This is a genomic window from Bacillus sp. BP-3 (assembly GCF_028401955.1).
In the GTDB taxonomy this organism is placed as follows: Bacteria; Bacillota; Bacilli; order Bacillales; family Bacillaceae_G; genus Bacillus_A.
This window is the reverse complement of the sequence record NZ_JAQOTJ010000008.1, coordinates 57,672-115,077: the sequence shown is the minus strand read 5'-3', so window position 1 is coordinate 115,077 and position 57,406 is coordinate 57,672. Positions and strand designations below refer to the sequence as shown.

General features: G+C 34.4%; 67 protein-coding genes and 3 pseudogenes (2 of these 70 only partly in view). 13 read left to right on the top strand and 57 right to left on the bottom strand.

Annotation, left to right across the window (positions count from 1 at the left end; genetic code table 11):
• On the bottom strand, positions 1–702 hold the 5' portion of the coding sequence (locus PLX19_RS14555) for a LysR family transcriptional regulator (protein WP_272189467.1). The gene continues 198 nt to the left of window position 1, outside the view; only the first 702 of its 900 coding nucleotides appear in the window; the start codon lies at positions 700–702; its stop codon lies off the left edge, out of view.
• 109 nt (positions 703–811) lie between these two features.
• On the opposite strand from PLX19_RS14555, the gene PLX19_RS14550 reads away from it, so the two are divergent.
• The gene (locus tag PLX19_RS14550; protein WP_272189376.1) at positions 812–1,225 is read left to right on the top strand and encodes a tautomerase family protein; all 414 of its coding nucleotides are present in this window, start codon (positions 812–814) and stop codon (positions 1,223–1,225) included.
• Positions 1,225–1,533 carry a carboxymuconolactone decarboxylase family protein gene (locus tag PLX19_RS14545; RefSeq protein ID WP_272189375.1) on the top strand — a complete coding sequence of 103 codons (309 nt, stop codon included), beginning with the start codon at positions 1,225–1,227 and terminating at the stop codon, positions 1,531–1,533. The genes PLX19_RS14550 and PLX19_RS14545 overlap by 1 nt, the downstream gene beginning before the upstream one ends.
• Positions 1,534–1,878: 345 nt before the next feature.
• Here PLX19_RS14545 and PLX19_RS14540 read toward each other — a convergent pair whose 3' ends face one another.
• From PLX19_RS14540 to PLX19_RS14505, 8 genes are all read right to left on the bottom strand, one after another.
• Positions 1,879–2,382, bottom strand: coding sequence for a DinB family protein (locus tag PLX19_RS14540; RefSeq protein WP_272189374.1), 504 nt, complete (start codon positions 2,380–2,382; stop codon positions 1,879–1,881).
• Between the two features lie 232 nt (positions 2,383–2,614).
• Positions 2,615–3,436: an ABC transporter ATP-binding protein gene (locus PLX19_RS14535; RefSeq protein ID WP_272189373.1), complete on the bottom strand. Its 822-nt coding sequence runs from the start codon at positions 3,434–3,436 to the stop codon at positions 2,615–2,617.
• A gap of 33 nt (positions 3,437–3,469) precedes the next feature.
• Positions 3,470–4,447: a FecCD family ABC transporter permease gene (locus PLX19_RS14530; protein ID WP_272189372.1), complete on the bottom strand. Its 978-nt coding sequence runs from the start codon at positions 4,445–4,447 to the stop codon at positions 3,470–3,472.
• The gene (locus tag PLX19_RS14525; RefSeq protein ID WP_272189371.1) at positions 4,444–5,475 is read right to left on the bottom strand and encodes a FecCD family ABC transporter permease; all 1,032 of its coding nucleotides are present in this window, start codon (positions 5,473–5,475) and stop codon (positions 4,444–4,446) included. Before PLX19_RS14525 ends, PLX19_RS14530 begins: the two co-directional genes overlap by 4 nt.
• 13 nt (positions 5,476–5,488) lie before the next feature.
• On the bottom strand, positions 5,489–6,451 hold the full coding sequence (locus tag PLX19_RS14520; protein ID WP_272189370.1) for an ABC transporter substrate-binding protein: 963 nt from the start codon (positions 6,449–6,451) through the stop codon (positions 5,489–5,491).
• A gap of 147 nt (positions 6,452–6,598) precedes the next feature.
• Positions 6,599–7,696, bottom strand: a complete 1,098-nt coding sequence (locus PLX19_RS14515) for an alanine/ornithine racemase family PLP-dependent enzyme (protein WP_272189369.1) — start codon at positions 7,694–7,696, stop codon at positions 6,599–6,601.
• A 183-nt stretch (positions 7,697–7,879) separates the two neighbouring features.
• Positions 7,880–9,685, bottom strand: a complete 1,806-nt coding sequence (locus PLX19_RS14510; RefSeq protein WP_272189368.1) for an IucA/IucC family protein — start codon at positions 9,683–9,685, stop codon at positions 7,880–7,882.
• Positions 9,669–10,862 (bottom strand): MFS transporter, encoded by a 1,194-nt coding sequence (locus PLX19_RS14505; RefSeq protein ID WP_272189366.1) that lies wholly within the window; start codon positions 10,860–10,862, stop codon positions 9,669–9,671. Before PLX19_RS14505 ends, PLX19_RS14510 begins: the two co-directional genes overlap by 17 nt.
• Before the next feature lie 129 nt (positions 10,863–10,991).
• On the opposite strand from PLX19_RS14505, the gene PLX19_RS14500 reads away from it, so the two are divergent.
• Positions 10,992–12,971, top strand: a complete 1,980-nt coding sequence (locus tag PLX19_RS14500) for an IucA/IucC family protein (protein ID WP_272189365.1) — start codon at positions 10,992–10,994, stop codon at positions 12,969–12,971.
• A gap of 243 nt (positions 12,972–13,214) precedes the next feature.
• Here the strand turns inward: PLX19_RS14500 and PLX19_RS14495 are convergent, their stop codons facing one another.
• The 3 genes from PLX19_RS14495 to PLX19_RS14485 all read right to left on the bottom strand — a co-directional run bounded on the left by PLX19_RS14495 (position 13,215) and on the right by PLX19_RS14485 (position 14,922).
• On the bottom strand, positions 13,215–13,652 hold the full coding sequence (locus PLX19_RS14495; RefSeq protein ID WP_272189363.1) for a GNAT family N-acetyltransferase: 438 nt from the start codon (positions 13,650–13,652) through the stop codon (positions 13,215–13,217).
• Between the two features lie 114 nt (positions 13,653–13,766).
• Positions 13,767–13,952: a Fur-regulated basic protein FbpA gene (locus tag PLX19_RS14490; RefSeq protein ID WP_272189362.1), complete on the bottom strand. Its 186-nt coding sequence runs from the start codon at positions 13,950–13,952 to the stop codon at positions 13,767–13,769.
• A gap of 208 nt (positions 13,953–14,160) precedes the next feature.
• Positions 14,161–14,922 (bottom strand): protein phosphatase 2C domain-containing protein, encoded by a 762-nt coding sequence (locus PLX19_RS14485; protein ID WP_272189360.1) that lies wholly within the window; start codon positions 14,920–14,922, stop codon positions 14,161–14,163.
• Positions 14,923–15,075: 153 nt separating this feature from the next.
• On the opposite strand from PLX19_RS14485, the gene PLX19_RS14480 reads away from it, so the two are divergent.
• The 4 genes from PLX19_RS14480 to PLX19_RS14465 all read left to right on the top strand — a co-directional run bounded on the left by PLX19_RS14480 (position 15,076) and on the right by PLX19_RS14465 (position 17,777).
• Positions 15,076–15,483 (top strand): transcriptional regulator, SarA/Rot family, encoded by a 408-nt coding sequence (locus PLX19_RS14480; RefSeq protein ID WP_442869053.1) that lies wholly within the window; start codon positions 15,076–15,078, stop codon positions 15,481–15,483.
• Positions 15,467–15,796: a DUF3147 family protein gene (locus PLX19_RS14475; protein ID WP_272189359.1), complete on the top strand. Its 330-nt coding sequence runs from the start codon at positions 15,467–15,469 to the stop codon at positions 15,794–15,796. Before PLX19_RS14480 ends, PLX19_RS14475 begins: the two co-directional genes overlap by 17 nt.
• A gap of 12 nt (positions 15,797–15,808) precedes the next feature.
• Positions 15,809–16,702 carry an alpha/beta hydrolase gene (locus tag PLX19_RS14470; RefSeq protein WP_272189357.1) on the top strand — a complete coding sequence of 298 codons (894 nt, stop codon included), beginning with the start codon at positions 15,809–15,811 and terminating at the stop codon, positions 16,700–16,702.
• Positions 16,703–17,195: 493 nt separating this feature from the next.
• Entirely contained in the window at positions 17,196–17,777 is a 582-nt protein-coding gene (locus tag PLX19_RS14465; RefSeq protein ID WP_272189356.1) for an SMI1/KNR4 family protein, read from the top strand.
• Between the two features lie 263 nt (positions 17,778–18,040).
• Here PLX19_RS14465 and PLX19_RS14460 read toward each other — a convergent pair.
• The 5 genes and pseudogenes from PLX19_RS14460 to PLX19_RS14440 form a co-directional block, all read right to left on the bottom strand.
• Positions 18,041–18,190, bottom strand: a pseudogene (locus PLX19_RS14460) (MepB family protein); the annotation flags it as partial.
• Between the two features lie 446 nt (positions 18,191–18,636).
• The gene (locus PLX19_RS14455; protein WP_020060554.1) at positions 18,637–19,026 is read right to left on the bottom strand and encodes a hypothetical protein; all 390 of its coding nucleotides are present in this window, start codon (positions 19,024–19,026) and stop codon (positions 18,637–18,639) included.
• An 89-nt stretch (positions 19,027–19,115) separates the two neighbouring features.
• Complete coding sequence (locus PLX19_RS14450; RefSeq protein ID WP_272189353.1) at positions 19,116–19,688, bottom strand: histidine phosphatase family protein; 573 nt, start codon at positions 19,686–19,688, stop codon at positions 19,116–19,118.
• Between the two features lie 243 nt (positions 19,689–19,931).
• Complete coding sequence (locus PLX19_RS14445) at positions 19,932–20,093, bottom strand: peptidase (RefSeq protein ID WP_272189352.1); 162 nt, start codon at positions 20,091–20,093, stop codon at positions 19,932–19,934.
• Between the two features lie 97 nt (positions 20,094–20,190).
• A complete protein-coding gene (locus PLX19_RS14440; protein ID WP_272189350.1) occupies positions 20,191–21,465 on the bottom strand; it encodes an MFS transporter in 1,275 nt (424 codons plus the stop codon).
• Between the two features lie 116 nt (positions 21,466–21,581).
• On the opposite strand from PLX19_RS14440, the gene PLX19_RS14435 reads away from it, so the two are divergent.
• The 4 genes from PLX19_RS14435 to PLX19_RS14420 all read left to right on the top strand — a co-directional run bounded on the left by PLX19_RS14435 (position 21,582) and on the right by PLX19_RS14420 (position 24,257).
• Complete coding sequence (locus tag PLX19_RS14435) at positions 21,582–22,796, top strand: helix-turn-helix domain-containing protein (protein WP_272189349.1); 1,215 nt, start codon at positions 21,582–21,584, stop codon at positions 22,794–22,796.
• Positions 22,797–22,902: 106 nt separating this feature from the next.
• Positions 22,903–23,082: an H-type small acid-soluble spore protein gene (locus tag PLX19_RS14430; RefSeq protein WP_090912300.1), complete on the top strand. Its 180-nt coding sequence runs from the start codon at positions 22,903–22,905 to the stop codon at positions 23,080–23,082.
• A gap of 255 nt (positions 23,083–23,337) precedes the next feature.
• The gene (locus PLX19_RS14425) at positions 23,338–23,661 is read left to right on the top strand and encodes an antibiotic biosynthesis monooxygenase family protein (RefSeq protein WP_272189348.1); all 324 of its coding nucleotides are present in this window, start codon (positions 23,338–23,340) and stop codon (positions 23,659–23,661) included.
• Positions 23,661–24,257, top strand: a complete 597-nt coding sequence (locus PLX19_RS14420; RefSeq protein ID WP_272189347.1) for a dienelactone hydrolase family protein — start codon at positions 23,661–23,663, stop codon at positions 24,255–24,257. Before PLX19_RS14425 ends, PLX19_RS14420 begins: the two co-directional genes overlap by 1 nt.
• Positions 24,258–24,389: 132 nt before the next feature.
• Here PLX19_RS14420 and PLX19_RS14415 read toward each other — a convergent pair whose 3' ends face one another.
• From PLX19_RS14415 to PLX19_RS14330, 18 genes and pseudogenes are all read right to left on the bottom strand, one after another.
• Positions 24,390–24,683: a hypothetical protein gene (locus PLX19_RS14415; protein ID WP_272189346.1), complete on the bottom strand. Its 294-nt coding sequence runs from the start codon at positions 24,681–24,683 to the stop codon at positions 24,390–24,392.
• Positions 24,684–24,709: 26 nt separating this feature from the next.
• Complete coding sequence (locus PLX19_RS14410; RefSeq protein ID WP_272189345.1) at positions 24,710–24,916, bottom strand: DUF3951 domain-containing protein; 207 nt, start codon at positions 24,914–24,916, stop codon at positions 24,710–24,712.
• Positions 24,917–25,032: 116 nt separating this feature from the next.
• Positions 25,033–25,353: an AzlD domain-containing protein gene (locus PLX19_RS14405; protein ID WP_272189344.1), complete on the bottom strand. Its 321-nt coding sequence runs from the start codon at positions 25,351–25,353 to the stop codon at positions 25,033–25,035.
• A complete protein-coding gene (locus PLX19_RS14400) occupies positions 25,344–26,063 on the bottom strand; it encodes an AzlC family ABC transporter permease (protein WP_272189343.1) in 720 nt (239 codons plus the stop codon). The genes PLX19_RS14405 and PLX19_RS14400 overlap by 10 nt, the downstream gene beginning before the upstream one ends.
• A gap of 302 nt (positions 26,064–26,365) precedes the next feature.
• On the bottom strand, positions 26,366–27,052 hold the full coding sequence (locus PLX19_RS14395; protein WP_272189342.1) for a methyltransferase domain-containing protein: 687 nt from the start codon (positions 27,050–27,052) through the stop codon (positions 26,366–26,368).
• 62 nt (positions 27,053–27,114) lie between these two features.
• A complete protein-coding gene (locus PLX19_RS14390; RefSeq protein WP_272189341.1) occupies positions 27,115–27,888 on the bottom strand; it encodes a flagellar hook-basal body complex protein in 774 nt (257 codons plus the stop codon).
• A 46-nt stretch (positions 27,889–27,934) separates the two neighbouring features.
• Positions 27,935–29,200, bottom strand: coding sequence for a flagellar biosynthesis protein FlhF (gene flhF / locus PLX19_RS14385; protein WP_272189340.1), 1,266 nt, complete (start codon positions 29,198–29,200; stop codon positions 27,935–27,937).
• 17 nt (positions 29,201–29,217) lie between these two features.
• Positions 29,218–31,284, bottom strand: coding sequence for a flagellar biosynthesis protein FlhA (locus tag PLX19_RS14380; RefSeq protein WP_272189339.1), 2,067 nt, complete (start codon positions 31,282–31,284; stop codon positions 29,218–29,220).
• A 23-nt stretch (positions 31,285–31,307) separates the two neighbouring features.
• On the bottom strand, positions 31,308–32,354 hold the full coding sequence (gene flhB, locus PLX19_RS14375; RefSeq protein ID WP_272189338.1) for a flagellar type III secretion system protein FlhB: 1,047 nt from the start codon (positions 32,352–32,354) through the stop codon (positions 31,308–31,310).
• Between the two features lie 10 nt (positions 32,355–32,364).
• Positions 32,365–33,126: a flagellar biosynthetic protein FliR gene (locus PLX19_RS14370; RefSeq protein WP_272189337.1), complete on the bottom strand. Its 762-nt coding sequence runs from the start codon at positions 33,124–33,126 to the stop codon at positions 32,365–32,367.
• Between the two features lie 19 nt (positions 33,127–33,145).
• Positions 33,146–33,418, bottom strand: coding sequence for a flagellar biosynthetic protein FliQ (locus PLX19_RS14365; protein WP_272189336.1), 273 nt, complete (start codon positions 33,416–33,418; stop codon positions 33,146–33,148).
• Between the two features lie 46 nt (positions 33,419–33,464).
• On the bottom strand, positions 33,465–34,223 hold the full coding sequence (locus PLX19_RS14360) for a flagellar biosynthesis protein flip (RefSeq protein WP_272189335.1): 759 nt from the start codon (positions 34,221–34,223) through the stop codon (positions 33,465–33,467).
• Positions 34,220–34,543 (bottom strand): flagellar motor switch protein FliN, encoded by a 324-nt coding sequence (locus PLX19_RS14355; RefSeq protein ID WP_272189333.1) that lies wholly within the window; start codon positions 34,541–34,543, stop codon positions 34,220–34,222. Before PLX19_RS14355 ends, PLX19_RS14360 begins: the two co-directional genes overlap by 4 nt.
• A gap of 12 nt (positions 34,544–34,555) precedes the next feature.
• Complete coding sequence (locus tag PLX19_RS14350) at positions 34,556–34,915, bottom strand: FliM/FliN family flagellar motor switch protein (RefSeq protein ID WP_272189331.1); 360 nt, start codon at positions 34,913–34,915, stop codon at positions 34,556–34,558.
• 17 nt (positions 34,916–34,932) lie between these two features.
• Complete coding sequence (gene fliM / locus PLX19_RS14345; protein WP_272189330.1) at positions 34,933–35,919, bottom strand: flagellar motor switch protein FliM; 987 nt, start codon at positions 35,917–35,919, stop codon at positions 34,933–34,935.
• A 14-nt stretch (positions 35,920–35,933) separates the two neighbouring features.
• Positions 35,934–36,158, bottom strand: a complete 225-nt coding sequence (locus PLX19_RS14340; RefSeq protein ID WP_272189329.1) for a flagellar motor switch protein FliN — start codon at positions 36,156–36,158, stop codon at positions 35,934–35,936.
• Between the two features lie 56 nt (positions 36,159–36,214).
• Positions 36,215–36,919 (bottom strand): lytic transglycosylase domain-containing protein, encoded by a 705-nt coding sequence (locus tag PLX19_RS14335; protein WP_272189328.1) that lies wholly within the window; start codon positions 36,917–36,919, stop codon positions 36,215–36,217.
• Between the two features lie 358 nt (positions 36,920–37,277).
• A pseudogene (locus PLX19_RS14330) lies at positions 37,278–37,758 on the bottom strand (DinB family protein).
• 239 nt (positions 37,759–37,997) lie between these two features.
• On the opposite strand from PLX19_RS14330, the gene PLX19_RS14325 reads away from it, so the two are divergent.
• A complete protein-coding gene (locus tag PLX19_RS14325; protein ID WP_272189327.1) occupies positions 37,998–38,819 on the top strand; it encodes a flagellin N-terminal helical domain-containing protein in 822 nt (273 codons plus the stop codon).
• 322 nt (positions 38,820–39,141) lie between these two features.
• On the opposite strand, the gene PLX19_RS14320 is transcribed toward PLX19_RS14325, so the two are convergent.
• The 22 genes and pseudogenes from PLX19_RS14320 to PLX19_RS14215 form a co-directional block, all read right to left on the bottom strand.
• On the bottom strand, positions 39,142–40,083 hold the full coding sequence (locus tag PLX19_RS14320; RefSeq protein ID WP_272189326.1) for a DNA-binding domain-containing protein: 942 nt from the start codon (positions 40,081–40,083) through the stop codon (positions 39,142–39,144).
• Positions 40,084–40,268: 185 nt separating this feature from the next.
• Positions 40,269–41,177, bottom strand: a complete 909-nt coding sequence (locus PLX19_RS14315; RefSeq protein WP_272189325.1) for a chemotaxis protein — start codon at positions 41,175–41,177, stop codon at positions 40,269–40,271.
• A gap of 63 nt (positions 41,178–41,240) precedes the next feature.
• Positions 41,241–41,726, bottom strand: a complete 486-nt coding sequence (locus tag PLX19_RS14310) for a FliG C-terminal domain-containing protein (RefSeq protein ID WP_272189324.1) — start codon at positions 41,724–41,726, stop codon at positions 41,241–41,243.
• Positions 41,727–41,840: 114 nt separating this feature from the next.
• Entirely contained in the window at positions 41,841–42,176 is a 336-nt protein-coding gene (locus PLX19_RS14305) for a DUF3964 family protein (protein ID WP_272189323.1), read from the bottom strand.
• A gap of 56 nt (positions 42,177–42,232) precedes the next feature.
• Complete coding sequence (gene flgE, locus PLX19_RS14300) at positions 42,233–43,513, bottom strand: flagellar hook protein FlgE (protein ID WP_272189322.1); 1,281 nt, start codon at positions 43,511–43,513, stop codon at positions 42,233–42,235.
• A gap of 84 nt (positions 43,514–43,597) precedes the next feature.
• A pseudogene (locus PLX19_RS14295) lies at positions 43,598–44,056 on the bottom strand (flagellar hook capping FlgD N-terminal domain-containing protein); the annotation flags it as partial.
• A 3-nt stretch (positions 44,057–44,059) separates the two neighbouring features.
• On the bottom strand, positions 44,060–45,166 hold the full coding sequence (locus PLX19_RS14290) for a flagellar hook-length control protein FliK (RefSeq protein WP_272189320.1): 1,107 nt from the start codon (positions 45,164–45,166) through the stop codon (positions 44,060–44,062).
• Positions 45,167–45,176: 10 nt separating this feature from the next.
• A complete protein-coding gene (locus PLX19_RS14285) occupies positions 45,177–45,587 on the bottom strand; it encodes a cytoplasmic protein (RefSeq protein ID WP_272189319.1) in 411 nt (136 codons plus the stop codon).
• Positions 45,588–45,766: 179 nt separating this feature from the next.
• Positions 45,767–47,071 (bottom strand): flagellar protein export ATPase FliI, encoded by a 1,305-nt coding sequence (locus PLX19_RS14280; protein WP_272189318.1) that lies wholly within the window; start codon positions 47,069–47,071, stop codon positions 45,767–45,769.
• Positions 47,068–47,769, bottom strand: coding sequence for a FliH/SctL family protein (locus PLX19_RS14275; RefSeq protein WP_272189317.1), 702 nt, complete (start codon positions 47,767–47,769; stop codon positions 47,068–47,070). Before PLX19_RS14275 ends, PLX19_RS14280 begins: the two co-directional genes overlap by 4 nt.
• Entirely contained in the window at positions 47,756–48,760 is a 1,005-nt protein-coding gene (locus tag PLX19_RS14270; RefSeq protein ID WP_272189316.1) for a flagellar motor switch protein FliG, read from the bottom strand. Before PLX19_RS14270 ends, PLX19_RS14275 begins: the two co-directional genes overlap by 14 nt.
• 12 nt (positions 48,761–48,772) lie before the next feature.
• The gene (gene fliF, locus PLX19_RS14265; protein WP_272189315.1) at positions 48,773–50,326 is read right to left on the bottom strand and encodes a flagellar basal-body MS-ring/collar protein FliF; all 1,554 of its coding nucleotides are present in this window, start codon (positions 50,324–50,326) and stop codon (positions 48,773–48,775) included.
• A gap of 23 nt (positions 50,327–50,349) precedes the next feature.
• The gene (gene fliE, locus PLX19_RS14260; protein WP_272189314.1) at positions 50,350–50,646 is read right to left on the bottom strand and encodes a flagellar hook-basal body complex protein FliE; all 297 of its coding nucleotides are present in this window, start codon (positions 50,644–50,646) and stop codon (positions 50,350–50,352) included.
• 22 nt (positions 50,647–50,668) lie between these two features.
• Positions 50,669–51,082, bottom strand: a complete 414-nt coding sequence (gene flgC / locus PLX19_RS14255) for a flagellar basal body rod protein FlgC (protein ID WP_272189313.1) — start codon at positions 51,080–51,082, stop codon at positions 50,669–50,671.
• A gap of 17 nt (positions 51,083–51,099) precedes the next feature.
• Positions 51,100–51,507 (bottom strand): flagellar basal body rod protein FlgB, encoded by a 408-nt coding sequence (gene flgB, locus PLX19_RS14250; protein ID WP_272189312.1) that lies wholly within the window; start codon positions 51,505–51,507, stop codon positions 51,100–51,102.
• A gap of 277 nt (positions 51,508–51,784) precedes the next feature.
• On the bottom strand, positions 51,785–52,057 hold the full coding sequence (locus PLX19_RS14245; protein ID WP_272189311.1) for a flagellar biosynthesis protein FlgG: 273 nt from the start codon (positions 52,055–52,057) through the stop codon (positions 51,785–51,787).
• Positions 52,047–52,415 (bottom strand): flagellar export chaperone FliS, encoded by a 369-nt coding sequence (locus PLX19_RS14240; RefSeq protein WP_272189310.1) that lies wholly within the window; start codon positions 52,413–52,415, stop codon positions 52,047–52,049. The genes PLX19_RS14245 and PLX19_RS14240 overlap by 11 nt, the downstream gene beginning before the upstream one ends.
• 23 nt (positions 52,416–52,438) lie before the next feature.
• Positions 52,439–53,776, bottom strand: coding sequence for a flagellar hook-associated protein 2 (locus PLX19_RS14235; protein WP_272189309.1), 1,338 nt, complete (start codon positions 53,774–53,776; stop codon positions 52,439–52,441).
• Positions 53,777–53,796: 20 nt separating this feature from the next.
• On the bottom strand, positions 53,797–54,660 hold the full coding sequence (locus PLX19_RS14230; RefSeq protein ID WP_272189308.1) for a flagellar hook-associated protein 3: 864 nt from the start codon (positions 54,658–54,660) through the stop codon (positions 53,797–53,799).
• Between the two features lie 302 nt (positions 54,661–54,962).
• Complete coding sequence (flgK, locus tag PLX19_RS14225) at positions 54,963–56,261, bottom strand: flagellar hook-associated protein FlgK (protein WP_272189307.1); 1,299 nt, start codon at positions 56,259–56,261, stop codon at positions 54,963–54,965.
• 19 nt (positions 56,262–56,280) lie between these two features.
• On the bottom strand, positions 56,281–56,733 hold the full coding sequence (gene flgN, locus PLX19_RS14220) for a flagellar export chaperone FlgN (RefSeq protein ID WP_272189306.1): 453 nt from the start codon (positions 56,731–56,733) through the stop codon (positions 56,281–56,283).
• A gap of 15 nt (positions 56,734–56,748) precedes the next feature.
• Entirely contained in the window at positions 56,749–57,213 is a 465-nt protein-coding gene (locus PLX19_RS14215) for a YaaR family protein (protein WP_272189305.1), read from the bottom strand.
• Positions 57,214–57,351: 138 nt separating this feature from the next.
• Here PLX19_RS14215 and PLX19_RS14210 point away from each other — a divergent pair, with 138 nt between their 5' ends.
• Positions 57,352–57,406, top strand: partial view of a flagellar motor switch protein FliG gene (locus PLX19_RS14210; protein WP_272189304.1) — the 5' end (the start) only. The gene runs 443 nt beyond the window's last position; the window shows 55 of its 498 coding nt (coding positions 1–55); it begins with the start codon at positions 57,352–57,354; its stop codon lies off the right edge, out of view.

The following is a 57,406-nucleotide window of genomic DNA, read 5'->3' as shown; positions in this document are numbered from 1 at the left end:
ATCTCCAAAAACGAGTTGTGGAATAAGGTGTAGCGCACTACAATTGTAGACTCTTTTAAAAGATAAATTGTTCTCTGATAAAAAAGCATTCACAGATTGATAATAATAACAACTATTTTCTCCAATCAAAATGGGGTAATTAATAATATCAGATATTTCAACTGATTCTTTTGATAATACTGGATGATTTGGATTACTTACTATAAATTCGATTTGTTCTTTGCATAGTGGAGTGAAATTCACATTAGAAATATTCTTGTTGTTTCCACAAACAGCAAAATCAATCTTATTTTGATCAATCATTTCTAATAAAAGTGCTGTATTTCCCACGACAAAATCACAATGTATGTATGGCTTCTCATCGTCTAAATACTTTAATATATATGGAATTACTTTTTCTGCAACTGATTCCAATAAACCAATTCTTAAATTCCCCTTCTCTTCATTACTTATTCGCTGCGCTTGAGATATTGAATAATCCCAATGCATTAATAAGTTATCTACTTCCTCAGCAAATAATATACCTTCATCTGTTAATCGAGCATCCCACCCTCGTTCAAATAGAAGAAACCCGAGGTCATTTTCTAGTTTTTTTATATGTGTTGTTACAGTCGACTGCGCATAGTTTAATTTTTTAGCTGCGAGTGAAAAAGTTCCTTCTTCTATAATTTTTTTAAATGTATTTAACTCTTTTATTTCCATTTTCACACCTAATCTCCATCGATTTTATTGATAATATTATTGTTTATTTTCAATTATATAAATCAAGAACACCGATGTAAAATAAAGTTATAAGAAAGGGAGTGCATATATGCCGTTTGTTAATGTTTATTATCCAGATGGGCAATTGAATAAAGAGGAATTAAAAAAGATTAGCAATAGTATTCATCATTCACTAATTGAACATTTTAATATTCCCGAGAATGATTACTTTCAAATGTTTTTATCCTATCCATCTAATCAATTTTTTTATGATCCGTATTATCTCTTAGAGGGTGAAAAAAAAAGAACAGATAAAATGATACATGTTTCTATTACATGCGGATCAGGAAGAACAATAAATCAAAAAAGAGATTTATATCAATCAATCGCGGAAGCTTTTTATAATCGTTTAAACATCCCTACAACTAATATTTTTATTACATTAAACGAGACATCTGCTGAAAACTGGTCATTTGGCCAAGGAAAAGTACAAATGGTTACTATGAAGGAGGAAAAAGAATAATGAATGATCGTATCGACTCCAATATACCAAAGAAAATGAGAGAGATTGCTCCCGAGTTTGTTGATTACGGTGAAAACATATTATTTGAAAAGGTATGGAGAGATCCGGCATTAACATCAAAAGAAAGAAGTTTAATTACCCTTTCCGCTCTAATTAGTATTGGCAGTACGGAGCAACTACCATTTCATCTACAGTTAGCTAAAAAGAATGGAATTAACGAAAAAGAAATTATTGCTTTGATAACACATATGGCTTTTTATGTTGGATGGCCGAAAGCAACTACAGTGCTAAATAAAATACTAAGTTAAAAATAACATAATAGTATTTCTTAAAGCATTTAGTTAACATCAAAAGAAATAATCAACTTTTCCATGAAACCAAAAATCTACATTCAAACATAAATGCCATTTTGACTAGGCTTTTTCAAAATGGCTTCTTTTTATCCCGCATTAACGGGCAGTAAGACCCCCATCTCAAGATTCAGAGGGAAGCAAAGAAGATAGGTTGGGGATAACTGCCCGTAAAAGCCCGATTGGTTCAACTAACCGTCAGTGGGTGATGAAGCTACCCACTGATGGAAGTTTCACTTTATTTTATCGTACAATCCAGTTTTGAGGAACACTTTTAATCAAGCCTGATTTTAAGCTACACCTTTATTTTATAAATAGACTGTTCCCCCCTAGAAATTGTATAATTTGTCTTTGATGATGGTTATCATGGTCTGTAAATTCCTTTACAATATATATAAGTGAATAAGGAGTTCCAGTATGTGGACAATGAGTTACACCGTTTGCAGTTAATGGCCTTTTTAATTTTTCGGTTGGTAGTTCGTTAAGTTCTTTTACAAGTAGTTCCCTTGTATTTTTTGCTTCTTCAAGAAGTTTTGATTGTGATATACCTGATTTTGCGTAGTTTGACGCCTTTTTATTATGTGTATCAAAATCTGGAAACTTCATTCCCTTTTCATTTTGTACAGATGGGAGGACTTCTGTTAATAAATGATTATCCCAATTTATAATATGTGCTATTATCTCACTTACAGACCATTTACCATCAGCTATGGGTTTAAACCATAATGTTTCATCGATTTCTTTTAAAGTGGTTAACCACAATGAATAATGATTAAAATAACTAATTATATTTTTCACTTCACTCAAATTAATCCCTCTTTCTAAATTAAGTTAATATAATTATAACATAAAATTCCAAAAACCAAAACGTATGTTCCTTTTATGTTTTATGTTACAAAAACAACAATCTTTGAGAAAACAGCCTACAATAAAATGAAATAACTTTATTATTTGCACTTCTTTCTCCATCTTGAGATGCGAAATAGCGAGCTAAAATTCCCGATAAAAAAACTGCTGAGAATCTTCTCTCAACAGTTTTTCATCCAACAATTCTTTCTTCGAGCTTTTCTTTTTTCTCTGAAAGTAATGCATACGGTGTACACATATACGTCATTGCAACTGGATCATATACAACACGAGCTTTCACACCAAACACTGTTTCAAACAATTCATCATTTAAAATATCATTTGGTGCTCCCTCCATTACTTTATCTCCATCTTTAATCGCAACAATATGATGTGCATATTTAGCGGCATGATTTAAATCATGTACAACCATAACAACCGTTCGATTTTCTTCTTCATTTAATTTTTTCAATAACTCTAATATTTCTAACTGATGGGCCATATCTAAATACGTTGTCGGTTCATCTAGTAATAATAACTCCGTATCTTGCGCAAGTGCCATCGCAATCCAAACGCGCTGCCGCTGTCCACCTGACAGTTCTTCTAATGTACGATCTGTAAATTGATTCATTCCAGTTACTTCAAGCGCCCAGTTTACCATTTCATGGTCCTTCTCCGTTCGCTTTCCAAGTAAGCGTTGATGCGGATAACGCCCATGCCAAACGAGACCTTCTACCGTTAATCCTTCAGGTGCCGTCGGTGATTGTGGTAAAATTGCCAATTTCTTTGATACTTCCTTTGTTGGCATCGTATGAATGGCTTTACCATCTAAATATACGTGACCCTTAGTTGGTTGCAGCAGCCGTGCTAACGATTTTAAAATCGTTGACTTCCCGCATCCATTTCGGCCGACTAGTGCCGTAATTTTTCCTTCTGGAATATATAAATCGAGATGATTAATAATCGTTTGATTTCCGTACGTAAGCTCTAACTGTTCCGTATGTAAACTGGTCATCTTGTTCACTCCTTATTTGTTATTTAGAGGAGACTATGTTCTTTTTCTAATCACGAGTAAATATATAAAATACGGTGCGCCAACAAGAGCTGTAATAATACCAGCTGGTATTTCAATTGGCGGAATAATAATTCTCCCCATCATATCTGCACCCGTAACGAGTATTGCACCAAATAACGCTGAAACTGGCAAAAACAATCTACTGTCTGACCCAACAAGAAGTCGCGCCGCATGTGGGATAACGAGCCCTACAAAACTAATTGTCCCTCCTACCGCTACTGAACTGGCCGCTAAGGCAACAGCTACGCCGATTAGCACAAGACGAACAGCATTAATACGCATGCCTAAACCTTTTACTATTTCTTCATTTAATAATAAAAGATTCATTTGTTTATAACTTGCAAATGTAATGACCGCTCCAATTATCGTCCATGGCCATAGCATATCAACATGTTCCCAAGACCTTGCATATAAACTTCCCTTTAGCCATACAAGAGCTTGTGAGGAATCAACCGCAAATTTCACAATAATAAATGTAATAAGGGCCTGTAAACCCGTAGAAATGGCAACGCCGCATAGTGCAAGACGCTCCGGTTTTACTCCTCCTTTTTGATACGATAATACATACACAAGCAAACTCGCAATCATCGCCCCGACAAATGCAGCAATAGGGAGCATAATTGCCGGTACACTCGGAAACATAAGGAGCATAATAACAGCTGCTAATCCTCCGCCAGCAGAAACTCCAATAATATCAGGTGCTGCAAGGGGATTTCGTGTTACACTTTGTAAAATCGATCCTGATAACGCCATGTTAATTCCAACTAAAATCGCTATGATAAGACGCGGTAAACGATATTTTAGTACAACACCTTCTCCTATCATCAGTCCTTCTATAATCTCAGCAAGTGGTGTTGGTACAGCGCCAAGCCGTAAACTTAGCAGAGAAAGCGCAATTAGCAATATAAAACCTACTATGATAACAATTGTAAATCGGCCAAGCTTCTTCATTTCACAGCACCTCTCTTCCTTCTCATTAAATATATGAAGAATGGTGTACCTAAAAGTGCTGTAATAACGCCAACAGGTGTATCCGCTGGATAAGACACCCATTGCGCTGCAAAATCTGCGATGACAAGAAGATTAGCACCGAGCAATGCCGAAAATGGTATAATAATTCGATAATCTTGACCAACTAGTTTTCTTGCAATATGTGGAACTATAAGTCCGATAAATCCAATCGGTCCAGCTACCGCAACCGTGCTACCGACAAGAATAACAATTAAAAACGCAAATAGTCTCCGAATCCAAAGTACATTTACACCAAGTCCACGTGCTGTCTCTTCACCAAGAGATAAAATATTCAATTGATTTGCTAGAAAAAACACAAGAATCATAACAGGAACTGCCGAAACTAACATCATTTTTATATCTTGCCAGTTTGCCCCTGATAACTTTCCAGCCATCCAATATAAAATCTCTGTTAGTTGTGTTTCATATAACAAAATCGCTCCTGTCGTTAATGATCCAAGGAATAGACTCATCGCAATCCCAGCAAGCACAAGACGTGAAGGTGTATATTCACCGCGAAATGCTAATGAATAAATCACACTTCCACCTGCAGCCGCCCCAAGAAAAGCTGCTAGCAAAATAATAAAACTCGTATCCTTCTCTCCAAATAGTAAAAGGGCAATGACAACAAAACAAGAAGCTCCTTGATTTATTCCAATATTTTCTGGATCAGATAACGGATTTCGCGTAATCCCTTGTAATAGACACCCGGCAACAGCTAATGCCGCGCCAAGTAAAGCTCCTAGCACGACACGCGGTACACGTACTTGCCAAACTGTATAGTAAATTAAATTTTTTGTATCCGTTGCAAATACTTCCGATATGTTATGAAATGATAATCCTTTTACACGAAATAATGCAGAGAGAGCTCCAACCATTACTAATAGTAGAAAAAAGAAAATAAATTGCAAAGTAGAAGAAGCATACGGGTGTAATGCCCGTCTGCTTCTAGTTTGTGTATGATACAAAGTCTCCAACTCCTTATTTAGAAGACTGACCTGTTAATGCCGGGAGTGCCTCATCTAAAATTTTATCTGCTGCAATTGGTCCGCGCCCACGTGCCCAAAGATTACGATCCACATTAATGACATGCTTTTCTTTTACTGCTTTTAAGTTATTGTACAGTGGATTATTTTTAAACTTCTCTACATTTTCTCCATATAAGAAGATATAGTCTGGATTGATTTCATTTAGACGTTCCATCGTAATTTTGGCAATTTCTGCTTTACCTTCTGTTTTTTCTTTTTTCCCTTCATATGCGTACTTCACGCCAACATCTGTCATTAACGAACCAATAAATGAATCTTTAATCCATACAGAAAACTCATCATCAAAAGCACCAATAACAAGTACTGATGGATTTCCTTTTACTTTCTCTTTTGCTTTTGAAATTTTATCTTGTAATTCTGTACGAATCTTTTTTGCTTGCTCTTCTTTTCCAACTGCTTTAGCAATGGTGTCCATATTTTTCATTACTTCTTCATAACTGTTATCATCAAATGCAATTGTTGGAGCAATGTCTTTTAATTCTTTTTGAATCATATTGTGTCGATCTTTACTTGCAATAATTAAATCAGGTTTCACTGATGAAATCACTTCTAAGTTTGGTGCTTTTCGTTCCCCAACATCTTTGACTTTCGATGCTTTATCCTGTAAATATTCTGGAATTTTCGTTTTCCCTACTCCAGCATTTGCAACTGGTGTAACACCTAAATCTATTAATGTATCAATAAATGAAAAGTCAAGAGTTACAATATTTTTTGGTGTCTCTTTTAACTCTGTTTCTCCCCACTCATGTTTAATTTTCACTGCCCCCGCTTGATTTTTTGCTTCTACTTTATCTTCTTTTTTAGCTGTTTCTTTTGCCCCTCCACTGCAGCCAGTAAGCGCCCCCACCGCTAATGACATCGCTACAAGTAAAGTACTCATTTTTTTCTTGTTCATTATGTAATCCCCCATACGAGTAATATTGATAATCATTTTCATCTAATATGATAGCATAATTTTAGGAATTGTCTATTATTTCCCCCAAAAAAAGTGTTGGGGAATGATTCATACACTCGACTGGCGAGCAATAGCTCTCGTTTCACTTTATAACATAAGTGCTTTTTGCAGCACTTCATCATACACATATTGTTTTCGTACAAGTGATGAAACCATACCGCTTTGCAATGCACTATACGCTGGAACAAATGTCATTTTGTCCCCTATGCGGTGTGGTGTACTATCCGTTATATCAACAATTAAATGATCACTACTTCCACCCAGAATTTCAATATTCTTATCAGAAGCTCGTAAACCGCTAATATCAAGATCCTGTCTTCCGATTGCAACAATTGCTCGTAGTCGCTCTCCTTTATCTTCAAAAGACGGAACTTGGCCAAACGCATCTCTTCCAATGACTCCCCTTGGCATAGACGGCTTCCTTTTTATTTCGATGATTTCTGCTTCAATTGAAAATACATCTTGGTACATAAAGGGAATATTTTTTCCATACGCTGTTTCTTTTCCTAGAAAAATAGCTTCTCCAATCCGTAGAGAATTGACACGTCCAATATGTTTCTTTTGCATAATAAGTGGTAACGAACTTGAATTCCCTCCTGAGATAAACCGAAGTTGTGCGCCTATTTCCTTTTCTACTAAATTTGCTAATTGCGTTAATTCTTGCAAAGAACTCTCAGTTGGAATCACACCACTAAAGCAAGTAAAGTTTGCTCCAATACCATCAAGTGCAATTCCGGGAATATTTGATACCCTTTGCGCTGCTTCTACTACTTGATGCGGCATCATTCCTTCACGAAGATCACCTAAATCAACCATTAAAATGACACGATGTACTTTTCCATATGTTCTCGCTGCTCTTCCTAATGCTTCTATGATACTTAGTTCAGAATTCAAACTAATATCCGCACAGCGAACCGTTTCTTCTACTTCCGACAAAGCTGGCGTACGAATCAATAAAAGCTCAGCTTCTTTTCCGACAATAGAACGAATGTGATGAAGATGCTGTAATCTAGAATCAGCAAATCTTGTATACTTTGCCTCTTGAAGCGTTTCAATGACCTCTCTCGCAGCGCCAATCCCTTTTGTCACTGGAAAACATATCAGATTTGAACGCTCACATAATCGCTTCATCATCATAGCATTATGCTTCAATTTTGAAAGATTTACTTTCATAATAGGCATCATGTTGCTTCCTCCTGCTACATAAATAAATTTTCATTTTTCAACATATAAGTCGCTGCTATGTAGAACAAGACATGACCGCTACTTTGTTTTAATCCTTGCATGTGGCAGGAAAAGGCTCTGACCGATTCTATACACAGCCAGATGCTCCCTCCCACCTAAAAGAAAGTTTTTTTCACTTTGTATTTATATACAGAGCGGATTATGAAACTTTGTATATAAATAAGATTTCGCTTGATCTTGTATTCTCATGGAAAACAATGCTTTTGTTTCAATTTGATCTGCAAATATGGCTGCTTTTTGCTCTTCTGTTGCATCGACCATATACTCTTTCACAATCGCAGCAACGATTCCCCATAACTCTTTTTCCTGTACGTCGTCTATCGCAAGAGCTAATGTAAATAACACATCTCCAAAGTGGTTTTGCAATACGGAATGAATAAACTTGTTATAAACTTCATTTCTATCATCTGTAAATACAACTGCTTCTTTCAGATTCGCAATATCTACTACCTTCGCTAATGTCTTCTTATGAATTCGCACGCCTCCTAAATCACGCACAAAAATTCGTTGGATTGCTCCGCTCTTTGTAACAATAATAGAGTTTTGCATATGCCCTTCTAGTGCAATTCCATATTGTAAAACAAGCTGTAGTAAAGGAATCATAACTTTCTCCGTATAGTGAGCAACATAATGAAATACTTCTTTTTTACCAATCGTTTCAGTTTCAAAATATGTGCGCATCATATCTACAATAACCGGTTCATCTTCTCTTAATGGATTACTTGCTGTTAAACTAGCTCCAACCCATAGTAATTCTCCTTCTTGCTTATATACATGTGGGCTTTCTCGTAAAATAAATGCAAGATTCCGTCCTAAATGAACATCATCATTTTTCGTAAAAGTAGCTCCAACTCGTTCACGAACAACAACTACTGACTGTGCTAACTCTTTCTCATTTGCGTAAATCGTATCAAACAACGAAGAAAGAACCGGTCCGTTTACAGTTATTTCTGGTGATACCGTTCTGACCGCGCTCGTAGCTTGCGCACGTACCGGAAGCTTGACATGATACGACAGTTCTAGTAGATTCATCGTTCGAAATGAAAGCGTCGCCCGGGACGGAAGTTGATACGGAATTGGAATGATGCGCCCTTCTGCTAAATCCGTATCATACTCTTTGGTTAGCACATGTTCATATTGCCATGGGTGAACAAGAAATGGATAATAATCTTCCATTTGTTTTCTTTGATTTACTAATGTTTCATATGCTGTTTCATATAAATCTGGCATACTTTCATATAATAATGTTTTTCCAAAACGCTCTCCTGTAACTGCTATTACACCTTTATGAACAAGTAATACATATAACGGAACAACTTGTTCAAATTCAGGTGCATAGCGCTTTACTTCTTCTTTCGATAAACCAAGTTTTGTTTTTGTTGAAGGGTGCAATGGATGTCCTTCAATTACTAATGACTCTGTATATAAGAGTTCATCAAACGACGTACATCTTTTTAACTCTTCGAAAAATTGATATAGATTATTTGGTTTGTATTTCGCATAAAACATCATGTTTGTTTCAAGCTGTTGTTTTACCCATTCCTGTTTTTGTTCCCCTGCCTCATAAGCCAATTCTAAGTTCTCAACGCTGTTCTGTAATTCATTTTGCAGAGCATCTGAAACATGGAGCTGAAAGAATGGTGCTACCTCTTCAAAGAACACTTGCAATGAATCAATCCATATCACATGCCCTCTTACTTTAAAGCGAAGTGGGAAAGAAAATTCATATCGTTCAAATGCCCCTTCTTGTTGCACTTCTAGTAATAATTCTGCTTCATTCATACTATCTATAATTTCAATACCATGCTCATGCTTTAGCACAGCACAACTTTCTAATAAATTTTTTTCACGAATTAACGCATTACAAAAACGATTTAAAATACGATATTCTGCTTGTACTCGATTGGATTGTTTACTTTGAATGGACAAAACTCTTCACCTTCCTATTTTGTTTTTTCACTTTTATGTATTGCAATACAAATGGGATCATACATAAAATCCCCATCATCACAAATGTCTCAGAAATCCCCACATACTCAATTGCGTAACTTACTATAATTGAACCGAGCGGAATCATTCCTCGGTCCATTAATACAACACTAAGCATGAGACCTCGTTCTTCTTCACGAACATTGTTTTGAAAATAAACACGATTACTAGAGCGTAACAACTGTCCAAAAAGACCGATAGAGAATAATAGTATAAAAAACATAAATGTATTACTAATAATTAGGAGCGCTATACTACTGGAAAACAAAGATACACTCATGTAATAAATCTTAATTTCTGAAATATACTCTAATATTCTAGGAAGAATAATTGTTGCTATAATCGCACCAACTGCTGCTGCAGACATCGCAATGCCGAATACTTCCGCTTTTCCAGTAAATTGATGAGAAACAAGTACAGGCAATACAGATGTATACGAAAAGCCAAAAGCCATTGTAATCATTGATGTAATAAAAATATTTCTTCCCATATGATCATTGGAAAAGTATTGAACAATTTGTTCCCAGCTTGCTTTCTTCTTTTCTTTTCGTTTTTTCATCGTTCGATCTTTCATCGGTAATACGAGAATGAATGCAATAAGTGAACAAATTGCCTGCATCATAAATGTCAGCTCGATATGCCCTCCTGCAATTAAAAATCCAGCTACAGCTGGCCCTGTCGAGCGGCAAACATTCATTACAAATGAGTTCATAGATATCAATTTACTAATTTGATGGTTCGTATCAATATCAGAAAGAATTGTATTTCGATTTGGTGTTTCCAATGCACTAATTACTCCTCTCACAAATGAGAAAAGAAGAAAAATAGAAAAAGAAGGAGTAATAAACACAACATAAATAGCAAGTGCTGTTGTAACCACTAGTCCCCAAAAAGAATAAGACTTCATTAACTTAATACGCGGATACAGATCACAAAGCTTCCCTGCATATACACTAAACAATACAATAGGAATCAGCCTTACAAAGTTAATCCATCCTAAATACGTGGCACTATGATACAGGTCATAAACGTACCAATTGATCGCAGTCATTCCAAGCCAATTCCCCATAAATAAGAAAAATGAACTACTAAAAAATAGTTTGCGAATAAAAACCACCCCGAAATTTTCAGTTGCATTTTTACATGCACTCTTTATAATTGATATTGATTATCATTATCCTTGTAAAATAATATAAAATATTCTTTTTTATCTGTAAAGATAGAAAATTCAAGAAAGGTGGTTTCTATGCAACTCAATAAAATTCAAACATTAGAATTAGAGGAACAAAACTTGCTTTCTTTTTTACAACAACATCACGCACCGCTACATGAAACCTATCAACAAATGATTCAAAAAGGACGAGCTGGTATACTGGAACGATTACTATCTTCCTTCATTCGTGAAAATATATGTAACATGACAGAGACTGGGATTTTGCTTCGCAAACATAAAGGGGTATTTGTTTCATTTTCAGAACAGTGCTGCCCAGACTTTTTACTAGATTATATAAATACTCATACACGGCAGTTTAACGAATTTCCAATGGTACAAGGACTATATTTTAAAAAGCAAAACGCATACCTGCTTATACCTATTCGGCACATTTATGCTTTTGAACGACCAGTTATAAGTGGACCGTATATTCTCGTATCACCATCTAATGAAAAAGAAATTACACATCCGAATGAAGTATTGACATTACTAATGAAAGAAAATTGGCAAGGACCTCCTTCCTATTTTCATATGTTTGAAGACGATGTTACAAATAGCGCTGCTAATTTAGCTCTTGCTTATACATTTCATAAACAAACTGAGAATACGAAGGCGCTACAAGCTGCTTCTCAGGCACGCGATTCCTATGCCTTTTTTGAACAGCTTGTTATTGAAGGGCATCCTTGTCATCCTGGTGCCAAAATGAGAAAGGGATTAAGCCCTGAAGAAACATTGGCATATTCAGCAGAGTTTAAAAATGCCATTCCACTCTGCTTTGTAGCTGTACACGAAAATTACATAAGCTCAGCTTTTATGGAAGAACAAAATTGGAATGCGGTATTATTCTCTTTTGAACCTGCACTTCAAGTAGAGGCAGAACTGAAACTTGGTGATAAAATAGACGACTATATACTATTACCAATTCATCCATGGCAAGCTACTCATACGTTACGTGAAATTTACAGTGAAGAACTTGAAGAACAAATGATTATTTTATTGGATTATAGAGCAACATATTTAGCGGGCATGTCGTTTCGTACGATCTTTCCTGCACAATACGATACAATTAGACCACATTATAAACTAACAACAAATATTCATTTAACTGGGGAAGTACGAACATTATCAGAACAAACGATTCATAACGGACCAATTATGAGCAACATCTTAAAACAAATCGTTACGCAAGATACAATGATTGACGATACTCGTTTTGTTCCTATTATGGAGCGGGCTGGTGCTCATTTTCTTCATCCAAATGACGTAGACGATGAATTCCAAACATTACGGAGTGAAAATCTCGCTTGTGTCGTTCGCGATAATATTCATGCTTATGTGAATCAAGATGAATGGGCGATTGTCGGGTCTGCTCTTGTCGCTTCCGTGCACGGTACAAATAAACCAGTCATAGTAGAACTAATTGAATTATATAAAGAGAACCACAACCTACCATTACACGATGCAATTGTTAAGTTTATTGAGAAATATGTAACAAATGCCCTTACCGGTTTTATTCCGCTCATGGTGAAATACGGCATTGGTTTAGAAGGTCATTTGCAAAATACAGTCCCTGTCTTTAAAAAAGATGGTACACCGCATCGATTACTCGTGCGTGATTGGGAAGGTATTCGTGTTCATCGTAACCGTTTACAAAATGCAGGATTTGATTTAAACATGTTTCATCATAAATCAAGAATTCTAGTAGATGATGAAAAAAGCATGCGTAATAAAGTGTTTTACTCTGTCATGCAAAATCACTTTGGCGAGTTATTTTTGCATATAAGTCAGTTTTATGAATTCGATGAACAACTGCTATGGAATATAGTAAAACGAGTTTTACACAATATTTTTGTAGATTTACAAGAAGATCCTAACTACAAAGAATGTGCAGTATCTGACTGTGCTGTCTTTTTTGCAGATAAAGTAGATTATAAAGCTTTAACCCTTATGCGTATGATGGGAGAAGCTCATGCTTATTTTTATGTGAAAGTTAAAAATCCATTATGCGATTGAAATAGAAACAACTTCTTTTGACTTCTGTATAAACGAACAAAAAGAAAGAGCGTGTTTTGAAAAAAATTTAATCAAAACACGCTCTTAAAATATTCTAATGTATCACTCTTTTATAAAAGGTTTAATCATTTTTTTATTTTTATTCAACTGAGGCATCTGTTAATTAAACAAGAGTTTGTCATTCTATTAATCTACATTGTACTGATGCCTTAACTAAGAGACATCACTATAACATGATGACTCTTAGTTATTTTTTTCAGGGAATGGATTTCGGCCAAATCTCCAAAAGTATAATTTATTTGTTTCTTTATACATTTCCGCTCCTAATTTTTCTAATACCTTGTGTGATGGAATGTTATCTTTAGCAGTATCAGCAATAACGTACACAACACCCGTCTGATTTAACAACCAGTTTTTCATATTATTAACTGTTTCTGTCATATAGCCATTCCCTTGATATTCAGGAAGAGTATAATAACCAATTACTACTTCACCATTTTCATTTGGAAGACCTTTTAACATGATTCCTCCAACATTACAGTTTTTATCTTTCGACACAATTAACCAATTGGTATACCATATATAATTCTCCTTATCCATTAACAGCTTTGAAAGCCTTGTTTCCATAGCTTGTTTAAGTTCTAGGCTAAGAAATCTATTTGATTCACTTAAAGATAACATTCAGCTACTTCAAAAGAAGAACAACAGCAACTCATCGCAGAAGACCCAGACCGCTTCTATGCACTGCCAGATGCTCTCGTCCTCTCTAAAAAGGAAGGACTTTTATGTCGCTTTTTAACTAGTATATACAGAAGCTTGCACTCCTTCATATTTTAAAAGATCTTTATATTCTTTTTCCAATTCATCTAAAGTTAATTCGTATAACTGTTTATTTAATACTTTATATATCCCTACATCAATTAACTTCTCAATCAATTGTTTTTTCCTCTTCTCTACAGTATAACGAAGTCCATAACTCATTCTTTTTCAAACTCCTTTCGACAATTTACTGCATGAACGTTTTGTGGCCACATTATATATATGTATGATAGTAAATAAAAAAGATTCATATTTTATTTTGAGCATTGAAATATCATTAACACTCTAAGCTATTATCGTAAAGAAAAACGCAGAAAAGAATTAATTCTTTTCTGCGTTTTGTAAATAGCATAACTTTTTCATATTTGCTTTATTCATTCTCAGTTAGACAATTTACATCCACGGTCCAACCTATCATTGCAGCACTATTAGGCTCTTTCCAAACGTTCATCTTTTCTAGTATAGCTCCAACATTAAGCAACGGTTGGTTTAAGAACTGATCATCTTTAAACATTCGTTCACCACATGCAATGATTCCATCTGTTACGACCACAAGATGATTGGTTCCTTTCTGTAATTCACGAACACCAGATGTAAAACAAGGAGTTGCTGTTGCAAAAATATTTCGTCTACCTATTCGCTCATAAAACTGTTGTTCATTTAAACGGCCCTGTTTACATTGTTGTGACTCTGGTTGAAATAAATAAATAAAACATTCTCCTACTGACAACCAATATATAAACTGGTCTACTCGAAGACAAATGAGACAATCTGTTTTTCCTTGCATCTTCTCACTTTCTTCAATAAATGTTTCATCTGTAAATAACGATAATAAATACATATGCGTATGATGAAAAACTAAATGATTTGGATATGAAAACAGTTGTAGTAATTTCTCTTTTCTCTCACAAATTATATCTATAATAAACTTTGCTCTTTCAATTGTATGGTCTGCATCAAAAATCATCACAAATTCCCATGTACCTTGTGGATCACACCAAGCAAGCACAGCATCTTCATTTGTATTCCCGCTATATAATCCGATAGAAAGAGGACCGAGCTTTTCAACATGCATTTCATTTAAATGCGCTTTTTTATCACCAATCCATTTAAAGGTATGTACAGCCTTCATCCCCATCCCTCGTTTCATTGTGATTATGAGATAAGCTTATATTATCTACTAAAAAAAAGATACTTTTTCGATGAAAAATTTTACAAATAAAGTCAAATATATCTTTACAAACGATTATATCGTATTATACGATATAAAAAAGGAGTTGGAATCATGCTAATCAATAAACATTGGGAAACAATTTATTTTTATCTCCGTCATGAGTATGAAGAAAATTTAACTCACCAAGCCATTCGAATTTTACAAATGATATCTCGACAAGAAGCTCAAACCATTAGTACAATTGCAGCAAAACTGCACCTCTCACATAACACAGCTTCTGAACATATTAAACGATTAATTCAAAAAGAGTTTGTAATAAAGGAGCGTAGCCAGCAAGATGAACGAGTTGTAATTGTAAAGCTAACAGAAAAAGGACAGCAAGCATTAGCTACACACACATTGCTCGATGAGGCGAAACTAAAACAAATAGCAGAGAAATTATCTGAAGAAGAAAAAGAGCTGATTCAATCTGCATTCGAATTATTAGCAAAGGAGGCTTACGATGTCTTTTCTCATTAAAGTAATCGTCTCTGCACTTATTATTGGAGGCGTTAAAGAGATTGCCAAGCACTATAGTACACTCGGCGGCTTCATTGCCGCACTTCCGTTAATTAGCTTGCTCAGTTTATTCTGGATTTCTGTTGAAGGAGGTTCTAAAGAAAAATTAAGTGATTTTGCACTTGGCGTGTTATATGGGTTTCCTGCATCAGCCTTGCTATTATTCATCGTTTATTTAGGGCTTCGCAACTCATTTTCACTTAGCACTTCTATTCTATTCGGTATAGGAGTATGGGGAATAGTATTAGCTTGTCAGAGATTTTTTCAAACTTAAGGGGGCTTTATTTTGATTACACGTGTAGATGTTTTCGGAAAAAAAGTTGAAGTGCTGATTACAGGACAAGGTAAACAAACTGTTGTGATTCAAACCGGTATGCTTTGCTCCTTTTATAATTGGATAGAAGTTGCAAATGAACTTTCTCCATACTACAAAGTTGTCTTGTTTCATCGACCTGGATATGGAACAAGTGAATTACATGAGGAAGAACGGACAACTGAGCAAACCACGTTTGAATTACGAGAATTGTTACATGTTTTACACATTCAAGAACCGATTATTTTAGTTGGACATTCTTATGGTGGTTTGTGCGCACAACATTTTACAATGCTCTATCCAGAACAAGTTGCTGCGCTTGTTCTTGTAGATTCAACGTCTATAAATCTGCATCGCTTAGATGAACTTGACTTACCTACTTTAGATGAGACAGATTCAGATGAAAAATGGATTGAAAAATGTTTATACTACGCCACTTTAAACACTGCTCGATTACAACAGGAAGTTTTGCCAAAACTAACAACCACACAAACGACATCGCCTGTTGAAATCCAAAAACGATTATTAGCTTTTCCAATCTCTCCAGCCCTTTATAAAGCCGTTTCCTCGGAAATTATACATTGGAAAGATTGTGCTCAAAAGATGAAGAGTATGCAACTATTTCCTAACATACCATTAAGAATTATTGGAAGAGATGCTCATCATTCTATCCAACAAGCAGTACAAGATGGTATTCCTTATGAAGAAGCAGTAGCCTTAGAAAACGTTTGGCAAGAACTTATTCATGAACAAACTACACTTTCAAAACAAAGTCAACTTGTTGTTGCTCCTAAATCTGGACACTCCATTGAGGCTGATCGACCTGATATTATAATAAAAGAAATAAAAAATCTACATAACTTGTAAAAAGAAGAGGAAAGCAGGACTGATTTATCAAGATCTAAGTTAAAAAAAGGTTAATAAATTAAAGGACATAACATATTTTATATAACTAATATGTTATGTCCTTTCTTCTTCTACTAAAGCACCTCATGTTAAGAGATAATAAAGTTGTTTAATTTACAATAAAATCCTTTGAAAAATAATAAAGTTCTTTAATTCTTATTGAATTAACCGTGCAGGTTAACTCTCTAAAAAATTTTAATTTATTACAAAAAGAACGAATCGTTGCCGTGCCCCTAGTAGAGTGAAAATGACCTGATTTTGATATTTACGGACATATTTCAATAGTGAAATATGCTAAAATTATCCTATCAATAATTACAATGGGATTATCTGCTTACATTTGCTTGAACAAAAAGATGCAATGAGGCTTTCGATAAAAGTGAATAATCTTATGTATGTTAGGCATATAGCCTAATAAATAAATTTTATATTTTATTATTGGGAGGACGAAATAATGGATTTGGTAAACAAATTTTTAAACGGCTTGAGAGCAGCATTATCAACAGATGAGCTCGAGGCACTAAATAAAGCGTACGGTGCTACAAAAGAGGATATTGATACATTACGGTCAGAATATCCAAATTGTCCAGAATCATTAATCTCTTTACTTGAAAATATTGATGGTACATATTGGCGAAAATATGGAGAAAACAAAATTGCGGTATGTATTTTAGGCTCAGATGTTGAAGAGTATCCATATTATTTGCTTTCTACACAGCAGATGCTCGAAAGTTCAAAAGAAGAAGAAGACGTCTCCTATCTTTTAGAATACCAAGATGACGAGGATGCTGTTGATTCTAAGATAAATCCAGAAGGACTTCTCCCTGGCACGTATATTCATTTTTCAGACTGTATGAACAATGGTGGAACATCAAGACTCTATATTGATTTTAACCCTTCTGATGAAGGTGTATGTGGTCAAATAATTCGCTTTTTGCACGACCCTGATGAATATGAAGTGATTGCAAACAGCTTTGATGAGTATTTACAGGATCTTCTTGATGGTGGTTTTAATTTTCTAGACGAAGAAGAATAATCTCAATAATTTGTAAAGAATTACACTTCAACTAACGGGTGCTTTAGTTGAACAAGATTTAAACAACTTTATTATTGATTTTTGTCTACAAATACATTTAAAAGGTTAGAAATTAAACAACTTTAAAGAGCCTTACTACAATATGATTTGTAGCGAGGCTCTTATATTTTTAAATCAGAATTAAATAACTTTATTATCACTTTACACCTGATAGTTTAAGTGTATAAATTCACAACTATTTGCCAGCTTATGGCTATCCAATTTTAGTTAGAGTATAGCTTTAATAGTTCTTGTATTGGTAAACTATTTGTATTGTTCATCCCAACAAAATATTCTAATTGCCATTTCTGTGCTTCGATAGCTTGTTTGCTAGTGGGATTTTCCCATCTAGGATAAACTCTAATTGCCATTTTTAACACCTAACTTTCGTTTCATCCGCTCTTTTCTACCAAAGATAATATTTCCTTCTTGTAGGGTATTGAAAATGTTTTGATAACGTTATAAATACTTTATATATTTCATAACTGGCATTACAGGGAATCCTTCTTGATCCAGTAATATGTATCTTTTGTTGTTATTCTCTATGAGAACCTCTTGTACCCTCATAGCACTTCACCCCTAAAAAATATTAACGCTCGGTCTAAAGACCTCACTACGCCTCCCGCTATAGGCTATGGGCTACGTCCTCCGCCTAAGTACACTTTATTTTCTGAATATTATATACATACTGAACTACATTTCCAATATCTGTATAACTAATTTTATATGTATAAGAAAAGAGGATATATGCTCATATATTGAACATAATATCCTCTTCTTAGTTTAGTCTATTTAAAATAGCACTGCTTTCCTCTTCTTTTTATTCAAAGTCTTCTTCTAACTCTTCTACATCATAAAACAAGTTCCCAGTACTTACATGAATAGGGCCGTTTGCGACATCAACGCGTAATACCCACGCCCATGGCACAGATAATCTCTCATGCAATGCCCGCCAAAAAGCCATTGACTTTCTTTCATATTCTTCAAATTCTTCTAGCATCTCTTTGTAGGAGGCACCGTCTAATTGAATATTTGCTTCCATTAAACGTGAAAAAGCGTAATGCTTTAGTTCTAGTTCTGCAGCAATTTCCATTTCCTCAGGTGTTGCCATGCCAATAATCGTTCCGTCAGGTGGTAAAATCTCATACACATTATGAACTTCTACAACTTCTCCTGGCATGGATGAAAATCGATTATTTTTCTCGAACATATGAACAGCCTCCTTTTATTAAAAACGATTGTATTCCAGCCATTTATTTCTATTACTGCTGTATCATTTCCTGCTCTTTTCCTCAATCTTCATACATTCTTTACAAAATCTTCTTTCCAAATTTGATTTACTTGAACAAGTTGGCTTTCTGTAAATGTCAGCTTATATATGTCAGGCATCTGTAGTTCCTTCCAAAATGAAAAATCATATTTGGAATCGAAATAATTCATGATAAGAGCCATAATATTTCCATGTGTTCCTATTACAATATTTTTCTCTTTATATTTCTCTAAGATTTTCATTATACAAGAAACTCCGCGCTCCTGAGCTATAACGTTTGACTCTCCACCTTCTAAATAAAACGTGGGATCTTCCCATACTTTTGTAATAGCTCGTTCAAAATCTTGAACTGGCTGCAAACTTAATAAACGCTCTCTTACGTCTTCCTCTATCTGAATTGTTAATTCGAAATGTGCGGCAACCCCTTCTACCGTTTGAATAGCCCTCTTATACGGACTAGCAATGACAACATCTATCGGTTCATTTTTCAATACTTGTGTCACTCTTTCTGCATCTTGCCAACCTTTCTCAGATAACGGTCTTTCCCTCTCATCAGGTGTATATGTAGAATGTGCGTGCCGTACAAAATAAATAATAGTCATTCCCCTATCCCCTTTACTTTATTTATTATTTTTTCAACATATAAGTCGCTTCAATGCATAGCTAGTTGCTCTCATTCTCTTACCAAAACAGGGTTCCTATATTATTTGTAAACTAAACTTATATAAGTTTAGTAATATCATGCTTTACTTAGCAAAAAGCATGATGTTTTATTCGAACACCACGCTTCTCTTGTTTACATAATAAAATTATAAGATTAAAAATGTTACGGATAATAAATAAAATTATTCCCCGTGATGTAACATGAAATCACTTACTTCCTCTTCAATATGGTCTAACTTTGCATTCCCTTCTTTCCACTTATGAATATAACGTGTTACGCCTATAATGAAAGAAACAAAAAGAGAAGAAAGAATAACTCCATATACAGCACTAACCGTACTCATTCCGACACTTCCTTGTAATTGGATTATGATACTAGTATACTCCTTTTTTTCTCCAAATGTAGGAAGTTCATATTTTTGTAACAATGACTGCTCTTTTTTACGAAACAGCTATACCCTCTTGTTGCTGAATATTCTTCCATTTTCTTGTTCCAAAGAACACAACAATAAACAGTCCTAACGTAGATATGAAAATCACAGTGGATGCTGGTATATAGTCTAAAAGCACTCCATACAAAATTGTTCCAAGAGGGATAATTGCAGTTGCAATCGTTTCAATTAATCCAAATACACGTCCTAAATATTCAGGTGCTATCGTTTTTTGAACGTATACTTGCATTGGAACATTAATTGTGATTAAATTCACCCCAAAAAGAATCATAAGGATAATGTAATATATAAAAATCATTGTATTAGATAATGAAAGAAACATTGGCAATGCAATACAAAACAATAAGGCTGATAATATAAAAAGGTTCCTGCGAATCGTCTGAAACTTATTTGTTGTCTCTGCTCGAACGGATAAAATAATAGAAGCAATTAGCATCCCAACCGCAAACATTCCTTCTATGACTCCAAATTGCTGAGAGGAAAGTGCTAATTTTTGAACGATTATATATGGTAGTGAAACGTTAACTGCACAAAAAAAGAAATTCAGCCAAAATGAAAGTTTTACCATCGAAAAGATGTCACTTTTCTCTTTCACATATACAAAACCTTCTTTTATGCTCGTTAAAATATGTTCCTTCTCTTCTTTTTTGTTTCCTTTATACAAGTCAAAAACCATAAATACTTCTATCAGCGCTGCAAGAGCAAATGTAATACCATTCAGTAAAAAAAAGAATTTCATAGAAAATAAGCCGTATACAAGACCACCAATAACCGGTCCTAAAATGGTTGCAAGCGATATAGCTGTTTGATTTAATGAATTCGCTTTTTGAATACGTGTTGTATCAACTAGAAATGGAATTGAAGATGTTAAAGTAATAGAGAAAAAACTTGCACATATCGATAACAGTGCTGCGGATACATAGATGAAGATTAACGAAAGTCCAAATGAAGTTGAAAGTAAAAACATGATGAACATTATAAGAGCGCTTAATATATCAGCTCCAACTGCGAGCTTCTTCCGGTTCATTCGGTCTGCTGCTGCCCCGGCAATTGGTCCACAAATTAAACGTGGAACGGAACCACAAACAAGTGTAATCGCAAATCCCATTCCAGATCCTGTCGTTTTTAAAACGTATAACCCCATTGCGAACGTATAAATATTTGCTCCAAGCATTGATGATAATTTTCCAATCATCATCAAAACAATATTTCGCGTTGCAATTTTCAATCGTGTATCATCTTGATTTTCTAATACACCCTCCATAGAATCACTCTCCCTTTAAAAGTTAAATTGTGTTAAACTTATTATATAATCAATTTTCAGAATTCAGCAACAGAAAGTTTAATTATATTTAACTTTTGTATAAAAGGAGAAGTTCTATGACTACTCTCGGAGAAAAAATACGGACAATACGAAAAGAAAAAAAACTTACCCAATCTGAACTTGCTGGGACAGAACTAACAAAAAGCATGCTCAGTCAAATTGAAAATGGTAAGGCAACTCCTTCTATGAAAACATTACATTATCTCGCTGACAAGCTCGGCTGCGATGCAAGCTTTTTATTAGAAGAAGACGCAAATGAACTTGCTACTCTTGTACAAGAGATGGAACAACATATACAAGATTTGCGTTTTAAAGAGGTATATGAAATCCTTCATCCTATTGTACATGATGCACTACCGTCTACATTGAACGCTGCACGTTTATATAAACAATATGCAAGAGTAACAGCTTATACAGGAAACTACGATGTACAAACGTATATCGAGAAAGCCATCATCATTTTTGAAAAATATGCTTTATATCGGGAAAGTACCGAAACAAAACTTATTTCCTACTACTCATTGTTTCGAAAAAAACAATATAATGAATGCTTACAATTGATTCATTATATTCGTGACGAATATAATGAAAAACATTTAGAAATGGATTTAATCATGCAAATTGAGCTTTTTTGGTATGAAGCTATTCTTTTATTAGCACTTGGGAATTATGAGGAATGTAAAGCTATCCTTTTACAAACACTTGATTTTTCTAAAAAAAATCAAGTGTACTATAAAATGGATGAGTTTTATCGTATTTTATCTTTTCAAGCTATATTTGTTAAAGATACAGAAGGATATTTACACAATTTAGAGAAATCAAAGCAATTTGCCATCTTTACAGAAAATAATTTGTCATTAACCACGCTTCATCTATTAGAAGGTTATTTTCATAATACAATCACGAAACAATATGAAATAGCACTTTCTCATGTTGAAACATATGGAAGGGAGCTTATTATAAAGCTAGAGCCCGAAAAAAACGGCTTCTATTATCTTGAAAAAGGAAAAGCATTATATGGTTTAGGGCGTTATCACGAAGCATTACATGAGTTGGATCAAGTAACAATTCCTTCATATACGCACCATCCAATAGACCAAGCATTATTGACTACAGCTGGCTCTTTTCGTGCACTATGCTATATGCACCTAGAAAATAAAAAACAAGCACTGTATGAAGCACAACAAGCACACAATGCTATGCAAGATTACCATGCCCCAGTGTTCTCTTCTTTCACTGAAGAAACATTACAAATGATTCAAAAACTTTAAACTCTCTATCAATTGGTATATTATCCCTTGTTCTTAGGGAACATAATAGTACAAGAAAACTTCCATCTTGATGATTTACCAATCGGATATAGAGAGGAGTTTGAAAATGAACATTCAAAGAGCAAAAGAAATTTCAGAATCAATGGAACAAACCAATGTAACATTTCAAGGCATGTCTGTTATGATTCAACATGTCGATGAAACAAATGAAACTGCGCGCATATACGAGGCAACAAACCCAAATCGTGAACTCACCGTTCCAATAAACAGCTTAGAAGAAATATAAGGACTCCCACTTCATTTTATTTTGAAGTGGGAGTTCTTTTATGTTCAACACTTGCAGGCAATTCCCCTCTTAAGAAACTGTCTTATTGCTGATGTAAACACAAAAAATGAGAGAATCCTTATTTTTTCTTTTTATTGTTTGATATTACATTCATTACGGTAAATGAAATTAATGTATGGTTCCGAACAAAATGACACATTATTCAGATTTTGTGATAAACTAAAAAGAAAAAATTTATAGTAAGGGGGAAACACAATGAACAAAGCTCCATACTATGCTGTCATTTTCACTTCGCAACTATCATCTGAAACTGACGATTACGAAACAGTTGCAGATGAAATGGTAAAGCTAGCTGCTGAACAATCCGGATTTATCGATGTTGAAAGCGTCCGTAATGAAACTGGATTTGGTATCACTATTTCATACTGGGAATCGCTTGAAGCAATCAAGCGGTGGAAAGAACACGCTGCCCATACAGTTGCTAGAAAAAGAGGAAGAGAACAATGGTATGAACAATTTCATACAAGAATTTGTCTTGTTGAAAGAGAGTATCAAGCCACAAAGGAGAAAAAATCTTAATGGAACAGAAAACAGCAATTCTACTCCTACACGAAATATATGGAATCAACCAACATATGAAGCATGTTATTCAGACACTATCATCCTCCACTATAGACGTGGTTTGCCCAAATTTATTACAGCGCTCCACTCCTTTTCATTACGATCAAGAAACAGAAGCATACTTACATTTTATGAATAACATTGGATTTGAACAGGGAAAGCAACAAATTGACAGTACGCTCACTGAACTTCGAAATAACTATGCTTTTGTTGGAGTTCTTGGATTTAGCGTTGGCGCAACAATTGCTTGGTTATATAGTGAAGATTCTAGAATTGATTTTGTTATCGGATGTTATGGTTCACGTATCCGTGATTACACAAATATTGTACCGAAATGCCGGGCGCTTTTATTATTCCCAGCAAACGAAACTAGTTTTTCAGTTTCTGCTTTAATTGAAAGTTTACAAGATAAAGGTCATCAACTTCTAAATATAAAGCAACTGAACGGAGAACATGGATTTCTTGATCCATTTTCTACAGCGTACAATGATCAAATTGCAGATCAGGGGTATGAGATGATACGTTCTTTTCTTCAAAACATAACAGAGAAGTAGCACCTACTCCTCTGTTATATTTCTTCTTTCGATTCGAATAGGAACCATTAAATAGAGAACGTATGCAAGAAGCATCAAATTGTAAATGATAGGATTTGCTGTGGTGAAAGTGCTAAGAAGACATGAGAATTTTTATTCCCACGTATTTTGAAGTTCATATATCTTCCATTTATAGTTCATAAATGTGTAATATTCCTGAATTACAACATATTCTTTTGTATCTGCTTTAACAACATAAGTGTGGTCACCTTTATAAATAACATTCTGTACATTTTTACCTTCAAATTCGTCTTTTAATCCTTTTTCTTGCAAAATCTCTTCTGCATGAACACGATTTAAAACATTATAAGGTGAAAAAATTGAGATTCCCAAGACAATCAAAATTGTTACAATACCAGTAATACTAATTATTTTCAAATTCTTCATTTTTTCCCTTTCAACATAAAATAGTTTTATCTGTTATTATCTTTCTCTGCACGTTTTTCTCTATCTCCCTGCTCTTCATGAAACTCCACACGCGATTGCGCACTGATGGAATCAAACGGTGTGTAGTAAATTTGAGGCGTCACTTTTTGAACAAGCATTTTATATGTTGTAAGCCCAATGATAACAAATAACAACATTGTAAACATAACAACAGCAATTCCTAAAATGAACATGGCACCCTCCCTTTGTAATCGTTATACTACAAAATTCGATACAATATGAGATACTCCTTTTTCTAAACTACGAAACTTACATTATTGAGAATTTTTTCAGTAAATTCCATTTCTAATTATAAAATCGAGAGAAAGAAACGCAACAAAAACACCACAATAACTCCCGTTAATACAGCCCCAAGTAAACTCCGTGTGAAGATCGCAACAAGAAACGTCGGAATAGCAGCTACTAAATAATCTACTTTCATCGTTTCATACATAAATAACGTTTGTGCCAACAATGCTGCTAATATTGCAATTGGAATATGCCCCAGCCATCTTAATCCCCATTCTGGAATTCCTACTTTACTTAATACAAGCAGTGGTATAACTCTTGGAAGCAATGTGACAATCGCAGCTCCGAGCACAACAAGTAACAAATCCCATCTCACTTCCATTTTTCAATCACCACCCCAATTGTCGCTGCTGCAAGTGTAGCAACAATAACAGCTACGCTATTTGATACAAAGAAATGGGCACTATATGCAATGATCATGGATGAAATAGCAACGCAAAGATGAACAAGTAGCTCTGGCCGATTGCTTACAAGTTGTAAAACAAATAAGCCGATAAACATCGCTGGAATCGCATAATCCATCCCGTACGTGTGCGGATCTGGTATCCAGTCTCCTAAAATGCCGCCAATAATATTTGCAAATGCCCAGTTTATATAACCTGTCATATTTAAACCGAGCATCCACTTTTCACCTATATATTGCTTTCCTGTTACATGCTGCGCTGCAACGCCAAATGTTTCATCAGTAATTTGCGAACCGATCACTACGTTTTTCCAAGCTGATACGTTTTTTAAATATGGAGCTAATGCTGCGCTCATTAAAAAATGCCTTAAATTCACAAAGAAAACTGTAAAAATAATAGTAGAAGCTGGTGCACCTGCTACAAACATTCCAGCCATAATGAATTGTGCTGAACCTGCATAAATCAGCAATGAAATCAACGCAATTTCTGTTAATGAAAATCCTGCTGTTTTTTCAATAATACCTGATGCCACCCCGATACTTAAATAACCGAGCACTGTCGGCAAACAGTCTTTTACACCTTGCATAAACGTTTCATCTTGCGCCTGTAACACTGTTGCTCGCTCCATTCCCACTCCTCCTTATCTTTATATAAGGTGAACTTAAACTGAATCATAGATTTTCACAGCCCATAATCACTTCTATGCCTGAACACACTCCTTCTGTCATCCTCTCACTTCTTTAGTAGTTATAACTATACCTACTAATATAAGAAAAGATTTCTACCGAGTCAATAATATTCTGAATTTTTAATCGGTAAAATGAACTTAAAAGAAAAAAAGAAGATAATCACCTACTAAATAGAAAATTACCTTCTTTTTAATTTCTGTAGATTGATATCCTGTTATTTACTCAAAACAGACGCTTTTTACTAATAGCCCTTCTTAATTTGCAGCATCGTATTTCCATTCTTTTGAAACTCATATGGGACCTGTACTTCTGCTACTTCGCATCCTTTGTTTCGTAAGTTTTCTATGAGCTCGTCTAAAAATTCATACCGTTCACCCTTTAAATCGATACACGGGAAAATTCTAATTTCTTTTTTCACAACGCGGAGCAATTCTTTAATCGTCTCAACATGGAAGTCATAATCGAAGCGATCACCATACATAAATAAAAAGTGTGCTGATAAGGCTATATCAAATTCTTCATCTTGAAAAGGCAGGTTAGGTAACGTAGCATACACATACTTCTCTGGGTTATGTTTCATATCTGCTCCGCAAACTTGAAGTGCATCTAATCGGTGCTTCTGTAAATCTTCTATACTAGAAAAGTAATTCCATATGTAATTATCTTTTGCTTTTTTCATATGCTCCATCGTATGTATTACATCTTGTAATCCTTTTTCATATAATGCTTCCCCATCAAATTGATATACAACATCACAAGCTGTTACATCTCCACCCTTTGCATTTGCAACTGCTGTAAATGAACAAGCACCAGCTGGACAATCTAATATTTTCTTATTTTGTATGTCCTCATTACGTAATTGGAACATATCACAGTACTCTTCAAACGTACGGCCAATAAATACAACTCTTTCAATGTCTAATTTCATTTTCTTCACTCCCTCTTCTTTATTTTAACATAAAAAAAGAAATACCCTATTCAGGTATTTCTTTATCTTAATATCTCATTAGATTCTTTATCATACACTTTATCAAATGTTGTCATTACACGCTGCGATGCTTGAACCATCTTTTGGTTCGTCATTACATCAACCATCTCTTTCGCCATATCTACATTAGAATTCTCTAACATGTAGTTGCGAACAGCGGACGTCCCATTTGGTAAATCAGCAATGTTCGTTCCATCTATTGTAAAGCTTTTGTCTTCATGCTTTACAAGACGTGCTTTCATGTCTCCGTCAACTGACTTCGTTTGTAGACGCGCAATATTTTGCTGTGTCGTTTCATCATAAATGGTACCCTCTTTGCTCACAGCAAGTTTTGCCCCCTCAGGAATACGAATACGCTCATTATTACTATCAAGTACATATGCACCAGATGTTGTTTGTAAATAGCGATCCGCATTTACAGTAAAATGACCATCTTTTGTCATAAACGTTTCATTATTTTTTGAAACAACAAAGAAAGAAGCCACATTATTCGTTCCATCTTCTAAAGCAAAATCAGTATCACTATTTGTAATTTGCATCGTCCCTTGTGCCAAATTCACATGAGTAGCAGCCGGTACAACCGCATAATCAACTGTTCCAACTGCAGTTCTATTTCTATTTACTTGGCGGTACGTCGCATGTGTATCAAACACTTTTGATGTCATTTGATCTGCTTTAAACCCTGTAGTTGGGGCATTAGCAATATTATTTGCATGTACATTTAAATGCTGCATGTAGTTCATCATTCCCATAGAACCAATATATAGACCGTTCATATTGTACTGAATAAGGCTTAAACCTTACTCTTCCCTCTCTCTCTATTTATGATATGTACAACATCTTTTCAACTAAATGTTCAGCTGTTGCGATATGCAAGTGTTGCGTAACATCTTGTCCATCTGTTGTAAATACAATTGGTGCAGTTGAAACAGCTGGAATTTTTAGTAGCTCACCACTACTTGCCGTTTCATCAAACTTTGTAAATATTAATCCACTAATTTGTATATCTTTGAAATTTGCAATAATCTCAACCATATCTTTACTCTTCATTGAAGCTGATAATGTTAAGCAAATATAATCTGGCTGAGCCTGCTCCATCATTTTAATTATACTTTGAACAGATTCTTTTGTGCGATAATTTCTTCCTGCTGTATCAATTAAAATATAATCGACAGGTGCTTCCTGTTTAAAATAGGAAAGTGCTCGGGACAGTCCGTCCGCATCACGTACCGCCAAAACTTCTGCTCCAATTATTTTTACACTCTCTTGCAATTGCTGAACCGTTCCAACCCTAGAATGATCCATTGTAATAAATCCAACCGTTTTATTTTGCTCATATAACTGCCAAGCAATCTTTGCAAGCGTCGTTGTCTTCCCAACACCTGTTGGCCCAATTAAAGCAATCGTTTGTACTTCCTTATCAAACACATTTTCTGTATGAAAATATGTTCTCATATCTTCAAGAATAAACTTTAATACTTCTTCTTCAGTTATGAAAGACGTATGCTCAAACTTCGCTCGCAATTTCTTTTCATATACTGCTAGGAAATGCCCTTCCACTTCATTTTGTTCAAGTGTACGAAGTACCTTTTTAATAATAAACGGTACTGCTGCTCTTTGTTCTTTCTTTTGCCAGGTTTCATCTGCAGTATACGTAGGTGCTTCTACCTTTTCTTCTTGTTTTGCTACAGTTTTCATCACAACAAATCCGTTATCGAACACTTGAAGCAATTTTTGTTTCTTTTGGATCCACTCTTCACTTTGAGCAAATGGCTTTGGTGTATACGGAATGTTATGCGTTTTATTCTCAAGATCATGTAAAATCGATTGTATCTTGTGCGCACGAACCATCTCTTCTGATTGTTCTTCTACTATTTCTGATTGTTCTTGCATTTCTTCATTTTTTTCAGGGAATTTCACAATCATTTCATATTGTTTTTTCCAAAAGAATGGTTTTTTTCGCTTTACTATTTCATCAATAACGTAATAATAATCATTTTCGTGCTCTTCAAAAAGCTTATGATACAATTCACTTTTAGACTCCGCTTGAATTCGCTTTATACTTTCCTTCTTTGCTGTACTTTCCACCTTTGTTCACCTCAGCCCTACTCAATATACGCAATTTGATCTACAACAACTTCAGGTGCTAATTCACTTATGCACAGTACTTTTGCTTCAAGTTGATAGCGATCAAGCAACCTTACAATACCGAATCGAAAATCTTTACGACGTGTTAATAAAACTGGATCTCTTCCCATTAAACGAGACTGTTTAAAGATATGTTGAATTTGATCAACGACATGTGTTTCTTGTTCTAAATCCCAGTTTAATAAATAACCTTGATATGAATTGTTTACAACATCTGCATCAAGTTCTATCGAATCTGAAAACAACGCTGCATAAACTTTTCCATCATAGTTTTTCGCATGCTCACAAATTACTTTGGAAATACATTCACGTACAAAAGCCGTTACGCCATCTGCATGATTTTGATATATTTCTTTTCCATCAATAATTCCTTCCATAATCGTTGGTAAATCCCGAATCGAAATTCCCTCTTTTAACAATTGTTTCACGACATTTTGAATAAGAGATAAATCAATTTCCTTTTTCTTAATTTCTTCTAATAATACAGCGTGATCGTTTTCTAACGATTGGATTAAATCTTTCACATGCTGACGTTGCAGTAGTTCATGTACATTACGACGAATAATTACATCTAAATGCGTAATTAAAATGCTCAGCGGCTCTAATACTTGATAGCCTTTCATTTGCGCATCTTGTACGAGATGCTCTAAAATCCAGTAGCCATCTTCACCAAAAATTGGGTCTTTTGCGGGCTCAGCATCTAAATCTGCCATAACGTTTGGTGTTTTCAATGCTAATAAATAACCCGATTTTAGAACACCTTCTGCTACCTTTGCACCTTTAATCCGAATCACATAACGTCCGCGCGGTCTAAAACTAGTATTATCTTTAAAGTTAATACCAGGAACGTTAATCCCCAAATCTGTAATAATCGATTTACGCATTAATACAACTTTATCTCGAGCCGTTTCCCCATTAATTTTTTGTTTCACGAGCGCGGCTAAATCAAGACCTAGTTCAACAATGATTGGATATTTATCCGTAAAGACACCAAATGAATCTTCCACTTTTTTAATTTGATCTTCATCATTTTGAATCATTTCTAATTCTTTTTGCAGCTCTTGATCCTTTTCTTTCTTTAAGCGCTGCTTATTGGTGTATCCTAAGAAGATAATGCCCCCACCAACAATTAGAAATGGTATAAGTGGCAGCGGTGAAAAGATACCCATCGCAATAAATAATCCACCAAGCGCATAAACAACAACGTCATGTGCCATTAACTCTTTATAAATACCTTCATTTACGGTATCAGATGATCCATCAAATACTCGTGTAACAATAATCCCTGTCGAAATAGCCAATAATAGCGAACCAATTTGGTTCACAATTCCATCGCCGATTGTTAATTTTGTGTAATGATAGGCAGCTTCTTGGAATCCCATCCCTTGCTGCATCATCCCAACAATTAATCCAAAAACAATATTAACGAATAAAATGACGATACTAAAAACAACATCACCTTTTACAAATTTTCCGGCACCATCCATTGCACCGTAAAACTCTGTTTCCATATTCAATTTCTTACGTTTTTCTTTTGCATCTGTATCTGTAATAATGCGCTGATTTAAATCCGCATCAATTGACATTTGTTTACCCGGCAAAGAATCCAGTGTAAAACGTGCCGCAACTTCTGCAGTACGAGACGCACCATTTGCGACAATAAACTGGAATATAATAAGTACTATAAAAATAACAATACCAATTAATAAATTTCCGCCAATAACAAACTGACCAAACTCTTCAATAACATGACCAGCATTTCCATCCGTTAAAATGGCCCTTGTTGTCGAAACGTTAATCGAAACGCGGAAAATCCCAATTAATAATAGTAATGTTGGGAATGACTTTAACTCATCCCACTCTTTAATACTCGTTGCTCTCATATACACAAGCACTGCCATACCAAGTAAAAAGACAATAACGACATCTAATATAAATGTTGGCAATGGAATTAAAAGTGCCACAATAAATGACACTGCTAAAAAGATAGAAAAATAAGTTCTTGCAGAATCTATCTTAAACAAACAGAATCTCCTCCAAACGCGCCCTATACTTCAATTTGTTTCGTTTGAATTAAATAGCGCATAACTTCAATAACAGCAACATATAAATCTTCCGGAATCGCTTCATCTTCCTCAACTTGATAATATATGGAACGCGCCAATGGTCGATTTTCTACCATCGGTATATCTTGTTCACGTGCGAGCGTTCGCATATAGAGCGCTAGCTCATCTTCACCTTTTGCTACAACAATCGGCGCTGCATCGACTAGCTTATCATAACGAAGTGCTACAGAAATATGGGTCGGGTTATTCACAATAAAGGTGGCACCGTCCATCTTTTTTGCAATCGCTCCCTGTAATATGGCATGCATGAAACTTTTTCGCTTTCCTTTTACTTCAGGGTCCCCTTCGTTATCTTTATGCTCTTGTTTTACTTCTTCTTTTTTCATTTTCAAATCTTGTGAATGCTCCCACTTTTGATAAATAAAATCAATAATAGAAACAACAGCAAGGATAACTAAAATCGTTAAAAATACTGATTTAACTTGTCCTATAATTTCAACGAGTGACGCACTCCAATTAAATCCAATCATGCTCACAAGTTTCTCTAAATTCCGTTTAAAAATAACATACGCCACATAGCCAAGAAGAAGCATATAAAATAGTGACTTCAAAATATCAACGACACTTCTTCTACTAAATAATCTCGTAAAATAGTTTTTCGGATTAATACGCGATACTTTCGGATTAATAATTTTTGCTGAAAATAAAAAACGTACTTGCACCATATAATTCAAGATATGAAACGCATAAACGAGCACAAGAATAGGTACAGATATTTTTAATAGAAGCATCCCCATTAAATAAAAGTACTCCGTTGTATCAGTCTTCTTTCCAATTTGATCAAATAGTACTGTAACCGAATTCGCGATATCATATCCGAGACGATCACCGAAAAAGTAAATAACTGTTGCTAAAACAAGCACAGAAAACAAATTATTTAAATCTTTACTCCTTGCAATGTTCCCTTCTTCACGTGCTTTTTTAATCTTCTGCGGGGTGGCTTTTTCTGTTTTATTGTCTTTTGCCATAACCGTCCCTCTATTTCGTTAAGAAAAAATTAAATAGTTTCGTATATTCATCAAGTAATACGTTTGTTAAGTTTTTAAATACATACGCAAACATTGGTATACTCATCGCAATAAATAAAATACCGCACGTAATTTTTAATACATATGCATTTGCAAAAATATTAAGCTGTGGTGCATTTTTTGCGATTAAAATTAATACGAAATTTATAATAAATAAGCTACCCATAAGCGGGAGTGCAATTTCCACTGCAGACGTGAGCGTAAATAATAGCGTTGCTAGTAAACTATCTAAAAAACTTTTCGTCAATAGCTGTGAAATTGCTTCTGTATATTGAAACGACTTCAAAATTGTCGCCACAAAATAATTAATTCCGCCAAGCGCAACGAAAATAATCATAAAGAAAATATCAAACATCGTTGAAATCAATGTCGATTGCGAGCCAACATTTACATCAAATAGACTCGCCTGTGATAACCCAATATCAAAATCTAAAATATTTCCTGCCATCCTTGGAATGTTCCATAAAAGCTCTACAATTTTCGAAAGCGTTAACCCAATTACAATTTGCGTTCCCGCGTAACCAACGATATCCCATATCGTCTGAACATGAGAAATATTCACTTTATCAGCTACTGTCACCGATAATCCAAGTGCAAATGTAATTTTCGCCATTGCCGGCATGGATCGTCCTGAAAAAAACGGCAAAAAATACAAAAATGAAGCAATACGACAAAATGCAAAAAATGTTGCAACCCATAAATCCATATTCATCTTCCGTCACCCTTCTTCATTATGAACGTAGTAACGTCGGAATTTTATCAAACAAATCTACAATTAACGTTGTAATTTCTTGAAACATCCAAGGTCCAAGTATAATGATTGTAAAAATAATAGCGGCCATCTTTGGTAAAAACGTCAGCGTCTGTTCTTGAATCTGCATCATTGCCATTAATACCGCCAGAATAATTACGACGATCATACTTATCCCCGCAACCGGGAGTAAAATTTCAAATCCTTTATAAAAAAACGTTTGAAAAATTTCTGTAATTGGTGATATATTCATGAAAATATGACTCCTATCACATATAATACATAGCGACTAAAGGTCGCTAAGAAACCGTTTTAAACATAATATCAACGATTTTCGTATATCCACCTATATATACAAAAACGAGTATTTTAAATGGTAAACTTAAAACCATCGGTGGTACCATCATCATACCGAGATACATAAGCAATGTACTGATAATTAAATCAATAAAAACAAACGCTAAATAAATGAACATTCCGGTTAATAACCCTTTTTGAATTTGAGTTAATGTAAAAGACGGAACAAGAGTAAATAAAGAAATATCCTTCATATCTTTTGGCAATTTTTCATTTCGAACTTTTAACATCATCTTCAAATCATGGCTATATGTATGCTTTGCCATATAAGTTTTCATAATCGGTTCTGTCTTCACTGCTGCTTCACTTACTGTAATTTTATCTTTCGTCATCGGATCCCATACATCACTCTTCAACTGTCCAAGAACAGGCTGCATCGTAAATAATGATAAAAATAGTGCTAAACCAACAAGCACTTGGTTTGGCGGTAAATTCATAACGCCCAGCCCTTGACGAGTAATTCCAAGAACAATCATAAAATATGTGAAGTGCGTAAACAGCAGCACAATGGAAGAAGATAATGATAAAAGCGTTACAAGTAAGAACAGCTGTACACTTGAATTATTCGTAAACTCTTTTCCATTATCGAAATGAATAAAACCATTTGGTTCTGCATACGCCGAATTTGCAAAAATAATACAAAAAACAATAGAAAATGCAAAAACAATACTAATAGAAGATATAATTTTTTTTATTTTCATAATACATCCTCTACTTTTTTCTGCTGAATTTGTTCCTCTTTCATCGCATCTTCTAGTACCTTATGAAACTGATTTCCTGACAGTTGGATCGAATGACTGCCGTTATTACTTACAATCGTAAACACTTGCTTTCCGTCTACTTCAAATAAGAAGGCACTCGTTTGATGATTCACGTACATGCCGTCTTTCACTTGAATGAAACCATTTTCTCCTTGCTTAAAAAACTGATGCTTTCTCGTCTTTTTGATCATATAGTATGCACCGTAGCCGAGAGCACCAAATAATAATAAAACTTGCAACAAGGTCGTCATATAGCTCATATGACACCTCCCCTATTCATTCTCATTTAACTCTTGCTTCATGGCAGCTAATACGACTTTTTTCTTATCTGCTTGAATTTCAGAAATAATAATGCCGAAATTTTCATCCATTACAATCGCTTCGCCAATTCCTACTTTTTCACTACTTAAATAGACATCTACTTTATGCCCTAAATTTTTCTCCACTTCCAAAATATCGCCAACCCTCAGATTTTTCACGTCACCAAGTGTCAATCTTGTTCTTCCAAGTCGTACACCAAGTTCAACAGAAATATCTGAAACGGTTTCAATGTGCGCTTTGGGTAGCTGGTTTTCATCTTTTGTACACTCTTCTAAATTTACTAGCGCAACAGATGATACCTCATACTTCATATCCTTATCCTCCTCTCTTACTCTGCAAAGTTTTTAAATAAAAATGCTTTTCGCGTACCATCTTTTCCGATAAAACAGTTAAACTTATGTTTACCATCAACATATCCACGCAGTTGATTTGTTACCTTTGTTTGCAGCGGGATAATATCTCCTTCTTCAAGCTGTTTCAAACTACCAATTGAAATCTTATGCTCGCCAATCGCTATGTGTACTGGCTTACGTACTTTTTGTATTTCTGCCTCGACTTCTGTAAAATATGTTTTTCGTTTATCAGAAGAATGTTCAACAATATTTTCTGACGTTAACTTATCCATAATTTCTTCGACTGATAAAAACGGAATTCCTAACCGCACTGTTGTATTCCAATACTCCGTCTTCATATTTACATTTAAGAGTGAAATAATATCACTTGCAGTTGTAATTTTAAGAGCATTCGGATCTGTTTCTGTTGCCACAAGATGCGGCTGTATCTCACTTACTCCCTCAAACGCCCTCTTCAAATTATCACAAATAACAGTAAATAGATTATCAAGCGTTAAAAACTCAAATGAAGTCAGCGGCCTGCGAAGTGTAAAATCACGCTTCGAATCGCCACCAAGCCAACATTCATGAATATAGATAATAAACGCTAAATCCATTTCAACGACAATTTCACCAAGATTCGGCAAACCTAAATCAATTACGCAATATAAATAATAATCTTTTGGCATCTTCTCCACATACTCAGTTGTAAATGGAACTTGCTCAACTGTTGGTGGTTCTAAATCAACCGGAAGACGCATTCGCGCCGCAAGCGACTGAGACGTCTGCTTTCCAAAGTTTACCGCAATCGTTTGTAAACTTCGTAAATGCTCTACTCCGAACTTCTCCGGTCTATTAAAATCATACTCTTGAAACTTCTCTTTCTTCTCCGCTTCTTGTGCAAAATCAGGCATTTCTGCCCCTTCATTCATCGCTCTTAACAATTCATCAATTTGATCTTGGCTTAATTTATCGCCGCTCATGAAAATCCCCTTTCCTATCCCTTCAACTCGATAATTTCAACGTACATTTTTCCGTTTTTGGTCAAAATTTTACCAATACCAATTTCTTCGTTTTCTAACATAATACGAACTGTATTTTTCGTTGAATGTTCAAGGCGATACAATGTCCCTTTCGTAATATGAAGCAAATCATCAATCTTTTTCTTTGTTTTTCCAACTTCAAAATGAATTGTTAATGGAATATCTTCATGTAATTTCATTTCTCGCAACTCCCATATCGTGTTTACAAAATTCCGTTATACTTATAAGAATTCTTTTATTTAGAAACAGCGATGTTTAATATCTTTTTAATATAGTTTTCTGTTTCTCGAAACGGCGGTACACCTCCATACTTATTCACATTTCCTGGCCCTGCATTATAAGCAGCAAGCGCCAACACAAGATCACCGTTATATTTTTTCAAATATCCGGTTAATTCTTTGACACCGCCCTCAATACTTTCAGCTGGTGAAAATGGATTTTTCACACCTTGCTCCTTCACATTCTCCGGCATAAGCTGCATTAATCCCTTTGCTCCTGCTGAAGAAACTGTATTTGGATTAAAGTCTGATTCTACTTCAATCATTTTTTGAATTAACGCTTTTGGAACTCCATATGTAGTACTAACTTTTTGAATAATATCCTCATACTTTCCTTCATTACTAGGACGTATATTTTGAATATCATACTTTTTCGTTAATCCCCACATATCTATTCCTTGGTTATTCTTATCAGAAAAACGACGCGTAAATTCCTGATTGGCCACCTGCAATGAATCGGTATTCGTTGCCTGGGCCATTTCTACTTCCTGATCATTTTCTACTTTCGAAACCTGTGCAATCTCTTTCGGTTCCTTTATTGTTTCACTTTGAAGCGCTTGTCCAAATGTACTATTTACAAATGCCTCTGGACTACTTAATTTTTGTTGCACTTGTTCTTTTCTATAAGAAAGAACTTCTTTTACTACATTTCTTATTATCATAATATCACCTTTTTAAGAAACAAAGATAACTTAATATTAGAGTTTTTTGCTTTACTTTGCAATAATCCTTTTTAAAAATAAGCCGTTTTCGTGAAGATTGTTGTTTTTTCAGCATACTAAAAGATGAAATACACTGTAATGTAAGAAGGTATATAAATATGAAGAAAGATATATATATAAAGAATTCTACCAATAACATTAAAACAAATAGCACTATTTACTCCTATATAACAAGAATTATTTTCACAAAAACGAAATAAGAGTACACCATGATTCATAAAGCATATCCATTAAACACAATGGCAAATATCCCTCTCGACAATGCCTAAGACGTAAAAAAATAAAAAAACAACCTGAATTAGTCCAAGTTGTTTTCCTTTAAAAATTGTATCATTTGTCTTTTGTGATGGTTATCATGATCTGTAAATTCCTTAACAATATATATAAGTGAATAAGGCGTTCCAGTATGAGGACAATGAGTTCCATTATTTGCAGTTAATAGCTGTGTTAACTTTTCGGTCGGCAATTTGCTAAGTTCTTTTATAAGTAGTTCCCTTTTATCTTTTGCTTCTATAAAAAATTTTGATGATGATATACCTGTTTTTGCGTAATTTGATTTTTTATTATATGTATCAAAATCTAGAGACTCCATTCCTTTATCATTTTGTACAGATGGAAGGATTTCTATTAATAGATGATGATCCCCATTCATATATATGAGCGATAATCTTAATTACCGACCATTTCTCTTCCACTATCGATTTGAACCATAATGATTCATCAATTTCTTCTAAAGTACTTAACCAGGATGAATAATAATTAAAATTACTAATGAAAATGGATTTATATAGTTATATAATCAAAAAAACTTAGAGAAAAACCTCCAAAAACCCTATAAAAACAAGTAAATCATTAAAATTATATTTTTATATATTTATTAATTCAAATTTATTGTTGACATGTCCCAAAATAAGAGTTACAATCAAGTCAGAAATTGATTGATTGATATATCGAACTTTAACGATTAACAAAAGATCAATTTAAAAAAATACAAACAAAAAAATGGGGGTTCTTTATTATGAGAATTAACACAAATGTAAACAGCATGCGTACTCAAGAGTACATGCGCCAAAACCAAGACAAAATGAATACTGCTATGAACCGTTTATCAAGCGGTAAACGTATTAACAGTGCAGCTGATGATGCAGCTGGTTTAGCAATCGCTACTCGTATGCGTTCAAAAGAAGGCGGCCTAGAAGTAGGTGCTCGTAATACACAAGATGGTATGTCTTTACTTCGTACTGCTGATTCAGCATTAGGTTCTGTTTCAAACATCTTACTTCGTATGCGTGATCTTGCAACACAATCTGCAAACGGTACAAACCAACAAAAAGACCAAGATTCTTTAGACTTAGAATTCCAAGCATTAGCTAAAGAAATTGATCATATTTCTGATAAAACAAACTTTAACGGAAATACAATTTTAGACAAAACTGGTGGCGGTAAAGACGTTGACCTACAACTTTCTGATGTATCTGGCGATACACTTACAATTTCAGCTGTCGATGCAGATTCAAAAACACTAATGGGTGGTGCTGTTGGTGATTTAAAATCTGCAGCTAATGCTAAAACTGCAATGGACGCTGTAGATACAGCTATCCAAACAGTTGCTGACGCACGTGCAACTTTCGGTTCTCAATTAAACCGTTTAGACCATAACTTAAACAACGTAACTAGCCAAGCTACAAGCATGGCAGCAGCTGCTTCTCAAATCGAAGACGCTGATATGGCGAAAGAAATGTCTGAAATGACGAAATTCAAAATCTTAAACGATGCTGGTATCAGCATGCTTTCTCAAGCAAACCAAACACCACAAATGGTAAGTAAATTATTACAATAATCCATTTGATGATATAACTAAAATACACCGCCCTGCTTGCAGAGCGGTGTATTTTTCTATATAGAAATAAACAAGTAAACGTATTAACTATGCCGCTGATGATGCAACTAAACTTGCTACTATGACTCGTATGCAAGCTAGAGAACGCTGGAATCAAAACCTATAGATTTAGCAATTTCCCTCTCCCCTTCAGTACCCTCTATATATCGTTTTACTGCTCGTATTCTCTCCTTTGAAGAAAAGTTAGCCATAAATAACTGCACCTCCAATTGTTAGACTGTGTCTAACAATTGGAGGTGCAGTTCAAATCAGATGCCTTCTCTTATTTCACCACTGACACGACTTGCCCACTACGATCAATCATAACTTTTAATTGGCCTTCTGCTTTACCATTATATAATCCAAGTTTATATAACTCTTGCTTGCACACATTTACAAAATACGGAAGTGTCCGAATTTGTTCCACGTCGGAACTTGTAATAAAATGAATAATATTATTTGTGACTCCTTTCATATCCTTAAGGAGTTCTTCCTTTTCTACTCGTAATCGCTCTGTTTCAGCACGCAGAGCGTTAATTTGCTCTTTTAATTCATCTACACTCTGCTCTTCCTTCGTGCGCTCTGCCGCCATACTAGATAGTTTATAAATACCTTCCATAAAGTGATGTAATTCATTTTCTTGCTGATAATCTTTTGTATCTATCACTTGAAAATTATTCACGATTCCTGATAATAAGGTCACGAGATTTTTTTCTGTTTTTCCACTTGGTTCTTTCATTTTTTCTTCTTCTCGATTTTTCATATGTTTAGAAATTGATTGTTTTGTAAAATCGTTTTTTCGTTTTCGTCCTGGTTTTTGTTTCATTATATTTTCCAGTGGTATTTCTTGTTTTCGTAATTTATAGTACGTATTTTGTAATTGACTCGGTGTTTTTGAAAAAAGTTGCAACTTGTCCTGACTTATATATTCTGAAATACTCAAAATATTCATATCGTGCTGCTGACAAAAATGATACACTTCTAGTAGCAAGTCTAATTCAGATTTTAACCATGCAATATCTGATTGTTCATATACTGCAAAACCACCTAATTTTTCTATATCGATTTGAAACATAGACATTTTATTATATAAAGCTATTAACTCTTCATAACCTACATGAAAATTCTTTTCTATTTTTCGAAATTCTGCCTCCAAATTTTCCTCTGTTTTTTGTATTAGTTTCTGCAACGATTCTAATACGGAAATTGCTATTTGATGTGCCATCTCCCTATTTTACACCTCTCATTTCTTATGAATACTCCCCTTGTCATTTATAAAAATAGAAAATTTTACATGTTAATATTATAATATCCTAAATTTATATGTCAACAATTAACAAACAAAACTGTATAAAAATATAAAAATATGAAAATTCCCCCTTTTTATAAAAAGGGGGAATTTTCATATTTTTATAAAACAAGTTTATCTACAAGTCCAATTAATTCTTGAATATCTGGTTTACTTACTTGTGCATTTGCACCAACAGATTCGCCTTTATGATACAGTTCATTCGTAATTAATGAAGAGAAAATAACAACTGGTAGCTTGTGCATTACTTTATGCTCTTTAATTACTTTCGTTAAATGGTGTCCATCCATTTTCGGCATTTCAATATCTGTAATTAGCAAGTGAATATGCTGGAACATCTTCTCATCTTGTTCTTCTGCTAGTTTTTCAATTTGTGCCAATGCTTCTGCACCATTGCTGAAGAAATTAATCTTCGTATATCCGGCTGTTGTTAATGTTTCTTCTAATATTTGACGAAGCATTGCAGAATCTTCAGCGATGTAAATAATTTTTTCCGCACGATCTGTTTTCTCTATTAATGCTGGAAGTTTTTGTGTGTCATAGCCAGTATTACTAATTTCACAAACGATTTTCTCATAGTCTAGTAATAAAATGATTTTTCCGTCAAGCTTAACAATTCCTGATGTTGTTTCTTCTAATCCCATCGATAAAGATGCCGGTTCATCAATTTGTTCCCATGAAATACGTTGAATGCGATGTACTTCCTCAACACGGAAAATGACTTTCATTTGGTTTAGTTCTGCAATAATAAACTTAGTTTGATCTAATGGTTTATTTGTTTTTAAGTTTAATGCTTGCGCTAAGTTAATAACTGGTAAAATTTCACCGCGTACTTGTACGACACCTTCTACCGCTTGATGTGCTTCTGGAACTGTTGTAACAGGAAATGGATTTATGATTTCACGTACTTTCATAACATTTATACTAAATAAGTTATCCGCAATTGTATATGTAACGATTTCTAATTCATTTGTTCCACTTTCTAATAAAATACTCTGTGCTTGTGACATAAGTGAGTTAATCCCCTCTCCACTGGTTATATTATTGTTATACTTCGTTGAATAAAGGTAACCTTATTCGTTTGTATGTGAAACGAGCGTATCAAGTAATAGTTCTTGTGCTTCTGATATTTCAGATGGTGTAACTTCCCACTTTTGTGTAAGTTCCTTTTCAACCTGTACACGAAGATGATCATCCATTTCTGCTAGAAGAAAAGCTTTTGTCTCTTCATCAACATCAAGTAATGCAAGTGCATATACTTCGGGAGTACGCATCGTTTGAAATAATTTTCTCACAACAGTTGGTGCAACGTGCTTTATCTTTTCAATATGAATTGCTTTATCAGAAAATAAAAGCTCATATTGAATAAACGAAACATTTTGCTTTATAACTTTGAAATAACAATTATTTTTTTTGTCATTTATGAAATAGCCATTAGGATCTTCCATCACACTTTCAACTTTGCGAATTACATCTGGTAAACTATTTCCTGACATAATAGTCCGCTGCTCAATTTCACTTGGCGAAACAAACGTTACGCGGTATTTATTTTGTGCCATATTCGTTTTCTCTCCTTATTATTTCGCATTTAACAGGAAACTCATAGCCGTTAATGCGGGATAAAAGTTTCTTATCTAAGGAAGGATGTAACCCCACTAAAAAAGAGGGGTACTTTATGAAACTGCTAACAACTCTATATTATTGAACCAAAAAGCTAACTGCTGATCCGTAATACCGGACAATCCAATAAAGAATGAGCGACACTTTATCACATCAGTAAACGCTTGATACTTCCAGCCGTTGTCTTTGTAAATGCCAATAAAATAAAACTCATGAATGCGGCCAATTACTACTTGTTTATCTCCAAACGTGTATGGCGGCACTTGTTTAATTTCAAATTGATTTGGTAAATATTGATGTTCTTGTTGTTCTATATTCATTATTTGCTCTGCCAATCCTCGTTTATCTTTAAAAAATGGCAACAGTAAAATTCTTTGTTCTCTTGTCATACTTATAGAAACCTCACTATTCATAATGAGAAGATATAGATTCTATATCTTCTTGCTTAGCGGATTAAATTTACAACTTCATTTAACACGTCATCTGCTACTTTAATTACTTTTGCATTACCTGTGAATCCTTTTTGATAAAGCATTAAGTCAACAAACTCTACTGCTAAATCAACGTTAGATCCTTCTTGTGAGCTTCCCATCACTTTGGTAGATGAACCATTAGCTCCTCCAACAGAAGGCTCCCCAGCTGAAGATGTTGCAATGTAGTTACCATTACCTGTTTTCATCAATCCATTTGCATTTGGGAACGTTGCTACTGCCAATTGTCCAGCTACTTTCATACCACCATCTGAATATTTCAGCATCACATAACCTCCATCAGCAATGAAATAATCATTTGCTACTGCTGCTGCATTTCCTGTTATGTCTTTTGCAGTTAAAGTTTTTTCCGTAGGATAATTTGTTAAACCACCAATATTTAATGTGATTGACGTACCGTCAAACGGAACCGCTACGGTTCCACCTTGTGTAATTTCACCAGTAACATTATCACGTACTACTGGAACATCTGTTTTAATCAGGTTTCCTTTATTATCAAAAGTAAGAGACTTGTTGAACGGTGCCCCATTATCCATTACTGGAGTAAATTCTTTTTCATTTTTAGAAACGTTCTTTGTTAATACTGAATAATCGTATTCACCAGGATTTGCTGATTTGTTAAACTGCACACGCATAATGATTTTATTTCCAGCATCATCAAAAACATTAAAATCTTGTACCATATCTTTTAGATTTCTGTCGATATTCCCAAGTACGGAAGCTTTATCCGTACGCACCCCTGGAATGGCCGATCCTAGTGGAATAGAAATTGGTTGTGGTGAGCCTGAAGTATCAATTTGTTCTGTTCCAGGTTTTACACCATATCCTAAAACATATTGGCCATCACCAGTAATTACTTTATAATCTCTTGATACATCAAATGTGCCTTTACGTGTATATTGTACATTCCCACCATTTATATCGCCTGCCATGAAAAATCCATTACCGTCTATTGCTGCTTGTGTTTTTACACCTGTCATCGTAATAGAACCTGTTGTAAAATCTGTTGTTGTTCCGCTTAATTTTACACCGTTACCAATACTTTTCGGATTCGTACCAGCATAAGTGTCACTACCTCTGGAACCAATCGTATTGTTATATAACAAATCATCAAAAATTGCTTTTTGTTTTTTGTAACCAACTGTTTGTGCGTTAGCAATGTTATTTGAAGTAACGCTTAATGCGTTTTGTGTTGCGTTCATTCCTGTAATACTTGTATATAATGCTTTAATCATATTATTTGTACACTCCTTAACAATTGTTTTTTTATTTTACTTGTTTGTTGTTTCAGTAGTTGGCTGCGTTCCTTCCGATAAGTCAATTTCTTGATCAGAAACCCTTTCGACAAAACGAAGTGATACTACTTTCGAGCCAATTACAAGTTGCACGTCATTATTTGCTCCAAGACGGACAGTATCAACCTTACCTTGTACTTCCGTCCCGTTGCCATCTACACCTCTAACATATTTACCTAAAAATTTCATACCACTATCTAATGGTGTTGTATACATTGTTTCTCGCAAAGAATCTACAGCCTTTGTCATATTTTGCACTTGCTCCATAAGAGACATTTGCGACATTTGATTCATCATTTGATTCATATCCATCGCATTCGATGGATCTTGATATTGTAAGCTTGTTAAAAAGAGCTTTAGAAAATCATCTTTTCCCATAACTCCATTCGTTTTTTGCTGGGTTGCACTTGCAATCCCATTATTCTGCATTTGCGGCGCCGAGATTTGATTTGTATTTGTTGTATTTAGTCCAATAGATGGCATTCTCTATTCCTCCAATAACCCAGCAAAGTCTTGCTCTGCTTTCTGTTCTTCCCTTACAACCACTTGTTTTGGCTTATGTGGTTGCTCTCTTTCATGTCTCTCCCGCTTTTGGTCTTTATCTGTATAAGATAGTTCAATATGGATTTCTTTATCTTTTAATTTCGTTTTTAGTTCATCAAAGATAAGTTCTACGCGTTTCTTCACATCATGTTTATCCATTTCAACATGAACTTCAATTTGATCCCCTTGCTTTTTCATATAAACCGTTAATGTACCTAGCTTTTCTGGATTTAACTGAAAGAGAACACGTTCTTGCCTCACAACAAATTTTTGCAACTCTTCAACTTGCGCTTCCATTTTCTTTCCAAGGTCAGGAAGAGATACTTTTTGTGTTTGGATATTCTCCTTCACACCTTGGTCATTTCCTGAAAAAATTTGTTTTACATCATGCTCCCTTGTTATAAGCTGAACATCTGTATCACCTAATTCAATCGGCTTCGCTTTTTCTTCTTTCTTTAGTACTGTTGTTACTTCTTGCGGTAAATCTTTCTTCATTAAATCACAAGTTTCACTTTGAACATTTTTTGCAAATTCCATCATTTTTTCAGGAGGTGCTAATTTATCTAACGTCATTTGAATTGTTTCTTCTGTACATACAGTATTTTGGATATTTAAATCTTTCACAAACGAAACGAGCTTCTGCAATTCATTCGGTGGTAATTCGTTTAGTTTTATATTACCATATGTTTTACACAACTCTTGTAATTTCTGTATGTATTGATATAACAATTCTGGTTGCGCATGTAATTGCTGAATTGCCAGTATTTGCTCTGAAACGGCTACTAATAATTCTTCGGTTGATTTTTTCTCTTCCGCCTCTTCTTTTAAGACAGGCAACTCTTTTTTCTGAAGTTTACTTCCTTCTTGAACACATTGTTTTATTTCTTTCGTTGGTTCATTTTTTTCTGTTTGTTGTGAATCGTTCTTTTTCACTAACTTCTCATTCATTTTTTTTGAAAAAGAATTGTCCTCTTCTTTTGATTGCAACTGAAGTTGACTGTCTCTTCGTTGTGTCATCTGGATTTGCACTGGCAGGACAAATTCAATCATCTTTTTCACCTCATCTATTCATGCACATTCTTAAGTCAAGTAACATTTTTTCTTCATGCTTTTCATGTTTTTTTAGAAGCTTCTTACAATCTTCTTGAAACATTTCATTAATTACACGTTCTTTTTCTTTTATTTTCTCCAAAAGTCTTTCATTTTTTTGAATAAACCCTTCTATCTTTTGTATTTTTCTATTCCATTCTTCGATTCTTTCAGGTGAAAATGTATGAGAAGATAGCATACCAATACGAATGCGCTCGTTTGTTTGTATCACTTTACTTCGTGACTTGAAAACATACAAATCATACGCTTTTTTTTCTTCTAAAGTTCGTTTCTGTGCCGTTAATTCGTATACCTCTTTTAAAACTTGTTCTTTCTCTTGATTCATTTGTAGTTTTATAATGTCATACTGCTTTTCATTCACCTATTTTTTTACCCTCCTCTATTATACATTCCTTATATCCTATTATATAGTTTTTTCATAAAAAAATCTGTGAAATATTCAAAAATGTAATAATGATTTGCAATAAAATTATGCTTCCATATGTAGAGGATCTCACTGCCCAAAATAGCAAGATAAAAAAGACCTCAATATTGAGGTCTTTATTCAACATGATACATGTGTTGAATTGTATCGGCAAAACGATAGCTTTCCGTTCGACCCTGTTTTAAAAACATATTAATACCTTCTATTTTATCTTTACATGTAAAAATATAAGCATTTTCTTCATTTTCTTGAATTGTCCCCAGTTTAAAATACAACTCATTTTCTTTGTATATCGATAATGTTTTTCTTAATTCATTTGCAAGCTGCCAATGTTCTGGTGTAACAATCTCTTCCATAATCCGACTTACAGAATCTAACACAGAAATCGCTGGATAATGATTTAATGTAGCTAAATCACGTGTTAACACAATATGTCCATCTAAAATTCCCCGTGCTAAGTCTGGTACCGGACCATTTAAATCGTCTCCGTCAACAAGAACTGTATAAATACCCGTAATAGAGCCTATTTTCGTTTTCCCAGAACGTTCAAGTAATTTTTTCATATAGCTTTCCATTAAAAGTGTTTTCCCGCCAATCGGCAATTCCTTCACCGCAATGTCAACACTTCTTCTTGCATCAGCAAAACGAGTCACAGAATCCATCATTAAAAGAACATTATTTCCTTGATCACGGAAATATTCTGCAATAGAAGTTGCTAGCTTTGCAGCACGAAGTTGCATAAGATGGCTTTCATCAGAAGTTGCTACAACAACAACGCTTTTCTTCATGCCTTCTTCGCCTAATTCTTTTCGAATAAAGTCTTTTACTTCACGACCTCGTTCACCAACTAAACTAATGACATTAATGTCAGCTTTCGCATTTTTCGCAATCATACCAAGCAGTGTTGATTTTCCGACACCTGAACCTGCAAAAATACCAATTTTTTGGCCAATTCCAATCGTCAGCATTCCGTCAATCGATTTAATTCCTGTCTCAAACACTTCTGTAATTTCTTCACGTTCAAACGCATGAATTGGCGGTGCATCCAGCTTTATTTTTTGTAATGGCACAGTTACTTCTCGTTCGTTTATAATTTCGCCATTTGCGCTTAACACTTTTCCAAGTAAATGCTTTCCACGCGGTACAACAACGTCTTCACTAATGAGCGTAACCGCATCACCATAACATACTTTTTCTGTTTGTTCGAATGGCAACAACATATTGTTTTCTTTTTCAATCGCAATCACTTCGCATAAGACGTTATGTTCCCCAACGTGACAAACATCACCAATTTTTGCTTTCGGTCCTTTTGAAACAAAAAATTGTTCTTGTACACTATGTACTTTCCCTTTTTGAATATAGAACGGCACTTCAATAAACTCATTCCATCTTTCATGTTCTGTTACAAGGCGCTCTTTCATACTTTCTGTCCCTCAAATAATTGCTTTTCTTCCCATTGCTGGCGTAGTTTTTCAAAAATTGGACTGAACTTAAATTCGAAAAACTCTTTTTCCTCTTCTAAAATAAACTCACCAAACTGTAGAGAAAAGTCATACTTCCACTCAACAAGTTCAAGAAGCCAGTATTCTTTTGCTGTCACCTTTTCCTGTTCAATTTGTTCAAATGTTTCCGGATGAACCGTTATAATAAGTTTTTCAAACGATGTTGGTAATGTTTGAACAATTCCTTTTAAAATTGGTAATAGTTCCATTTGCCGCATATCGATCGCTTGATTGACAATTTTTTGTGCAAGCTGCAGTGATTGATCCCAAAGCAATTCTGACCATTCAACGGCCATTTCCTTCTGCTCTTCAAACAATGCCTTACGATCGGCTTCCACTTGTTTTCGATGCTCTTCTTGTAATAAGCTAAACTGTTCTCGCTCTTGCTGAAGTCTTATTTTCTCTTTTTCTAGCTCTTTTTCCATATGTCGAACCTTAAGCATTTGTAATTGTAATTGTTCCTGTTGTGCAAGCAATTCTTCCTTAGCTGCGCTTATTTTTGTTACTTCTTCCATATTTTCTTCTGACAATATGATTTCTTCTGGAAATTGTAACTCATACGTTTCATGTGAAAAAGAAACAGAATTCTTAGGAATTCTGTTTTTAAATAAGGACATCTTCTTCACCTCTTTGAACAACGATTCGTCCTTCTTTTTCTAGCTTTTTCACCGTACTTGTAATTGTTTGTTGTGCTTTTTCAGCATCTGTCACTTTTAATGGACCAATGCCATCTAGCTCTTCTAAAATCATATCTTTACGGTTACTAGACATGCAAGTAAAGAATTTCTCTTTAATTTCTTCTTTTGCAATTTTCAATGCTTTTGCAATGAGTCCGTTATCAGTAATTTCTTCTAGTACGCGGCGCATTGCTATATCATCAAGACGCAGTAAGTCTTCGAAGACAAACATGTTTTCTTTAATCTTTTCAGATAGTTCATAATCAATATCATCTAACTTTTCAAACACTGCTTTCTCTACACCACGAGAAACATTGTTTAAAATATTTACAATTGTTTTTAATCCATCTGTTTTGTTAATCGCACTAAACGCCATCATGTTTAATTTCGATTTTAATAAATCACCAATTTGTGCAATTAAGTCACTATCAACTTGTTCAAGCTTTGCAATTCCCATAACCGTTTCCACTCTTTTATAATCTGGCAATCTTTCAATTAATCTTGAAGCAAGCTGCGGTTTTATATACGACGCAATAATTGCAATTGTCTGTGGTGACTCATCGTTTAACACTGTCAATAATGGCTCTAAATCCGTCAGTGAGTTGAGAAACTCAAATGGATTATCTTTATTGTACCATAAGTCTTCTAATAGCTTCTCCAACTCTTCTTCCCGCATATTTTTGAAAATACGACGAATATATTCTTTATCCGGCGTAACTAAATTCAATTCTTTCACGTTTAATTCATATAAAAATTCTCCTAATACGTTTTCTAACGTTTCAGGATTATACATACGAAACTTTGCAATTTCTCGAAGCAGTACCTCTTTTTCCTCTTCATTCATATATTCAATAATTTTTGTTGCCACATCTTCTTCTAACATACGAACTAGTATGGCGGCTTTTTCTTTTGAAGAGATTCCTTCTATCATAACTTATGTCCCTCACTGTCCGTTTAACCATTTTTTAATAACTTTTGCAGTACCTTCAGTATGTTCTCTTGTCACTTGTTGTACTTCTTGATCTAAAGATGTTCCTTTCGATTCTGGTTCTTCTATCTCTTGATCAAACAACACATCCTCTTCAACTGTCGCAGCTTCTTCGCTTATTTCCGGATCAAATTCTGGAATAAACTGTTCTTCCTGTTTTTTCTTGCGCTTCGCTAAGAAATACCATAAAACACCGCCTACTAATAATAGGCCAACTGCAACGCCTCCAATGATCCACCAATTGAAGCTACTTTCTGGTTCAGGTTTTGCTTCTGTTTTCTTCGGTTCATCAAATTGTACAGTTACGATATTAACTTGGCCATTTGCAAAGTTTCCATTTTGATCCGCCTGCAGTCCTGCCGCTGTGCCAATTGCTTGTTTAAAAGCATTAATATCAATGTTTCGCTGTGTCAATGTTTTGTTATCTACCCAAACTACGATATTCGTTTTTGTTAATTCTGGGTGTTTCTTAACTGTTTCAACCGTTTTATCAATTTCATAGTTTTCAATTTTATTTCCACTATTTTGATCATACACAACTTTTCCATTTTGCGGATTCGTCGTTCCGTAATTTGGAACTTGACCATTTGCTGTAATTCCTGCACTTTGTTGTGCTGCGCCTTCTTGTGCTGTTGATTTCTCTTGTTGATCTTGTTTACTGCGAAGTACACCTTTATCTCCGTATTTTTCAGATTGTCTTGTGACTTCGTCATAGTTTACAGCTACTTTTGCATTGACTTTAAATTCATCTAACTTAAACATAGACGTTAATGTTGAATCAATGTCTTGCTTTAATCTATCTTCAATTTTTTGTTGTAATTCTAGTTCTTTTTCATAAGAAGATGAACCCGTATTTTTTGATTCACTTGCACCTTTTGATATAATGCCTTTTTGGCTATCAATCACGCTCACTTCTTCCGCTTTCACACCTGGAACAGCAGCGCTAATCATAGATTGAATGCCCATAATTTGGTCTTCTGTTAATGTTTGTCCTCTTTTCACACCAATTGTCACAGCTGCTGTCCCTTTTTCCTTCGCTTCATCAAAAATTGTTTCTTTTTCTGGCAAAGTAATTTGGACATTAGCACTTTCAATTGTCGCAAAGTTCCTTACAATATCCTGCTCTAATTGCTTCTTTGTTCCAACAAGCTGCTTCATCTTTTTGTCTTGCTCACTAGAACCTAGAGAACTTTCAAGCAAAATATCTTCCCCGCTTTTTGAGTTGAACGGTAAACCCATTCCTGTCATTTCTTTTCGAATCATTGTGGCATCTTTCTTTAAAACACCAATCGATCCGTCTTGATTTAGCTTATAGTCAACTCCTAGCTTTGATAATTCAACAGTAATGTCCTGTTTATCTTTATCGCTTAAATTTTGATAAACAACAACATACTTATCAGGCAAAGTGTAATATAGCAATCCAGCTGTAACAATGGCCAAAAGAGCGGCTCCAATCACCATCTTATGCCACATTTTTAACGACTGGAAAAGGCTTTTTATTTTTTCCATTTCACACACATCCGTCCATATCTCTAAATTTGCATACTCATAAGCTGTTTATAATTTTCAATAAGATTATCTCGAACAACAGCTGCTGTTTTCATTTGTGATTCTGCCTTTTTTTGTTGAATAAGCACTTCATGTGTATCCCCTACACCTTTTGTAAGTAAATCGTATACTGCCGTTTGGGCATTATTTTGTGTTTGATTCATTTCTTCCAATAAATTAATAAACTTTTTCCCCTCCACTGGTGTAGAAGAATTTTTCGGTGCTGCCAGCGATTGAATCCCGCTAAATGGCTGCGTATTAACAAGTGGCTGAATTTTCATATTCCCGCTTCCTTTCTGTCTCTTAACCTTTTCCGATTTCTAAATCTTTATCAAGCATTTTTTTATTCGCATTAAGTACACTTGTATTTGCTTCATACATTTTTTGTGCAACCATTACGTTTGTCATTTCGGCTGTCAAATCAATATTGGGATAGCGTACATACCCCTCTGCATTTGCCTGTGGATGCGAAGGATCATAAACAAGGTTCTCATTTGAATCCGTCTCAATAGAAGATATTTTCACCCCTGTATCCGGTTCTTTTTGCAGCATACTTGCAAAACTATTATTTTGTTCTAACACAACACTGCGGCGATGATACGGGCCTCCATTAGGTCCATTCGTCGTATTTGCATTCACGATGTTATCAGAAGTAACTTCCATCCATTTCTTTGCTGCTGTCAATCCAGATCCACTAGCATTAATTGCCTGAAACATGTATTTCCCCTCTTTCTTTAACGTCCTCTAGCTGCTTGATTAATTGCATATTCCGTATTAATCGCATTAATAGATATGCCATATAGCTGATTCGTTTTCACAAGATCAATCATTTCTTTCGTCATATCAACACTATTTCCATCTTCTTTATCAGATAAAGTATTTGTTCTAATTTTTGCATATGTATTCGATTCATTTGCTAGCGGTAAGTGCATTGGATTCGTTTGATACATTTGGCTATTTGTTTGCAAATCTAGTTCATTTTTTTTATACAATTCATTACTACCTGTAAGCTGCTCAGAAAAATCAACTTCTTGCGCTTTAAATCCAGGCGTATTCGCATTTGAAATATTATTTGAAACGGCATTTCGCTTTGTCACTAAATAATTCATATAATGACCCACACTACTAATAAAATCTGGCATACTTCCACCCTCTTCCATCGATTCATTTTTATATTTAGATTTAATATACATCTATTTATTTAAATACCGCTTTATTAAGTATCTTTTAATATTTTATGTCATTTTCACAATATTGTCTTTAAAAAAATAAAAAAAAATAAAAAAAATGAACATTTCTTTCACGCTATATTCTTTTAATACGAATTTTTTTATAAAATTAAGTACCTTTTGAAAGAAAACAAAAGAAAAAGCGATGATCCTTCCGAATACGATCGCTTCTCCTTTATATATGAAAATCTTAATACTTGCCGTAGTATGAATTTGCTTTCATTCTTCCATCATTTACTAAAATCATTTCTTCCAAAGTACACTGTTTATAGTGAATTTGTTCTGCCGCCTTGGTAATAAGTGGCGTTACTTCATTTGCTACTTGAAGACGCATCGCCTTATCTAATGTAATAAACCATGTATTAAACTCTTTCATTCTCACGTTTAATTCCTCTTCTGACACAATGACTTCATATGTATCGTTAAAAGAACTTACAAATTTATTATATGCTTCACTGTTCATTTTCTAGCGCCCCGCGGTATCCTTCAATTAAATCTTGTAGTACTTGAACAACCGCGTCTGTATTTTTTGCTTCACGTGCTATCTGCATTGTTTGAATTTGCTTACTAATCCAGTCATATAATGAATATAAGTTGTCATATAAATCTTTACTAATGTCCGGATTTAACTGCAACTTTAATTCATCAAAAATACGTTCTAATTTATCTAATACTTCATCTGCTTCTTGAAAATGAAAATCATTTAGTAATCCTTCTGCTTTACGAAACTCAACAATACATCTTTCATAAATAAAGATTGTATTTTTAATTGGATTACTCGTCATAATGTCATTTTGCATATATCTTTGCCACGCTTGCATACTATTAACTCCTTCTATTTCCTTTAATCCTCATTCTTTTGTTTCGTCATTGCTTGGATAGATTTTAATTGATAATTCAGCATAGATAGTTGCTGTTCTAATTTTGAATATTTATCAACAATCGATTCTTGTTTTTGCTTATTTTGTAAATCAATATCTTGAATTTTTCGGTCTAATTTAGTGATTTGCTCATCAAGCACTTTTACATGATCTCCAATTATACCTTGATCACCAAATATTTTGTCGAGCTTAGCTTCCATTTGTTTCCCGATTCCATCTGCTCCAAAGAAAAATTGTTTTGCTGCTTCTGAATCTTCTTTTAAAGCTTGTGTTAATTTTGTCTCATCAACTTTCATCGTACCATCTTTATTCATTTCAATACCAAACGAGAATAAGTACTTTCCATCTTTCGCAAACGTCACCGCGTCATTCATCGCTTGTCGAATCGTTTGCATAATAGTTTGTCCTTGAAGTGAACCTCCTTTTCCACCATACAAATCCATTGTAGAAACAGTTTTATTATAATCTGATACCATTTTTTTTATTATATCTGCAGAGTCTTTTATATTAGAATCTTCCACCGTAAATTTAATAGGCTGATTTAATGGAGTTACTTTTTCTAAATGAATTGTTACACCTGGAAGCTTGTCTACTGTATTAGATTCACTCGTTTCTTCTATACCATTAATAGTATATATCGAATTTTTCGCAGGGTTTATTTCGTTCATTGCCGTCGTACCATCTACTTTTGTTATCAAAAACCCACTGTTTTTCAGAAAATTATTTGCCCCATCTTCTAGTGTAATCGCCCCACTTGTACCTTCTTTTGTTGAAGATACAAATATTTTATCTCCAAGTGTATAAGCTGATACACCATAACCCCCATTATTTATTTTATTAATCATATCTTTATATGTCATATCAACTGTAAGTTGCATTTCTTTTCCGTTAATTTTAATCGTTTCATCTACGCCGATTTTCGCATTAAGATCAGCAATTGTCCCACTTGCAATTTGATGACGTTCTGCTAATTGTTTTACTTCGATATTAAACGTTCCTGTAATAGCGGATTCGTTTGCTTGAATACTCACATATCCATCTTGTGATAAATTCACATTTTTTTGGTTTCCCTTAAAAGCTGCTAAGTCTTTAAAAGTTTGAACAAATGGTTTAAATTGTGTTTTTAAACTACTATACACATCTCTTTCATCTGCTAATGGTTTTTTTTGGTTATTATAAGGCGTTTTCCTCATTTCTAATGTTTGCAATTCAAGTTGTACTAATTGTGACGTATCAATTAAGTTATCACCTAAATTCCAAATTTGTTGACCTCCACCAATACCTGTAATTGTTCCTGCCATTCTCTCTCACTCCTCATTTTTTACATATAATCTAAAATACTTATTTTACTCATTGTACTTACCGCTTTTAATGTTGCTTCGTACGTTGCGTTAATATATGATAAGTCAGAAATAGCGGCTGCTAAGTCAACATCTTCAATTTCTTTTTTATTTTCTTGTAGTGCCATATTTTGTTCATTTAAAATGTCGTTAAATGCATCTAATGTATTCATTGTCGAACCAACTTCTGTCGTACGATTTAACACGTTACCTAAGTTATCTTTATTTTGCTGCATTAATGGTTCTAACGCCTTTTGATCACCACTTAGCATTGCATCTTTCATTTTCACTAACGTTTGAATTGTTGGTGTGAATAAGTCTTTTCCATTTCGAAATACTTTCACCTCGTATCCATCATTCAATGTCCATGTAACATCATTTGCTCCACCTTGGTAAGTACCATCGTCAGCAAATGGCGGCTGCTGTGCACCTTCACCACCAAATATGTAACGGCCTTCTTCTTTCGTGTTTGCTAAATACACAACTTGTTTCAATATTTGATCTACTTCTGCTCCAATTGCTTTCAACTCGTTCGGTCCATTTGTTCCATTTAACGCCTGAACGGTAAGTTCATTTATTCGTGATAAAGATTTATAAACACCTTTTAAAGTACTTTCCGTTTGCGTTAAGACATTTTTAGAGTCTGTTAAATCTTTTTTCATTTGCTCAATGTTTGCTAAAGAATGGTTAATTGCAAATGATTTACTTGCAGCAAGCGGGTCTTCACTCATGTGAATGTTTTTCTTACCAGATGTCACCTGATTACGATGATACACTTGCTGCGTACTTAACCGCATTAATTGGTCCTTTGCCCAGTTCGCATTTTGAAATGTTGCTACTCTCATAAAATCTCCCTTTCTATTTTCTTAAACAAACAGTAACTATTCTATTCGTTTAAGGTATATTACTTCTATTCACCATGATATTTAAATATTCTTCTTTCTTCCTATAAGTCGCCGATACATAGAGCAAAACATGACCACTACTTGCTTTCTCCTTTTGTTTTAAACTTTGCATGTGGCAGGAAAACACCCTGAGCGCTTCTATGCGCAGTCAGATGCTCTCGTCCACCTAAAAAAAGAGGGTTTTCTGTCAGTTTTTTAACTCATATGTAAGCGATGTTCAATCATGGTGAATAGAGTTTTATCTATCTTATAATTGAAAACAAACTATCAAATACTTCGTTCATCGTGTTAATTGCCTTTGAATTCGCAACAAAATATTTTTGATAAGTCATCAAATTGACCATCTCTTCATCCATATTAACACCTTCTAAACTTGTTTTTTCTTGCTCAATTCCATTTAATAAATCTTCATGAATCGTTTTATAGTCTCCCGATGCATTCGTATCTGTTGCAACTTGAACAACCATTTTATCTAGCGACTGCTTGTACGTAAGTCCGTCAGCATACTGCATATCCCCTACTCCTGCAAGTTGATTTGCAGTATCAACAGAAATTTTCATTTTGGAAATATCTTTTTCAAAGTCTGGATTCAAGTGCATATCTTTCGCATTCGTTCCAACAAAGAAATCTTTATTCATTACAGTATTTACTTTGTCTTTTAAAGAACCCATTAGTTTATTTAAGTGATCTTGATATCCTGCGATTGTATTCTTTGCATCAATAGCTGCTTGAATTGTACCACCTTGAAACTGCATTTCTTTTCCGGAAATTAAAACAGATATATTGTTATTCATTGTATTTACCTGCAGTGGATTCGTATCTTGTCCACTCACAATTAACATCCCATCAATTCTAACACTCGCGATATTCGGATTAGTAGATTCGTATGACACTTCAACATTCGCATATTGCGACATCTCTGAAATAATTCGGTCTCGTTCATCAAGCAATTGATTTGGGGCATGCTCTCCCGCTTGACCAATTTTTTTATTTGCCTCTGCTAAACTGCTCTGTAATCGATTAAATTCCTTTACATGTTGCAATGCATCTGTTCCTACTTGTGATTCTGCTTGTTCGAAATTTTTGGCAAGACGATTTAGTTGATTGGTAAATTTATTTGTTTCGGCAATTAACGTGTTGTAATAATTAGGTTGATCAGGATTTTTCGCGACTTCTCGAAATCCATTAAAAAAATTATCCATTAAACTTGATAATGAATTTTCATTTGTAGAGCCTACCATTGTTTCGACCTGTGATAAAGTTGAATTCATATATGAGTAATAAGATACTTGTGATGATTGTTGATTATATTGCTGTGTCTTCACTTCATCTGTTACACGATCTACACTTACAGTCCTTACACCATAACCAATCCGTTGTTCAGGTGTATAACCTTGACTGCCCCCAATAGCGCTATAATTCACAACTTGGCGAACATAACCTGGTGAATGTATGTTAGAAAGGTTTTGCTTAGTTGTTTGTATTCCTACTTGTGCCGCTAACATTCCCGACAACGAAGTATTATAATCAGTTAATCTCATTTTTTCACTTCTCCCTTATCTACAATAACTCATTCATAAAAATTTGCGAATTTTGATTCTTCTCGATGTTAAATTCGGAAACGGAATCCACAATACCTTCTGTAATTTTTAATAATACGTTTAAGTAATATTGATTTTTTAAAAGCATCGTTTTTATATTCTCTTCTATGAATGCCACTGTTTTTTGTAATTCTTCTATTTTACTAATTTCCTCTTCTGAAAAATAGGAAAATAAAGAACGGACTCTTATTGAGCTTGCGCCTTTTTCTTTACAATAATTCTCTACTGTTTCTTGAAAATAAAGTGATAACTGTTTTGCTTGCTCAATATACTGAAGCTGTTTCACATGTAAGGATTGTACGTTTTCTATTTTTTTCTGCTGTAAGCACTCAAAAATTTGGTCTCCAAGCATACCAATATTTTCATATACATCCTTAATTTTCACAAGCTGTTCATATAAGTTTGTGTACATAGTATCACCTCCTTCTTACAACACTAAATTAACAATTAAACCATGAATTTCTCCAATTTGGTTTAATATTTCTAAATGTCCAGTCTTTGTGTTTACTAAATTCATAATGTCTTCTAAGTCATTTAATTCATTTTCGACCTGTTTTACAACTGTCATTTTTTGCGAATAACCATAACGTGGATGACGTGCTAATACATCTTTATACTGCATTAAATTATCGACATAGAAATTCAAAAATGACTTTACTGTACTTTTATATTCCATAATGTTATCCAACGTTAGTTCCTGTTCAATTTTTTCTTTTATTTCGCCAATATTATCGACAAATGCCCCCATTTCCTCAAGTAATTTTTCTTTTTTCGGATCAGCATGTAAGTTATTCAGAAAAGAAGGACCGAACTGCCCCTTTGCTTCCTTTTGAATTGGTACAGGAGTTGGCATATGCGATAAAGCCAGATTGTTTGGTACAAAACGTAACATATTTATCACCTATTTAAATTTTAATCATTATTTACATCGTAAAATCTATCTATTCATAATTATACTCTGTTAAACGATAATTTGCAGTTATTTTTTTCGGAAGATATGTTACAATTTACGATGAGGTGGCAGATTTTTATGAATATATTTCTTTGTGGTTCCAATCAATTAACAAATTTAGATCAAGCAGAAA

Coding starts and splice junctions, on each gene's coding strand:
- PLX19_RS14550 (WP_272189376.1), top strand. CDS start 812: ATGCCGTTTGTTAATGTTTATTATCCAGATGGGCAATTGAATAAAGAG.
- PLX19_RS14545 (WP_272189375.1), top strand. CDS start 1,225: ATGAATGATCGTATCGACTCCAATATACCAAAGAAAATGAGAGAGATT.
- PLX19_RS14535 (WP_272189373.1), bottom strand. CDS start 3,436: ATGACCAGTTTACATACGGAACAGTTAGAGCTTACGTACGGAAATCAA.
- PLX19_RS14530 (WP_272189372.1), bottom strand. CDS start 4,447: ATGAAGAAGCTTGGCCGATTTACAATTGTTATCATAGTAGGTTTTATA.
- PLX19_RS14520 (WP_272189370.1), bottom strand. CDS start 6,451: ATGAACAAGAAAAAAATGAGTACTTTACTTGTAGCGATGTCATTAGCG.
- PLX19_RS14515 (WP_272189369.1), bottom strand. CDS start 7,696: ATGATGCCTATTATGAAAGTAAATCTTTCAAAATTGAAGCATAATGCT.
- PLX19_RS14500 (WP_272189365.1), top strand. CDS start 10,992: ATGCAACTCAATAAAATTCAAACATTAGAATTAGAGGAACAAAACTTG.
- PLX19_RS14495 (WP_272189363.1), bottom strand. CDS start 13,652: ATGTTATCTTTAAGTGAATCAAATAGATTTCTTAGCCTAGAACTTAAA.
- PLX19_RS14490 (WP_272189362.1), bottom strand. CDS start 13,952: ATGAGTTATGGACTTCGTTATACTGTAGAGAAGAGGAAAAAACAATTG.
- PLX19_RS14485 (WP_272189360.1), bottom strand. CDS start 14,922: ATGAAGGCTGTACATACCTTTAAATGGATTGGTGATAAAAAAGCGCAT.
- PLX19_RS14480 (WP_442869053.1), top strand. CDS start 15,076: ATGCTAATCAATAAACATTGGGAAACAATTTATTTTTATCTCCGTCAT.
- PLX19_RS14475 (WP_272189359.1), top strand. CDS start 15,467: ATGTCTTTTCTCATTAAAGTAATCGTCTCTGCACTTATTATTGGAGGC.
- PLX19_RS14465 (WP_272189356.1), top strand. CDS start 17,196: ATGGATTTGGTAAACAAATTTTTAAACGGCTTGAGAGCAGCATTATCA.
- PLX19_RS14455 (WP_020060554.1), bottom strand. CDS start 19,026: ATGTTCGAGAAAAATAATCGATTTTCATCCATGCCAGGAGAAGTTGTA.
- PLX19_RS14450 (WP_272189353.1), bottom strand. CDS start 19,688: ATGACTATTATTTATTTTGTACGGCACGCACATTCTACATATACACCT.
- PLX19_RS14445 (WP_272189352.1), bottom strand. CDS start 20,093: ATGAGTACGGTTAGTGCTGTATATGGAGTTATTCTTTCTTCTCTTTTT.
- PLX19_RS14440 (WP_272189350.1), bottom strand. CDS start 21,465: ATGGAGGGTGTATTAGAAAATCAAGATGATACACGATTGAAAATTGCA.
- PLX19_RS14435 (WP_272189349.1), top strand. CDS start 21,582: ATGACTACTCTCGGAGAAAAAATACGGACAATACGAAAAGAAAAAAAA.
- PLX19_RS14430 (WP_090912300.1), top strand. CDS start 22,903: ATGAACATTCAAAGAGCAAAAGAAATTTCAGAATCAATGGAACAAACC.
- PLX19_RS14425 (WP_272189348.1), top strand. CDS start 23,338: ATGAACAAAGCTCCATACTATGCTGTCATTTTCACTTCGCAACTATCA.
- PLX19_RS14420 (WP_272189347.1), top strand. CDS start 23,661: ATGGAACAGAAAACAGCAATTCTACTCCTACACGAAATATATGGAATC.
- PLX19_RS14415 (WP_272189346.1), bottom strand. CDS start 24,683: ATGAAGAATTTGAAAATAATTAGTATTACTGGTATTGTAACAATTTTG.
- PLX19_RS14410 (WP_272189345.1), bottom strand. CDS start 24,916: ATGTTCATTTTAGGAATTGCTGTTGTTATGTTTACAATGTTGTTATTT.
- PLX19_RS14405 (WP_272189344.1), bottom strand. CDS start 25,353: ATGGAAGTGAGATGGGATTTGTTACTTGTTGTGCTCGGAGCTGCGATT.
- PLX19_RS14400 (WP_272189343.1), bottom strand. CDS start 26,063: ATGGAGCGAGCAACAGTGTTACAGGCGCAAGATGAAACGTTTATGCAA.
- PLX19_RS14395 (WP_272189342.1), bottom strand. CDS start 27,052: ATGAAATTAGACATTGAAAGAGTTGTATTTATTGGCCGTACGTTTGAA.
- PLX19_RS14390 (WP_272189341.1), bottom strand. CDS start 27,888: ATGAACGGTCTATATATTGGTTCTATGGGAATGATGAACTACATGCAG.
- flhB (WP_272189338.1), bottom strand. CDS start 32,354: ATGGCAAAAGACAATAAAACAGAAAAAGCCACCCCGCAGAAGATTAAA.
- PLX19_RS14370 (WP_272189337.1), bottom strand. CDS start 33,126: ATGAATATGGATTTATGGGTTGCAACATTTTTTGCATTTTGTCGTATT.
- PLX19_RS14365 (WP_272189336.1), bottom strand. CDS start 33,418: ATGAATATATCACCAATTACAGAAATTTTTCAAACGTTTTTTTATAAA.
- PLX19_RS14360 (WP_272189335.1), bottom strand. CDS start 34,223: ATGAAAATAAAAAAAATTATATCTTCTATTAGTATTGTTTTTGCATTT.
- PLX19_RS14355 (WP_272189333.1), bottom strand. CDS start 34,543: ATGAGCTATATGACGACCTTGTTGCAAGTTTTATTATTATTTGGTGCT.
- PLX19_RS14350 (WP_272189331.1), bottom strand. CDS start 34,915: ATGAAGTATGAGGTATCATCTGTTGCGCTAGTAAATTTAGAAGAGTGT.
- fliM (WP_272189330.1), bottom strand. CDS start 35,919: ATGAGCGGCGATAAATTAAGCCAAGATCAAATTGATGAATTGTTAAGA.
- PLX19_RS14340 (WP_272189329.1), bottom strand. CDS start 36,158: ATGAAATTACATGAAGATATTCCATTAACAATTCATTTTGAAGTTGGA.
- PLX19_RS14335 (WP_272189328.1), bottom strand. CDS start 36,919: ATGATAATAAGAAATGTAGTAAAAGAAGTTCTTTCTTATAGAAAAGAA.
- PLX19_RS14325 (WP_272189327.1), top strand. CDS start 37,998: ATGAGAATTAACACAAATGTAAACAGCATGCGTACTCAAGAGTACATG.
- PLX19_RS14320 (WP_272189326.1), bottom strand. CDS start 40,083: ATGGCACATCAAATAGCAATTTCCGTATTAGAATCGTTGCAGAAACTA.
- PLX19_RS14315 (WP_272189325.1), bottom strand. CDS start 41,177: ATGTCACAAGCACAGAGTATTTTATTAGAAAGTGGAACAAATGAATTA.
- PLX19_RS14310 (WP_272189324.1), bottom strand. CDS start 41,726: ATGGCACAAAATAAATACCGCGTAACGTTTGTTTCGCCAAGTGAAATT.
- PLX19_RS14305 (WP_272189323.1), bottom strand. CDS start 42,176: ATGACAAGAGAACAAAGAATTTTACTGTTGCCATTTTTTAAAGATAAA.
- flgE (WP_272189322.1), bottom strand. CDS start 43,513: ATGATTAAAGCATTATATACAAGTATTACAGGAATGAACGCAACACAA.
- PLX19_RS14290 (WP_272189320.1), bottom strand. CDS start 45,166: ATGATTGAATTTGTCCTGCCAGTGCAAATCCAGATGACACAACGAAGA.
- PLX19_RS14280 (WP_272189318.1), bottom strand. CDS start 47,071: ATGAAAGAGCGCCTTGTAACAGAACATGAAAGATGGAATGAGTTTATT.
- PLX19_RS14275 (WP_272189317.1), bottom strand. CDS start 47,769: ATGTCCTTATTTAAAAACAGAATTCCTAAGAATTCTGTTTCTTTTTCA.
- PLX19_RS14270 (WP_272189316.1), bottom strand. CDS start 48,760: ATGATAGAAGGAATCTCTTCAAAAGAAAAAGCCGCCATACTAGTTCGT.
- fliF (WP_272189315.1), bottom strand. CDS start 50,326: ATGGAAAAAATAAAAAGCCTTTTCCAGTCGTTAAAAATGTGGCATAAG.
- fliE (WP_272189314.1), bottom strand. CDS start 50,646: ATGAAAATTCAGCCACTTGTTAATACGCAGCCATTTAGCGGGATTCAA.
- flgC (WP_272189313.1), bottom strand. CDS start 51,082: ATGTTTCAGGCAATTAATGCTAGTGGATCTGGATTGACAGCAGCAAAG.
- flgB (WP_272189312.1), bottom strand. CDS start 51,507: ATGCCAGATTTTATTAGTAGTGTGGGTCATTATATGAATTATTTAGTG.
- PLX19_RS14245 (WP_272189311.1), bottom strand. CDS start 52,057: ATGAACAGTGAAGCATATAATAAATTTGTAAGTTCTTTTAACGATACA.
- PLX19_RS14240 (WP_272189310.1), bottom strand. CDS start 52,415: ATGCAAGCGTGGCAAAGATATATGCAAAATGACATTATGACGAGTAAT.
- PLX19_RS14235 (WP_272189309.1), bottom strand. CDS start 53,776: ATGGCAGGAACAATTACAGGTATTGGTGGAGGTCAACAAATTTGGAAT.
- PLX19_RS14230 (WP_272189308.1), bottom strand. CDS start 54,660: ATGAGAGTAGCAACATTTCAAAATGCGAACTGGGCAAAGGACCAATTA.
- flgK (WP_272189307.1), bottom strand. CDS start 56,261: ATGAGATTAACTGATTATAATACTTCGTTGTCGGGAATGTTAGCGGCA.
- flgN (WP_272189306.1), bottom strand. CDS start 56,733: ATGTACACAAACTTATATGAACAGCTTGTGAAAATTAAGGATGTATAT.
- PLX19_RS14215 (WP_272189305.1), bottom strand. CDS start 57,213: ATGTTACGTTTTGTACCAAACAATCTGGCTTTATCGCATATGCCAACT.